The sequence below is a fragment of the Comamonas aquatilis genome (assembly GCF_965139575.1).
GTDB classification, from domain to species: Bacteria; Pseudomonadota; Gammaproteobacteria; order Burkholderiales; family Burkholderiaceae_C; genus Comamonas; species Comamonas aquatilis.
Map to the genome: position 1 here is coordinate 1 of NZ_CBCSIW010000002.1, position 55496 is coordinate 55496.

56 protein-coding genes (1 of these 56 running past the window's edge) are annotated in these 55496 nt (G+C 59.9%); 32 read left to right on the forward strand and 24 right to left on the reverse strand.

Going from position 1 to position 55496, the window contains the following annotated elements:
* Positions 1-63: 63 nt before the first annotated feature.
* The 6 genes from ACNAZA_RS03020 (at position 64) to ACNAZA_RS03045 (ending at position 5131) form a co-directional block, all read left to right on the forward strand.
* A complete protein-coding gene (locus tag ACNAZA_RS03020; RefSeq protein WP_415794924.1) occupies positions 64-405 on the forward strand; it encodes a hypothetical protein in 342 nt (113 codons plus the stop codon).
* Positions 402-962, forward strand: a complete 561-nt coding sequence (locus ACNAZA_RS03025; protein ID WP_415794925.1) for a hypothetical protein — start codon at positions 402-404, stop codon at positions 960-962. Before ACNAZA_RS03020 ends, ACNAZA_RS03025 begins: the two co-directional genes overlap by 4 nt.
* A 127-nt stretch (positions 963-1089) precedes the next feature.
* Positions 1090-1650, forward strand: a complete 561-nt coding sequence (locus ACNAZA_RS03030) for a hypothetical protein (RefSeq protein WP_415794926.1) — start codon at positions 1090-1092, stop codon at positions 1648-1650.
* On the forward strand, positions 1647-3677 hold the full coding sequence (locus ACNAZA_RS03035) for a phage terminase large subunit family protein (protein ID WP_415794927.1): 2031 nt from the start codon (positions 1647-1649) through the stop codon (positions 3675-3677). Before ACNAZA_RS03030 ends, ACNAZA_RS03035 begins: the two co-directional genes overlap by 4 nt.
* Positions 3678-3728: 51 nt before the next feature.
* Complete coding sequence (locus tag ACNAZA_RS03040; protein ID WP_415794928.1) at positions 3729-4061, forward strand: Mor transcription activator family protein; 333 nt, start codon at positions 3729-3731, stop codon at positions 4059-4061.
* Between the two features lie 47 nt (positions 4062-4108).
* The gene (locus tag ACNAZA_RS03045) at positions 4109-5131 is read left to right on the forward strand and encodes a DNA adenine methylase (protein ID WP_415794930.1); all 1023 of its coding nucleotides are present in this window, start codon (positions 4109-4111) and stop codon (positions 5129-5131) included.
* Here ACNAZA_RS03045 and ACNAZA_RS03050 read toward each other — a convergent pair.
* Positions 5068-6516: a ParB N-terminal domain-containing protein gene (locus ACNAZA_RS03050; RefSeq protein ID WP_415794931.1), complete on the reverse strand. Its 1449-nt coding sequence runs from the start codon at positions 6514-6516 to the stop codon at positions 5068-5070. The two genes, ACNAZA_RS03045 and ACNAZA_RS03050, sit on opposite strands and share 64 nt — an antisense overlap.
* A gap of 15 nt (positions 6517-6531) precedes the next feature.
* Positions 6532-7890: a hypothetical protein gene (locus ACNAZA_RS03055; RefSeq protein WP_415794933.1), complete on the reverse strand. Its 1359-nt coding sequence runs from the start codon at positions 7888-7890 to the stop codon at positions 6532-6534.
* 323 nt (positions 7891-8213) lie between these two features.
* Here ACNAZA_RS03055 and ACNAZA_RS03060 point away from each other — a divergent pair, with 323 nt between their 5' ends.
* On the forward strand, positions 8214-8999 hold the full coding sequence (locus ACNAZA_RS03060) for a Rha family transcriptional regulator (RefSeq protein ID WP_415794934.1): 786 nt from the start codon (positions 8214-8216) through the stop codon (positions 8997-8999).
* A gap of 99 nt (positions 9000-9098) precedes the next feature.
* Here the strand turns inward: ACNAZA_RS03060 and ACNAZA_RS03065 are convergent, their stop codons facing one another.
* A complete protein-coding gene (locus tag ACNAZA_RS03065; protein ID WP_415794935.1) occupies positions 9099-10052 on the reverse strand; it encodes a hypothetical protein in 954 nt (317 codons plus the stop codon).
* Positions 10053-10209: 157 nt separating this feature from the next.
* On the opposite strand from ACNAZA_RS03065, the gene ACNAZA_RS03070 reads away from it, so the two are divergent.
* From ACNAZA_RS03070 to ACNAZA_RS03155, 18 genes are all read left to right on the forward strand, one after another.
* Positions 10210-10452 carry a hypothetical protein gene (locus tag ACNAZA_RS03070; RefSeq protein ID WP_415794936.1) on the forward strand — a complete coding sequence of 81 codons (243 nt, stop codon included), beginning with the start codon at positions 10210-10212 and terminating at the stop codon, positions 10450-10452.
* 2 nt (positions 10453-10454) lie between these two features.
* Positions 10455-12047: a phage portal protein gene (locus ACNAZA_RS03075; protein WP_415794937.1), complete on the forward strand. Its 1593-nt coding sequence runs from the start codon at positions 10455-10457 to the stop codon at positions 12045-12047.
* Positions 12044-13402, forward strand: coding sequence for a S49 family peptidase (locus ACNAZA_RS03080; RefSeq protein ID WP_415794938.1), 1359 nt, complete (start codon positions 12044-12046; stop codon positions 13400-13402). The genes ACNAZA_RS03075 and ACNAZA_RS03080 overlap by 4 nt, the downstream gene beginning before the upstream one ends.
* A 29-nt stretch (positions 13403-13431) precedes the next feature.
* Positions 13432-13797: a head decoration protein gene (locus ACNAZA_RS03085; RefSeq protein ID WP_415794939.1), complete on the forward strand. Its 366-nt coding sequence runs from the start codon at positions 13432-13434 to the stop codon at positions 13795-13797.
* Between the two features lie 27 nt (positions 13798-13824).
* Positions 13825-14868, forward strand: a complete 1044-nt coding sequence (locus ACNAZA_RS03090; protein WP_415794940.1) for a major capsid protein — start codon at positions 13825-13827, stop codon at positions 14866-14868.
* Positions 14865-15203: a hypothetical protein gene (locus ACNAZA_RS03095; RefSeq protein WP_415794941.1), complete on the forward strand. Its 339-nt coding sequence runs from the start codon at positions 14865-14867 to the stop codon at positions 15201-15203. The genes ACNAZA_RS03090 and ACNAZA_RS03095 overlap by 4 nt, the downstream gene beginning before the upstream one ends.
* Positions 15204-15208: 5 nt before the next feature.
* Entirely contained in the window at positions 15209-15622 is a 414-nt protein-coding gene (locus ACNAZA_RS03100; protein ID WP_415794942.1) for a hypothetical protein, read from the forward strand.
* 36 nt (positions 15623-15658) lie between these two features.
* On the forward strand, positions 15659-16456 hold the full coding sequence (locus ACNAZA_RS03105) for a phage tail tube protein (protein ID WP_415794943.1): 798 nt from the start codon (positions 15659-15661) through the stop codon (positions 16454-16456).
* A 107-nt stretch (positions 16457-16563) separates the two neighbouring features.
* Positions 16564-19311, forward strand: coding sequence for a phage tail tape measure protein (locus tag ACNAZA_RS03110; protein WP_415794944.1), 2748 nt, complete (start codon positions 16564-16566; stop codon positions 19309-19311).
* Positions 19312-19313: 2 nt separating this feature from the next.
* Positions 19314-19697: a hypothetical protein gene (locus ACNAZA_RS03115; protein WP_415794945.1), complete on the forward strand. Its 384-nt coding sequence runs from the start codon at positions 19314-19316 to the stop codon at positions 19695-19697.
* An 11-nt stretch (positions 19698-19708) separates the two neighbouring features.
* On the forward strand, positions 19709-23302 hold the full coding sequence (locus tag ACNAZA_RS03120) for a hypothetical protein (protein ID WP_415794946.1): 3594 nt from the start codon (positions 19709-19711) through the stop codon (positions 23300-23302).
* 23 nt (positions 23303-23325) lie between these two features.
* The gene (locus ACNAZA_RS03125; protein ID WP_415794947.1) at positions 23326-24510 is read left to right on the forward strand and encodes a hypothetical protein; all 1185 of its coding nucleotides are present in this window, start codon (positions 23326-23328) and stop codon (positions 24508-24510) included.
* Entirely contained in the window at positions 24510-25958 is a 1449-nt protein-coding gene (locus ACNAZA_RS03130; RefSeq protein WP_415794949.1) for a LamG domain-containing protein, read from the forward strand. Before ACNAZA_RS03125 ends, ACNAZA_RS03130 begins: the two co-directional genes overlap by 1 nt.
* Positions 25955-26350 carry a hypothetical protein gene (locus ACNAZA_RS03135; RefSeq protein ID WP_415794950.1) on the forward strand — a complete coding sequence of 132 codons (396 nt, stop codon included), beginning with the start codon at positions 25955-25957 and terminating at the stop codon, positions 26348-26350. Before ACNAZA_RS03130 ends, ACNAZA_RS03135 begins: the two co-directional genes overlap by 4 nt.
* On the forward strand, positions 26350-28242 hold the full coding sequence (locus ACNAZA_RS03140) for a hypothetical protein (RefSeq protein WP_415794951.1): 1893 nt from the start codon (positions 26350-26352) through the stop codon (positions 28240-28242). The genes ACNAZA_RS03135 and ACNAZA_RS03140 overlap by 1 nt, the downstream gene beginning before the upstream one ends.
* On the forward strand, positions 28239-28472 hold the full coding sequence (locus ACNAZA_RS03145; protein WP_415794952.1) for a hypothetical protein: 234 nt from the start codon (positions 28239-28241) through the stop codon (positions 28470-28472). Before ACNAZA_RS03140 ends, ACNAZA_RS03145 begins: the two co-directional genes overlap by 4 nt.
* Before the next feature lie 37 nt (positions 28473-28509).
* Entirely contained in the window at positions 28510-28806 is a 297-nt protein-coding gene (locus tag ACNAZA_RS03150) for a hypothetical protein (protein ID WP_120968618.1), read from the forward strand.
* Entirely contained in the window at positions 28803-29273 is a 471-nt protein-coding gene (locus ACNAZA_RS03155; RefSeq protein ID WP_415794954.1) for a lysozyme, read from the forward strand. The genes ACNAZA_RS03150 and ACNAZA_RS03155 overlap by 4 nt, the downstream gene beginning before the upstream one ends.
* A 95-nt stretch (positions 29274-29368) precedes the next feature.
* On the opposite strand, the gene ACNAZA_RS03160 is transcribed toward ACNAZA_RS03155, so the two are convergent.
* From ACNAZA_RS03160 to ACNAZA_RS03185, 6 genes are all read right to left on the reverse strand, one after another.
* The gene (locus ACNAZA_RS03160; RefSeq protein WP_415794955.1) at positions 29369-29743 is read right to left on the reverse strand and encodes a hypothetical protein; all 375 of its coding nucleotides are present in this window, start codon (positions 29741-29743) and stop codon (positions 29369-29371) included.
* A 55-nt stretch (positions 29744-29798) separates the two neighbouring features.
* Entirely contained in the window at positions 29799-30560 is a 762-nt protein-coding gene (locus ACNAZA_RS03165; RefSeq protein ID WP_415794956.1) for a porin family protein, read from the reverse strand.
* Positions 30561-30569: 9 nt separating this feature from the next.
* Positions 30570-32048, reverse strand: coding sequence for a metal-dependent hydrolase family protein (locus tag ACNAZA_RS03170; protein WP_415794957.1), 1479 nt, complete (start codon positions 32046-32048; stop codon positions 30570-30572).
* Positions 32049-32245: 197 nt separating this feature from the next.
* Positions 32246-32695 (reverse strand): universal stress protein, encoded by a 450-nt coding sequence (locus ACNAZA_RS03175; protein WP_415794958.1) that lies wholly within the window; start codon positions 32693-32695, stop codon positions 32246-32248.
* A 204-nt stretch (positions 32696-32899) separates the two neighbouring features.
* Complete coding sequence (locus ACNAZA_RS03180) at positions 32900-33991, reverse strand: KilA-N domain-containing protein (RefSeq protein WP_415794959.1); 1092 nt, start codon at positions 33989-33991, stop codon at positions 32900-32902.
* Positions 33975-34145 carry an Arc family DNA-binding protein gene (locus ACNAZA_RS03185; protein ID WP_415794960.1) on the reverse strand — a complete coding sequence of 57 codons (171 nt, stop codon included), beginning with the start codon at positions 34143-34145 and terminating at the stop codon, positions 33975-33977. Before ACNAZA_RS03185 ends, ACNAZA_RS03180 begins: the two co-directional genes overlap by 17 nt.
* 100 nt (positions 34146-34245) lie before the next feature.
* On the opposite strand from ACNAZA_RS03185, the gene ACNAZA_RS03190 reads away from it, so the two are divergent.
* Positions 34246-34803 (forward strand): Arc family DNA-binding protein, encoded by a 558-nt coding sequence (locus tag ACNAZA_RS03190; RefSeq protein ID WP_415794961.1) that lies wholly within the window; start codon positions 34246-34248, stop codon positions 34801-34803.
* A gap of 1662 nt (positions 34804-36465) precedes the next feature.
* Here the strand turns inward: ACNAZA_RS03190 and ACNAZA_RS03195 are convergent.
* The 10 genes from ACNAZA_RS03195 to guaB all read right to left on the reverse strand — a co-directional run bounded on the left by ACNAZA_RS03195 (position 36466) and on the right by guaB (position 45596).
* On the reverse strand, positions 36466-37146 hold the full coding sequence (locus ACNAZA_RS03195) for a hypothetical protein (protein WP_415794963.1): 681 nt from the start codon (positions 37144-37146) through the stop codon (positions 36466-36468).
* Positions 37147-37437: 291 nt separating this feature from the next.
* Positions 37438-37749: a hypothetical protein gene (locus ACNAZA_RS03200; RefSeq protein ID WP_415794964.1), complete on the reverse strand. Its 312-nt coding sequence runs from the start codon at positions 37747-37749 to the stop codon at positions 37438-37440.
* Between the two features lie 160 nt (positions 37750-37909).
* A complete protein-coding gene (locus ACNAZA_RS03205; RefSeq protein ID WP_415794966.1) occupies positions 37910-38563 on the reverse strand; it encodes an FABP family protein in 654 nt (217 codons plus the stop codon).
* A 111-nt stretch (positions 38564-38674) separates the two neighbouring features.
* Entirely contained in the window at positions 38675-39322 is a 648-nt protein-coding gene (locus tag ACNAZA_RS03210; protein WP_415794967.1) for a dihydrofolate reductase family protein, read from the reverse strand.
* A 104-nt stretch (positions 39323-39426) separates the two neighbouring features.
* The gene (locus tag ACNAZA_RS03215; protein ID WP_415794968.1) at positions 39427-40653 is read right to left on the reverse strand and encodes a tyrosine-type recombinase/integrase; all 1227 of its coding nucleotides are present in this window, start codon (positions 40651-40653) and stop codon (positions 39427-39429) included.
* 309 nt (positions 40654-40962) lie between these two features.
* Complete coding sequence (gene guaA / locus ACNAZA_RS03220) at positions 40963-42579, reverse strand: glutamine-hydrolyzing GMP synthase (protein ID WP_415794970.1); 1617 nt, start codon at positions 42577-42579, stop codon at positions 40963-40965.
* A gap of 32 nt (positions 42580-42611) precedes the next feature.
* Entirely contained in the window at positions 42612-43046 is a 435-nt protein-coding gene (locus ACNAZA_RS03225; protein WP_415794971.1) for a type II toxin-antitoxin system VapC family toxin, read from the reverse strand.
* Entirely contained in the window at positions 43043-43303 is a 261-nt protein-coding gene (locus ACNAZA_RS03230; RefSeq protein WP_415794972.1) for a type II toxin-antitoxin system Phd/YefM family antitoxin, read from the reverse strand. The genes ACNAZA_RS03225 and ACNAZA_RS03230 overlap by 4 nt, the downstream gene beginning before the upstream one ends.
* A gap of 293 nt (positions 43304-43596) precedes the next feature.
* Positions 43597-44052, reverse strand: a complete 456-nt coding sequence (locus ACNAZA_RS03235) for a DIP1984 family protein (protein WP_415794973.1) — start codon at positions 44050-44052, stop codon at positions 43597-43599.
* 68 nt (positions 44053-44120) lie between these two features.
* Positions 44121-45596, reverse strand: a complete 1476-nt coding sequence (gene guaB / locus ACNAZA_RS03240) for an IMP dehydrogenase (protein ID WP_120968570.1) — start codon at positions 45594-45596, stop codon at positions 44121-44123.
* A 108-nt stretch (positions 45597-45704) separates the two neighbouring features.
* On the opposite strand from guaB, the gene ACNAZA_RS03245 reads away from it, so the two are divergent.
* Positions 45705-46223, forward strand: coding sequence for a DUF4124 domain-containing protein (locus ACNAZA_RS03245; protein WP_415794974.1), 519 nt, complete (start codon positions 45705-45707; stop codon positions 46221-46223).
* A gap of 130 nt (positions 46224-46353) precedes the next feature.
* On the opposite strand, the gene ACNAZA_RS03250 is transcribed toward ACNAZA_RS03245, so the two are convergent.
* The gene (locus ACNAZA_RS03250) at positions 46354-46698 is read right to left on the reverse strand and encodes an RnfH family protein (protein WP_415794975.1); all 345 of its coding nucleotides are present in this window, start codon (positions 46696-46698) and stop codon (positions 46354-46356) included.
* A 5-nt stretch (positions 46699-46703) separates the two neighbouring features.
* A complete protein-coding gene (locus tag ACNAZA_RS03255) occupies positions 46704-47156 on the reverse strand; it encodes a type II toxin-antitoxin system RatA family toxin (RefSeq protein ID WP_415794977.1) in 453 nt (150 codons plus the stop codon).
* Positions 47157-47315: 159 nt separating this feature from the next.
* Between ACNAZA_RS03255 and smpB the strand changes: the two genes are divergently transcribed.
* Both smpB and ACNAZA_RS03265 read left to right on the forward strand, forming a co-directional pair.
* Positions 47316-47789, forward strand: a complete 474-nt coding sequence (gene smpB, locus ACNAZA_RS03260) for an SsrA-binding protein SmpB (protein ID WP_120968558.1) — start codon at positions 47316-47318, stop codon at positions 47787-47789.
* A 92-nt stretch (positions 47790-47881) separates the two neighbouring features.
* Positions 47882-48277, forward strand: a complete 396-nt coding sequence (locus ACNAZA_RS03265) for a DUF4259 domain-containing protein (RefSeq protein ID WP_415794979.1) — start codon at positions 47882-47884, stop codon at positions 48275-48277.
* Between the two features lie 21 nt (positions 48278-48298).
* On the opposite strand, the gene ACNAZA_RS03270 is transcribed toward ACNAZA_RS03265, so the two are convergent.
* A complete protein-coding gene (locus tag ACNAZA_RS03270; protein WP_415794981.1) occupies positions 48299-48613 on the reverse strand; it encodes a hypothetical protein in 315 nt (104 codons plus the stop codon).
* Positions 48614-48825: 212 nt separating this feature from the next.
* Here ACNAZA_RS03270 and alaS point away from each other — a divergent pair, with 212 nt between their 5' ends.
* The 3 genes from alaS (at position 48826) to ACNAZA_RS03285 (ending at position 54062) form a co-directional block, all read left to right on the forward strand.
* On the forward strand, positions 48826-51450 hold the full coding sequence (gene alaS / locus ACNAZA_RS03275; protein ID WP_415794982.1) for an alanine--tRNA ligase: 2625 nt from the start codon (positions 48826-48828) through the stop codon (positions 51448-51450).
* A 146-nt stretch (positions 51451-51596) separates the two neighbouring features.
* Positions 51597-52727, forward strand: coding sequence for an ABC transporter substrate-binding protein (locus ACNAZA_RS03280; RefSeq protein ID WP_415794983.1), 1131 nt, complete (start codon positions 51597-51599; stop codon positions 52725-52727).
* 30 nt (positions 52728-52757) lie between these two features.
* Entirely contained in the window at positions 52758-54062 is a 1305-nt protein-coding gene (locus ACNAZA_RS03285) for a GGDEF domain-containing protein (protein ID WP_415794984.1), read from the forward strand.
* 67 nt (positions 54063-54129) lie between these two features.
* On the opposite strand, the gene trmB is transcribed toward ACNAZA_RS03285, so the two are convergent.
* Both trmB and gluQRS read right to left on the reverse strand, forming a co-directional pair.
* Positions 54130-54852 (reverse strand): tRNA (guanosine(46)-N7)-methyltransferase TrmB, encoded by a 723-nt coding sequence (gene trmB, locus ACNAZA_RS03290; protein WP_415795341.1) that lies wholly within the window; start codon positions 54850-54852, stop codon positions 54130-54132.
* A gap of 56 nt (positions 54853-54908) precedes the next feature.
* A protein-coding gene (gluQRS, locus tag ACNAZA_RS03295; protein WP_415794985.1) for a tRNA glutamyl-Q(34) synthetase GluQRS crosses the window boundary here: on the reverse strand, positions 54909-55496 show its 3' portion. Its footprint extends 489 nt past the window's final position; the window shows 588 of its 1077 coding nt (coding positions 490-1077); its start codon lies off the right edge, out of view — the gene reads right to left on this strand; it ends in the stop codon at positions 54909-54911.

Below are 55496 nucleotides of genomic sequence, written 5' to 3' on the forward strand. Positions count from 1 at the left end.
CCCCCGCACCAGCGGCACCCCACCCCCGCACCTGTGGCACCCAAACCATCAATGAACCATCAATTGAACCGTAAAGAACCAAAAGACAAGCGCGTGACCGCGCCAGCCTTTGTCGTTCCGGACTGGATCAACCGAACTCACTGGGATGCCTGGCATTCCTGCGCCAAGCGCAAAAAGGCGACCGATGCGCAAAAGCAGATGGCGGTGGACAAGCTCGATGCCTGGCGGCGCGATGGCGTAGACCACGCTGCTGCGCTGGAAAACGCCGCCATTGCTGGCTGGCAGGGGTTGTTCAAACCCGACATGGCACCCGAATCGGGCCGCCGCAGTGGTGGCCGTCAGCCAGCCAACAGCCACAAGCATGCCGGTGCAGCCGCAGCCATCTTCGACGGAGTTTGGGAATGAAAAACATCGCCACCTTTGCAGACCACGCCATGCGAGATCCGCAGGCCTATCGCGACACGGCCGAGGAGGCTGCTGAGGCCTCGTTGCAGGCCGTCAGCCTCGTGATCCGCAAGCTGTTCATGCTGTTGCACGGCTCGTACGGCAGCCTGTTCACCAGCAAGTTCTCCACGGGCCAGATGGCTGGCAAACACGACAAGGGCGCGATCTCGGCCATGAAGGTCTGGGATGCCAAGCTGTCGCGCTTTCCGGCCACGGTGGTGGAGCAGGCCGCCTCTCGCCTGGCTGCCGAGCATGCGGACTTTCCACCCAACCTGCCGCAGTTCGAGCAGATGTGCGACGCAGTGATGCCGCGCCAGACCTATGCCCAGCAGCAGGGCCTGCCTGCCTTGCCTGCGCCAGTGGTAGCGCAGCCCGTGAAGGTCAGCCTGCAAGAGCGCAACGACGGCAAGGACTGGGCCCGCCGCATCGTGGCCCGCATGGAGGGCGGCGACACCAGCATCTCGATGTATTCGGGCAAGTCGGCCCGGATGGCCCTGGGCCTGGAGGTGAAGGTCTGATGGTGCGCTGCACAAAAAACAGGCAGATCGAGGGCCGCGGGTCCTTCCCAGCCAGCTCTGAAGCGGGTAATTCGCACCGCGTTGTCGGACTGTTGCGTGAGTTTCCTAAGGGGGTTGTATTGTGAGGATGATTGAGCTTGAAGACCGCCCCACGCAAGCGGAGTTTGCTACCGTTATCGGAGTGTCTCAGCAGAATGTCAGCGCCCTCATGGCCGATGGCAAGCTGCCCACTGGCGGCACCTGGGCCGAGCTGCTGACCACCTACTGCAACCGCCTGCGTGAAGTGGCGGCCGGGCGCATGAGCGGCGAGCTGGGCGGCCTCGACCTGGTCCAAGAACGCGCCGGCCTGGCCAAGGCCCAGCGCGAGGCGCAGGAGTTGAAGAACGCTGTCGCCCGTGGCGAGTACGCGCCCATCGGCATCCTGGCCGACGTGCTCGGCCTGGCCAGCTCCGCCATCGTCGATCGCATGGACCAGTTCGAAGGCCAGGTGCGCAAGGCCTGCCCGGACCTGCCACAAGAGGTGCTGCTGATCGTGCTGCGCATCATGGCCGACGCGCGCAACGAATGGATCCGCTCCACCTGCCAGCTGGTCAACAAAGAGGTCGAAGCCATGGCGCAGCTCGACGTAGACGAGAGCGCAACATTGGATATCAGAGCGGATGCCGATGAGGAGGGCGACGCCGCATGAGTGCACCCTTCAGCTTTGAGGCCATGGCCGCAATCCAGGCCGCCGCCGCGCTAGGCCTGTCCAGCCTGCGCGCCGATGTGCCGCAAACCCTCAGCGAATGGGCGGCAGAACACTTTCTGCTGGCCGGCGAATCCAGCCACCAGAAGGGCGGCTGGGTCGGCTGGCCCTTTCAGCTCGGCATTCTCGACTTCATGAGCGACGACCGTGTGGAAGAGCTGGCCGTCAAAAAGAGCAAGCGCGTGGGCTACACGAAGATGATCACCGCCTTCGTCGCCTACAACATCGCCCACCGCCGCCGCAAGCAGGCGCTGTGGCAGCCCACCGACGACGACCGCGACAGCTACGTCAAAAGCGAGATCGAGCCCGTGCTCGACGGCGTGGCCGCCGTGCAGGCTGCCCGCCGCCAGGGCAAGGGGGTCGAAGACACTATCAAATACAAGCCCTTCCGCGACAGCGTGCTGCACCTGCTAGGTGGCAAGGCCGCGCGAGCCTACCGCCGCATCACCGTGGCCGTCTCCATCCTTGATGAATGGAGCGCCTTTGACCAGAGCATCGAGAAATCCGGCGACCCCGGCAGCCTGGCCAAAGGCCGGCTGGAGGGCGCGCCATACCCCAAGTTCGTCGGCGGCAGCACGCCCCGCGTCAAAGGCATGTGCCATGTAGAGCGCGCCTGCGAAGAATCCGACGCCTACGTCCAATACCACATCGAATGCCCGCGCTGCGGCGCGGAGCACCCGCTCGTCTGGGGCAGCAAAGAGCTGTCCTATGGCTTCAAATGGGTCAAAGGCCAGCCCGCCAGCGTGCACCACGTCTGTCCCCACTGCCTGGAGAACATCACCCAGGCCGACTACCTGCCCGGCGGCTGGCCGCTCACCGGCACCTGGGTCTGCAAAAAGACCGGCCGCCGCTACGGCGCAGACCGCATCTGGCGCGATGCTGCAGGCCAGCCCTGCCGCCCGCCGCGCACCCTGGGCGTGCATGTCTGGGCCGCCTACAGCCCCCAGCGCACCTGGGTCAGCATCGTCGATGAGTTCGAGAAGGCGCACCGCGCCCTGCAGGCAGGCGACGTCGGGCCCATGACCGGCTTCACCAACGAAACCCTGGGCGAGACCTGGGAGCTCAAGGGCGACAGCAGTGACGAACACGCCCTGCAGGCCCGGGCCGAAGACTACCCCCTGGGCCGCGTGCCAGCCGGCGCGCTGCTGCTCACCGCCGGGGTCGACGTGCAGCGCGACCGGTGGGAGATCGCCATCTGGGCCTGGGGCCGTGGTCTGGAAAGCTGGGCCGTCGCTCACCAGGTCATCCAGGGCAACCCCGCCAGCGAGGCCGACTGGGAGCCCGTCACCCAATACCTGCAGCAGCGCTATGTACAGGCCTGGCACGGCGGCAGCCTGGGGCTGTCTGCCATCAGCATCGACTCGTCCGACCAGACCCAGGCCGTCTACAACTGGGTGCGCAGCGCGCAAGGGCAGCTCACCGGCCTGCGCGCCATCAAGGGCGACAACAACGACAACCGCAACATCGTCGGCCCCAGCAGCCTGCAAGAGGTCAACTACCGCGGGCGCAAGATATCGCACGGCATCAAGCTCTGGCTGGTGGGGGTGGATAGTGCTAAAGACCTGCTGTTGGGCCAGCTCGCTATTGACAAGCCCGGCCCCGGCTACGTGCACACCAGCCAGAAGCTGCCGCGCGAATGGTACGAACAGCTCACCGCAGAGCAGCGCGTGCTCGTCAAGGTCAACGGCAAAGACGTGTACCGCTGGGTCAAGCGCCGCCCGCGCAATGAAGTGCTGGACTGCCGCAACTACGCCTTGCACGCCGCCATGTGCCTTGGCATCCACAAATGGCCCGAAGCCCGCTGGCTGCAGCTGGAGCAAACCGTGCAGCCCCCGCAAGACCTCTTCAATACCGCCCCAGCCCAGGCCGTGCAGCCAGAGCAGCCGAGGGCAGAAGCCGCGCCACCACGGGCCACAACATCGCGCCATAGCGAAGACGACGAGCTTTTCGCCCCCATGAGTTTTTATTAATAAAAACCAATGCAAACCAAAGCAGAACCAGCGCAACCAGCTATCAAAACAATGAACAACCAGAACACAACCACCACCCCTTCCGTATCCAGTGCCAACAAGCTGGACCCCATCGCCGTGCTGCGCGAAGAACTGGCTGCCGCCGCGCTATGCCATGGCGTGGAGCGGGTGGAGGATTTGACGGAAGAGCTGGTGCGCCGCTATGTGCAGCGGCTGGGTGGGGTACAGGTATATGTGCCTACGGAGCGCTCGCTGGACCGTGAGCGTGTGGCAGAAGAGATACGAGCCAGCTTTGATGGTCGAAATGCTCGGGAGTTGGCCTGTAAGTACGGGATCAGCGTGCGATGGGTACAAAAGCTGATTCTTGAGGGTGCTAGCCCTTAATTATTCGGGGATTGATGCTCTTTTTTCGCTAGCAAAGAGGACATATTTTGCGTAACCTTCATCAACTGCCAGAAGCGGCGACAATTCGCCCGCGCGTCAAAGAACTATTAGCTATGCCAGATACCGCTCCAGCCAAGAAAAAGCCTGCCTCTAACGGAGCCTTCCTCACACCATTGCGGTATCCGGGAGGTAAGGGTAGGCTTGGTCCGTGGCTGGCTCAATTGATGCGGCACAACAAAATCTCTGGTGGCTGGTACTCGGAGCCCTATGCCGGTGGTGCGGGCGCAGCCTTGTTTTTGTTGATGCGTGGCTATGTCGATCACATCGTCATCAATGATGCCGATCCGGTGGTGAATGCATTCTGGCGTGCGGCTACTGAGCAGACAGGCGAATTGGTTGCAAAAATCAAGTCCACGCCAGTCAATATGGACTCTTGGGCCAAGCAAAAAGAAGTGCTTGATGCACCAGAGAAATTTGATCTGGTTGAGGTAGGTTTTGCCACTTTCTTCCTTAATCGCACCAATCGTTCAGGCATTCTTTCTGCTGGTGTCATTGGCGGCAAGGCTCAGGACGGCAACTGGAAGCTGGATGCGCGCTACAACATTGAAGAGTTGAGTGCCCGTATTGCCAAGATTGGTGAAATGTCCAAGCACATCACCGTGTATGGCATGGATGCGCTGGACTTTCTCAAGGACATTGCGCCAACATTTCCTCAAAAATGCCTTGTGAACCTTGACCCGCCTTACTACGTTAAGGGCAGTCTGCTGTATCGCAATCACTACAAGCCTGATGACCATGCTGCAATTGCCGAATGCGTGGAGCAGGCCGATTATCCGGTTCTCGTCACTTATGATGACTGTCCTGAAATCAGGGCACTCTACCAAAGCGTTGAGTCAGTGAATTTTTCTCTGTACTACTCAACGCATTTGGCGCGTCCTAAAGCAAGCGAAGTCATGTTCTATAAGAATTTAGAACTTCCTTTTGATCCTGCAATGACTCGCAGTCATCAACTACGCCAGCAGGTTCTTACAAATGGCGCTATGTTGTCCCAAAACGTATTGACCAATTGATAATTGGGATTATGCGTTTCACGATGCATAATTTTTTGCAAAGACTCAACGTGTAAAAGATTATCGTTGACGTTTGCAACTCCAGAAAACCTTATGATCGCATCTAACTCAGATGCATTGATTTTCCCATTTTGATGCATGTGATTAGCGCTGGCTGTAATATTTTTCCCAAGTTTCCCAATGTCAGTTAATGTATTTTGTGTTCGATAAAACTTATCACTTAATTCTATTAATCCTCGCAGAAGCATCGCAACTGCAATTGGATTGTCTTTGACATTAAGTTTTCGTATCTCTGCAACAATATCTGTTACCTTGGTTTCTGTCGATGGGATTGGTATTTGTGGCGCTTTTGTTCCGAATAATTTGTTTCTGTCCCAAGAATTCAAAACAGGTGTTGGAGCAGGGCGCGGTGCTGGTTGCTGGCTTGTCTGTTGATGGTTTGGTGTGACTGGAATTGATGTAGTCGAGGTTGAATTCGTATTAGCTGGCGATGTATTAGATTGGTTGGGCGCTTGTGAAGTTGCGTGTTGATTATTTTGAACAGTCGTGTTGTTGTTTGCTGATGTGGCCTTTTGCTGCTCCTCTGCCACGCTGCCAGGTAAACCGGCTCTTATACGAACAGTCTTTACATAATTACTTGCTAGTGCTGGTGTTCTAACGGTATCTGTTGTTGCAGCCTTAGTGTAGAAATCATTGAACAGCAATTGTGCGATCTGTTTGACTTTGTCAATGGAAATATTGGGTTTTAGCTTGTCATCCACGATGGAGAAACCAAGCTCCTTGATATTTTCTTGTGTTAAAAAACGATTTAAAGCAGTTATTGGGAACTCGTCATCTACCCATATTCCTTGTTCTTCAGCCCACATGGCATATTGTGCGGAGCGTTTGTATTCGGCAGGGTGACTATTGTTCATCAAGAAAATGGTGCGTAGGTATGCATTCCAGTTGACCTGTCCTGCACCACCTTGCTCGCCATCATGGCGACTAAGGATTTCTTGAGCAATTGCATCGTCATTCGTTGATGAAAGTACATCAACTTTGTTGATGATATTCTTTGCGTATTTTTCTTTTAGATCGGTTACAAAGTTTTTTAATTGAGTATTGGGGCATAGTTTTGGATTATTTAGAAGTTTTAGTGCAGTTATTCTTCTGTTGCCATCCATTACCACATACTTATTGTTTTGTGATTTAACTAATATGGGAGCGGTCGTTAGACCATTTTTAGCGATATCTTCCATTAGCACTTTTAAATGGTCTTCTTTTCGAAGTATCCGAGCAATGCAGTCTGCTTGATCGCTTCCATCGCGAATTCTAGGGTTTTTTGTGTCTAGTAAAATATCGGAAATAGGTGTATTGATTTTTAATTCGAAATCTTTTCTACTCATGACTGCTCCTTATATTTAATTGAATTTGTTTTGATAGTATTCTTCAATGTTTGGCATATTGCGACCACTTTCGTAAATAGAAATAGGATAGTCGTCGAATGGAATTTCTAAATAAGATATCAAATTTTTAGCAATTTCTATTTCTTTAAGTAATAGGAGGTTATCAATGGTCTTTTCAAGATAACGAAATTTATTAAATAATGATTTGATATTCATTTTGTTTTCTTCTGGTATTTTTGTTGCCACTTTCAATTCGTAGTTAAAAGTTCTAAAAAAACGCTCTGAATAATCGAAATCATTGTTTGAGTAAAATGTAGCCAAGTAGGCTACATCTAAGTTCGTTAGATTGCATCCATGCAATCTCCAATATTCTTCAAATATTTTATCCTGGTGAACTATACTTTCAATAATTGATTTGTGTGATTTTGGTTGAAAATCAAAATCATTTAAAATATTTTCGATTCTCTGTCTATTTATTTTCTCTTGTTCTTCTTTTGAGATTTTTGCCTGTGGATTTGTTTTTATCCAATATTGAAAAAAATTTAGGATGGTTGCCTCACTTATTTCAATATTTTGATTTCTATTTTCTATTAGGTATGAAAACTCTCGATGCTGCTTGATAGCATTGAGCGCTCTACTAAAATCATTGTTGGAAAGGTTGTAAATCCCAATAATTTGTTTTTTTGCAATATGAAATTCTTCGGTTCCCCAGTTTTCATGCGCAGGGATAACTTTTGTTATTTTAAATAAATCTTCTCTGGAAAGCTTTGAGGTGAATAGGCCTTGCTCATATTCTGTAATAATATCATCGATTAAATTTATAAAATAAGAAAGATATTCGCTTAATTTTAAGAAGCGTTTTTTTATAACAAAAAGATTAATTATTGATTCATTGGTTAGGTGCTTCACGTCATCATTGTTGTATGGATATCTAAAAGTTTGACCTGTAGGGTCAATTTGACCAATATCATTAACATACTCTGCTATTTTATCTGTTGCAACAATGAATCTTCTATCTAACTCTGCACATGAATCAATAATTATTTCCCATAATTTATTAATGTCGTGAATAGTTACAATATCAAAAACCTTGATGATTTTTTTTACTTCGTATAAGTATTTTATTTTTATAATTGCATGTTTTAATCTTAGTTCAACTGCATGTCTTATATTGAAGCAAATTGGATATACAAGTATGTCTACGCTGCTTCTTTCTTCGTTATCTAAAACATGTGCAAGCAGCATATTTGCCGCATCAGAAAATCCCTCGGCGTATTCACGGTAACCGGGGCTACCATTGTTTCCTACACAAGCGTTAGCCCATGAAGGTTCTGCTCCCCGGAAAGTGGCATTCCAGTTACTAGGCGCCGCCATTTAAGAAATCTCCTCCAGTTATCACTGTTGTTCTTGAAAACTTTTATCTGTGTACAATCGTATCCCATCACGCCCGTAAGCGTGATCTGGGCTTGGTCGCCCGGCACAACAGGCGCAGCAGCCGCGCCACACAAGATGGTCTGCGGCTTTTTGCTTTCTAGAGCATGTCTGCGCGCACATGGCTCCGCTTTACGGTGGGCCGTGTGGGGACACCCGCAAGGGTGTGCCGGTGCCTGTTGCCGGTCGACCAACCCTGCACGGTCCACCACCCTCTCTTGGTCGGGAGGGTGATGGCTCAAAAGTCCATCAACAGGAGCCTCACCATGGCTGACACCTCTACCGGTTCTTCTGCATCCGTCGTCGCTGCTCGCCCTGAGCTGTCTATTCACGACGGCATCGTCACCGCTTCTAGCATTCAAGTCGCACAATTCTTTGGCAAGCGCCATGACAACGTGCTGCGTGCCATCCGTGCGTTGATCCGTGAAACCGCAGCCGATGATTACCGCCTCAATTTTGAGGAGGTAATCGTGGATTTCACAAACGGCAAGGGTGGCTCGCAAAACGGCACGGCCTACCGCATGACCCGCGAAGGCTTCATGCTGCTGGCCATGGGCTTTACGGGCAAAGAGGCGCTGCGCTGGAAGCTGGCCTATATCGCCGCCTTCAACCGCATGGAGGCCGAGCTGCAACAGCCCGCGCAAGACCCCCAGCGCATCCAGCTTGCTCAGCGTCTGGCCACTCAAGCGGCAGCCCAGGTCACGCAGGCAGTGTTCGACGCCGTGATGTCCGCAGACAACACCGACTGGCGCCACGCTCGGTACCTGCTCAACCTGGGCTACGACCGCGAAGGCCAGCCCAGCGTGCCCCACGCCCAGCCCATAGCCGACGACCAGATGATCGTCTCCTTCAACGCGCTGCCCGATCGCATCGCCAGCGGCGAGGTTCTCTCCGCCACCGACGCCCAGCTCGCCACCCTGGCCACGGCCTGCACTCAGCGTCTCACCCAACGCGCCCAGCACCGCGAAAAGCAGGCCGCCAAGCCTGGCCTTCCCGCCGCGCAATCCGCACCCAGCCTGCAGCCCGGCACGCTGATGATGACCTTCAAGTAATCAGTTTTGATAGCTGATAGCGATTGATGGGTAAGCGCTAGAGGTCGATTTGGCTTGATTTTCTGCTGAGTGCCCCGGACAAAGTGCCGGGGTTTTTTATTATTTGTCGTCTTTGCGGTCCCACATCAGGGATGCCAAGCCTCCAAGTAATGCGCCAGCAGCAAGCGTGGGGAGCGACGCGATGGGCGCAGGCGGATTAGCCGGTTTGGCCACAGTTGGTGTGCTTTGTTCAGGCGAGGTAACAGGTTCAACTTTGGGCTTGGCGGTGGGGTCATACGACATCACCAGATCGCGCAACATGTGATTGAGCATAGTTCTGTTGCCAGCCTTGCTCCAGCTGAACTTGCTGAGCCAGAAGGTCAATACGAAAAATACTTGGTTGATGGCCACATAAGCGCATCCGATAGCAGAAAAGTACAGCGCACCTCTAACAAGAGCGACCACGCTGAAGATAGCGATACCGCCTTTCTTTTCAATTTCTGGGATCAGATCCGCTAGAGGTGCGACTTCGGACCCTTTCAGCAGAGTGACAAGCAGCGCAGCAAGTGCCAGAAGCAACGACAAGATGCGTGCTTTGGATTCGGGGTCATAAAGTGCCCGAATCACATCTCGGAACTCAATGTCAAAGATAGTTCTGCTTGCTTTTTCAAAAGCCATCAAATCGGAAATTTCTTTGGCCGTCGCAGCGTATTGGTCCGGTGTTTTACCGGTGGCGGTCGTGAGATGCTTTACCCGAAGATGCTTGGTTTTTACGAGCTTGAATTTCGTCTTCTGGATGGGGGCATCAGCCTCGCCTTCGAGGAGCTTGTACTGTTTATGGACTTGAATGGCCACCACGGAAAAAAGGAATGCGACCTCAAAGCCAAACATCCACCATATCGAGGGAGGAGTGTCCTCGGTAAAGATGCTGAGGATAAAACTACCAAACAAGTAAGCAAATCCAATTATGGTCACCGACCAAGCTAACCAGTAGAGACTGAAGAGCTTGGGGTAGAGGTGCCGCCCTTCGACCTTCTGGAAATATTCAGCGGCCATTTCATAGTACTTGTCCATGTCTGCTCCCTCAGCATTGTTTTATGTTGGCCGGTATCTTAGCTTTGCTATCAATTTGATTGTAAATATCGTTTCTACATAAGCGCTAGACAGGTGCGAACGATTTTTGTGAACTGTTCACCTGGAATGTTCGCAGCCATCCGCCGACCATCGGCGCATGGGTCTCTACAGCCACCTCACCACCGAACAGCTCACCGCTCGGCGCGACAGTTATCTGGCCGCCATCGATGCGCGCCTGACCGGCCCCACGCAGGCCAGCCACAGCTCCGACGGGGTGGGCGCGCGCTCCGTGCAGTTCAATGCCGACACGACGCAGCTGCGCCGCGCCATTGACGACATCAACGCCGAGCTGCAGCGCCGTACGGGCCAGCCAGCGCGCAAGCCCATCTACCTGGTGTAAGCATGGGCCGCAGCACACGTCAGAACCGTCAAAGCCGCGCCCGCGCATCTCTTGCGCAGGGCGGCGCGGCCATGTCTGCCCACCAGGGGGCATCGCACACCGATCTGGCTCTGCGTGACTGGCAGCCGTTTGCCGGCAGTGCCGATGCAGACCTGCTGCCCGAACTGGACACTCTGACCAGTCGCAGCCGAGACCTGGCCCGCAATGACGGGCTGATGGCTGGCGGCATTCAAACCCACCGCGATAACGTGGTGGGCGCGGTGCTGCGCTTGTCGGCTCTGCCCGATTACCGCCTGCTGGGCTGGACGCCCGAGCAAGCCCGCGAGTGGGGCAACAAGGTCGAGGCGCACTTTCGCAGTTGGGCCGACACGACGGATTGCGACGCCGCGCGCACGCTGGATTTGCTGGGCCTCACCGTGCTGGCCTTGGGCGGCGAAATGGTCAACGGCGATGCGGTGGCCATTCCCAAATGGCTGCCCCGGCCCGACAGCCCCTGGGCCACGCGCATCAGCGTGATCGAGGCCGACCGGTTGGAGACGCCGCCGCACCTGCAGGGCATGGCCCGCATTCGTCGGGGCGTGGAGTTTGACCGCGAGGGCGCGCCCATTGCCTATCACTTTCAGGCGGCGCACCCTGGCGATGCGCTGTATTTGCGCGGCGATGAAGCCATGGACCTGAACCGCTGGGAGCGCGTGCCGGCCTTCACGCCCTGGGGCCGCCGCCGCGTGGTGCATCTGCATTCCAAAGAGCGCACGGGCCAGAGCCGTGGCAAGCCCATCGTGAGCGCGGTGATGCGCGAGTTTCATATGGCGGGCAAGTACGCCCAGAACGAGCTGCAGGCCAGCCTGGCCAATTCGCTGGTGGCGGCGTTTCTGGAGTCTGATCTGGACCAGGAATCTTCGGCCGCCTTGTTTGGCGACCAGCCGCGCGATGCGTGGAAAGACTCCGTCAAGCAGTCGCGCAGCATTGGCAAGTTGCAGGCCGGGGCGGTGATTCCGCTGCCCGTGGGCGCGCGGCTGCAGTCGTTTACGCCAGGCCGCCCCAATGTGGCGTTTGAGGCCTTTATGCAATCCGTGGAGCGGCGCATTGCCGCAGGCATGAACCTGCCGTACGAGCTGTTTGCCAAAGACTTCAGCAAAGTGAACTACAGCAGCGCCCGCGCTGCGCTGTTGGAGGCATGGCGCTACTTTCATGGCCGCCGCCGCTGGCTGACCACCACCTGGCTCAAGCCCATTTATGAGTTGTGGCTGGAAGAGGCGGTGAACGCGGGCGTGATCGACGCGCCCGGTTTTTATGCCAACCGCTATGCCTATACCCGCTGCCGCTTTGTGTTTGGCGGCAAGGGCTGGGTGGATCCGGTGAAGGAAATCACCGCCGCCAAGCTGCGGCTGGAGATTGGTGTTTCGACCCTGGAGCAGGAGTGCGCAGAGCAGGGCCTGGACTGGGAAGAAGTGCTGCACCAGCAAAAAATTGAAGCCGAGCGCCGTGCCGAGCTGGGCCTGGTCAACCCTGCAGCCACCACCTGGATTGCCAACACCGCCGATAGCGGTGGCGACAAGGAAGAGGGCGCAGCCGCCCAAAAGGATGCGCCATGAGCCGTCCCTATCCCCACCTGGCAGACCGCCTGTTCAACACCCCACTACTACTGCACCCGCAAAAGCTGGACGCCATCATCGCCGGCCTGGGCCAGCGCCTGCTGGGCACTGAGGGCTTGCAGATCGATGCAGCCGCCATCAGCCCCCGCGCGGCCTTGCCCGCCGAAATGTTTACCACCCGCAAGGGCGAGCGCACCGAGCGCGGCTACCGCGTGACCGAGGGCGTGGCCGTGATCAGCGCCATGGGCGGCCTGGTGCACCGCACCCGGCTAGAGGCCGACAGCAGTCTGCTGATTGGCTACAACGACCTGGCCGCCGACATGGAAGATGCCCTGGCCAAGAGCGAGGTGCACGCCATTGCCCTGGTGATGGACAGCCCGGGTGGCGAAGTCTCTGGCGCGTTTGAGCTGGCCGAGCGCATTTACGCCGCACGCGGCAGCAAACCCATTGTGGCCGTGGCCGACGGTATGGCCGCCAGTGCCGCTTACCTGGCCGCCAGCGCAGCCGATGAAGTGGTGCTCTCTGCCACGTCTTACGTGGGCTCGATTGGCGTGGTGATGCGCCATGTGGATTTCAGCCGCGCGCTGGCCAATGAGGGCATCAGCGTTTCTCACATCTTTGCCGGCGACCACAAGGTGGACGGCAACCCCTACCAGCCCTTGCCCGATGCGGTGCGCGCCAACCTGCAGGCCGACATCGAGGGGCTGTACCAAATGTTCATCCAGGCCGTGGCCCTGCACCGGGGCATGACCGAGCAGACCGTGCGCGACACGCGTGCATCCGTTTACCGGGGCGTGGCCGCAGTGGCTGCCCGCCTGGCAGACCGCATTGGCACGGCCGATGCCGTGATTGCCGAGCTGGCCGCCCGCCGTGCCCGCAGCTATTCCGCAGGCGCGGGACTGTCTTCACAACCCAAGGGAATCTCTATGACCCAACCCAGTACCGAAACCACCGCGGCTGCTCCTGCCACGCCCGCCGCAGCTTCTGCAGCAAACCCTGCCGTTGCAGCGCCTGCCCAGGCCAGCCTGGAGCAAGCCCGGGCCGAAGGTGCCACCGCTGAACGTGTGCGCGTGGCCGCCATCCTGGGCCATGCCAATGCATCGGCCAACGCTGCACTGGCGCAGACCTGCATTTCGGGTGGGCTGACGGCAGAGCAGGCCCAGGGCGTGCTCGATGCCGCACCGGCTGCTGCCGTGGCCGCTTTGGCACCCGCAGCCACCAACCAGTTTGCCCAGGCCATGGCTGCGCTGGGCAACCCCAATGTCTCGGGCGTCGAGGCAGCCAGCCCCGACAGCTCTGCGCAGGCCGCAACCCAGGCCGCAGCCGGTTGGGGTAAAGCCTTTGGCACCGAGTAACCCAACCCCCACGAACAGGAGCACACACCATGCAAGTGCAAGAACTCGGGCCCGGCACGGCCTGCTATCTGGTCAGCGAGGCCAACGGAACGCGCTCGCGCGAAGTGGTCACTATCGCGCAGGGCCAAAACCTGCAACCCGGCGCAGTGCTGGGCAAGGTCACTACCAGTGGCGAATTCACGGCAGTCAGCCCCACCAACGACAACGGCAGCCAGACCGCCATTGCCGTGCTGTTTGCCGCCGTGGACAGCACCGCCGCAGCCCACGCCGCCGTCATCACCGCCCGCGACGCCGAAGTGGCCGTCCATGCGCTGGCCTGGCCCGCAGGCACAACCGAACCCCAGAAAACTGCTGCCCTGGCCCAACTGGCCGTCGTGGGCATTGTTGCGCGCTGAAGCCGCGCCAGAAAAAGGACTTTTGAAATGGCCGATCTCAACATCTTTGCGCACGAGGCATTCAGCATGACCTCGATGTCCATCGCCATCCAGTCGGCACCTTATGCGCCGCAGCTGCTGGGGCAACTGGGCATCTTCACCACCGAGCGCTCGCGTACCACCACCGTGGCGATCGAGGAAAAGGGCGGCGTGCTGTCCCTCATCAAGACCAGCCCGCGCGGCGCACCCATTGAAGAAGGTAAGGGCGAAAGCCGCCGCATGCGCCACTTCGACACCCTGCGCATTGCGCGCGGCAAGACGCTTTATGCGTCGTCGGTGCAGAACATTCGGGCCTTTGGCACAACCAGCGAGCTGCAGGCGGTGCAAAACGAGCTGGCCGACATCATGAACGGCAAGACCGGCCTGCGCGCCGCCGTGGAGCTGACGCACGAGCACATGCGCCTGGGCGCGGTGCAGGGCAAGGTGCTGGACGCCGACGGTTCGGTGCTGGTGGACTGGTATGAAGAATTCGGCATTGCCCAGCCTGCCGAGATCAACTTCGACCTGGCCAATGCCACGGCCGAAGGCGGCGAGATCCGCAAGCAGTGCAATGCGCTCATCCGCGACATGATGCGCGCCAGCCACGGTGCCTGGCTGCCAGGCCAGACCTACGCTGTGGGCCTGTGCGGCGACAACTTCTTTGACGACCTGACGGGCAATGCCGAAACGCGCGGCACCTATCTGAACCAGCAGGAAGCGCGCGACCTGCGCAACGACGTGGGCCAGGTCTTCGGTTCGTTTCGCTACGGCAACATCCAGTTCATCAACTACCGGGGTACCGACGACAACAGCACCGTGGCCGTGCACCCGGACAAGTGCCAGTTTTTCCCCGTGGGCGCGCCGGATGCCTTCCGCGTCGGCTTCTCGCCGGCCGAGTCCTTCCCGTTCGTCAACACACCCGGCCAGGACGTGTACGCCATGGTGGTGACGGACAAGGACCGCGAGGAATGGGTGCGCCCCGAGGTGCGCAGCTACCCGCTGTTCATGTGCACCCGCCCCGGCATGTTGCAGCGTGCCAAGCGCAAGGCATGAACGGGCTCAACGGTATGCAGGCAAACCTTGCCCCATTCGCTGTTGTGGATGCGCTGATCAATCAGGGCATCAGCCAGACCTTGGCCAATGCCACGGCCAGCTGGCAGGGCGGCCAGTGCTTCGGCGTGATCTTCAATCGCGCGCCGCTGGACGGCTACCTGGACCACGCCGTCACCGCCGACCGCCAGACCGTGGCCATGTGCATTGCCAACGCCCCCGGCATTGCCGAGGGCAGCACGGCCCTGGTGCTGGCCGGTCAGCCCTGCGAGGTAACCGGGCCGGTGGTGGCGGACGCCACCGGCTGGGCCACTTTTCCCATCGTCTTTTTGAACTGATCGCCATGTTGCTTTTGGAATCTGCCCTCAAAGCGCGCCTGCAAACCCTGGCAGCCCTCAATGGCTGGCAGGTGCGCGGTGCGTCTGAGCACTGCGATCGCTCGCAAGTCCCGGCCATCGAGATCCGCATGGTGGGCGCTGCGCCCGGTGATGTGTCGCGTGAAGCGGCACAACTGGAGCCGCGCTGGTCCTGCGTGCTGGTGGCCAAGCGCAGCGCCCAGGCTGCCGCCGATCTGGATGCCGCCATGACGGCGGTGATTGGCGGCCTGCATGGCTGCAAGCCGCTCTCCAGTGATGGCCGTACCTGGTCCGAGCTGAAGGTGGCCGGCGTGCGCGAAGCCGAGTTCAGCGATGCAGGGCTGGTGGGCTACTCGGTGGAGTTCACCTGCGTTTCGGTCTTTGAGTCGCTGGACGTTTGAGTCCGGCGCCAACCCATCATTTTTTAGGAGAGCACCATGGCTGCTTTGCCCCGCGTCAAAAAGGAATACCAGATTCCCCGTGGACGCCTTGTCTTTTATCCGTTCGATGCCGAGGGCAAGCGCCTGGGCGGGCGCCAGTTCGGCAACTGCCCCGGCTTCTCGCTCAGCGTTGAAGGTGAGAAAGCGCCGCATTACAGCTCGCAAGGCGGTCTGCGCGAGAAGGATGAAGAGATCCTGATCGAGGTGACCCGCAAGGCCGGCCTGACTACCGACAACATCAGCTCTGCCAATCTGGGCCTGTTTCTGTCGGGCACGGTGGAGACGCACACCCAGGCTTCTGGCGCAGTCACCGCAGAAAAGCACACGGTCGAGCCCGGCCGCATCTACCAGCTGGGCGTGACGCCAGGGGCCCCCACCGGTGCCCGAGACATCAGCGCCGTGGTGCTCAAGAGCGAAGACGACGCAACCACCTATGAGGTGGACAAGGACTACCTCGTAGATGTGAGCCTGGGCCTGCTGCAGATCGTGGAGGGCGGCGCCATTGCTGCGGCCACCGCCGTCTCTGTGGGCTACACCCGTGCCCAGGTCAGCTGGGAGCGCATCAAGTCGGGCAACGGCACCGATCTCAAAGGCGCGCTGCAGCTGATTGCCGACAACGCCCATGGCGCCAACCGTGACTGGTTCTTCCCCAGCGTCACCTTGTCGCCCACCGGCGAGCTGCCGCTGATTCAGGACGGCAACGACTACAGCCAGATCGGCCTGGATGTGGAAGTGCTCAAGCCCGACAACGGCGAAGCCGTCTATGTGGACGGCCGCGCAGCGCTGATCCCCTAAATCACTTAACCAAACCTCTCGGTTCTCCGGGGCGGTTTGCACTGCGGCCTGTTTTTGCTGGCTGCAGCGCAAACCGAAGTACTCACTCCTACCTGTATCTCCAAGCCATGGCATTCAAGCCCATTCAGATCGTCATCAACGCCAAGGACAACGCGTCTGCGGTGCTGGGCCGCCTGGAGAGAAATGCCAAGGCTGTGGGCCTGGCCATCGTCGGCTACTTTGGCATCAAAGCCTTTGCCGGCGGTATTCAGAGCGCGGCCGAGTTTGAAGGCGCCATGAGCCGGGTCAAGGCAGCGACCGAGGGCTCGGCCGCCGAGATGGCTGCGCTCACCAAGGCTGCGCAGGATGCGGGTAGCAACACCAAGTTCACGTCGGTGCAGGCTGCGGGTGCGCTGGAGAACCTGGCCAAGGCCGGCTTGGATGCGGGCGACTCCATCAAAGCGCTGCCCGCCGTGTTGGCCTTGGCCCAGGCCGGCGACATCGAGCTGGGCACGGCCAGTGAGATAGTGACCAAGGCCGTGATGGGCATGGGCCTGGCATTTGAAGATGCCGGCCGCGTGGCCGATGTATTGGCCAAGGGCGCCAATGCCACCAACACCAGCGTGGAAGGCCTGGCCCAGGCGCTGAGCTATGCGGCGCCTGTGGCCAACACCCTGGGCCTGAGCCTGGAGAGCACGGTGGCCATCATCGGCAAGTTTGCCGATGCAGGCATAGACGCCAGCCGTGCCGGTACGGCGCTTAACTCCATTCTGAGCCAGTTTCAGAATCCGCTGTCGTCGTTTCGCAAGGAGCTGGGTGCGGCCGGCATTGTTACCACCAACTTTGAAGAAGCGCTGCACCAGCTGGCCGCCAAGGGCAAAGAGGGTGAGAAAGCCATCAATGCCGTGGGCCTGGAGGCCGGGCCCGCGCTGCGCGCCTTGCTCAACCAGGGCATGGGCTCGCTCGATGAGTTGACGGCCAAGCTCAACGACGCCCAAGGCAGCGCTGCAGCGACGGCCAAAACCATGTCGGACAACTTGCAGGGCTCCATGAAGAGTCTGGGCAGTGTCTGGGATGCTGCGGTGCAGGTGCTCAACACGCCCGTGCTGCCCGTGGTGCGCACAGGGGTCGATGAACTGACTGCCGCCATTCGCCGCGGCTTGGATGACGGCACGATTGCCAAGTTTGGGCAGACCCTGGCTACCGCATTTGAAAGCGGGCTCAAGTACTTTCAGGCGTTTGCTGCCAACGTCAACTTTGATGCGGTGATCTTGCGGCTGCAGGTGTTTGCCAGCGAGACCGGCGAAACGTTCCAGCGCATCGGCCAGTACGCGACCAATGCCGGCAACAGCCTGCAGCTGGCCTGGGGCGTGATGACGGCGGGCGTCAACGGCGTCATGGCTGTGATCTACAAGGTGGGCGAAGCCTTTGCCGGCGTGGCCAGCAATATCCAAAGTGGGCTGGCCTATCTGTACGAAGGCCTCTCCAAGATCACCTTTGGTGCCGTCTCCCAGGCCTGGGCCCAGGCTGCAGAAGATGCGCGCTTGTCTGCCGAGGCAACCTGGGCTTCTTCCGAAGCGCTGGCCGCAAAGTCGCAAGAGGCGTTTCAGGCCATGGCCGATGGTGCGCAAACGGCCCGGGATGGATGGGCCGGGCTGACCGGGGAAGTTGGCGAGACTGCGGCCGCCGCCACGACATCGGCAGCTGAGCTACAGAAAGTGGCCGATGCCATTGAGTCCACCGGCAAGGCGGCATCCAAAGCCGCCAAGGATGCGGCCGCCAAGGCCGAGGCCGACCGGATTGCGGCCGAGTCGGTCAGGCTGCTCAAGACGGAATATCAGCAACTGATTGCCAGCGGCAATATGCAGGCCGCTGCCAAAGCACTGCTGGAAATCGACAAAATCCAGCGCAACCTGGCCGGCTCAGCAGCGGATGCTGCAAAAGCGACGGCGCTGGTGGAGCAGGCCTACAAGGATCTGGGCCTGACCACCAATGAGGATCTGCAGCGCATGGCAAGCCAGGCCAAGGCCGCGTTTGATCGGCTGGAGTCAGACGGCCAGCAGCCGCCCATGCGCATTGCCGAGGCCTGGAAATCTATGGCCGACAAAGTGATTGCAGCCAATGGCGGCATTGCGCCTGAATGGCTCAAGACCCAGGCTGCCGTCAAGGGCTACGAAATCGCTTTGGATGATGCGGGCAAGGCGCTGGTCAACACCGACAAGGCCACCAAGAAAGTCACCAGCTCCATGGCGGCCGACTTTGATCGAGTGGCCAGCTCAGTCAGCAATGCAGGCCAAGCGCTGGAGAGCTTCAGCCACCAAAGCCGCAATGTGGGCAGCCAGAACCTTTCTGGCCATTCCCTGGATGCGCGCAATGCTGGAGTCAAAGGCTCCGACTCGGTCATGCAGCAAAAGTCTGGCCCCTTGGCACTGGTACCGACTTTCCAGAGTCAGAAGGAGCTGGATGCCTGGTGGGATCAGTGGAAAACCCAGTACGCCAAGGACAACCCGTTTCAGACCAAGGCCCAGGGCCAGCTGGGCATGTACCAGTACGACCTGACCGAATTTGCCGTCAAGGAAGCCCAGAAGGGTCTGGATCTGCAGCAGGCAGTACGTAACGCTGCCGACAAGGAACGCAAGGAGCCCGTGCGCAAGCCTGCGATACCGCCTGGAATGCTTGTGCCTGGAAGTACTCCTAGCGCGCCAGCTCCCGCACCTTCGCCCGCCCCGGCGCTGCCCCAGCGCGTCATTACTCATCGCCATGACGTGTACCTCAACGGCCGTTCCTACGGCTGGGGCACGGATGCACAGGGCAGCGAAGCCACACAGCAATTCATGCAGGAGCTGGAGCGTTCCGCTCAGCTCAGAGGAGGGTAGTCATGGCCGGTCATTGGCTCAACGAGATCGAATTGCCGCGCGGCATGTTGTGGGTGGACGAGTTCGACTGGTCTGCCGTTGCCAAAGCGGTGGACCGCTCCATCACTGGCGCCCTGGTCATCGATGCCATGGCGGTGATCGAGGGCCGGCCTATCACGTTGCAGGCGGTGGAGGACCAGGGCTGGATCGCTCGTCAGACCCTGCTGGCCGTGCAGGCCCTGGCACAAGAGCCGGGCGCCCAGTACCCGCTGGTCCTGGCCGACGGGCGCAGCTTCAGCGTGCAGTTTGCTGCCGACAACCCCGTCAGCGCCAAACCGGTTGCGCGGCCCGAGCTGCCCCCTGCCGACTACCCCTATGTCGCCACGCTGCGGCTGATCACGGTTTGAGAAAGAAATAGATGCCCATCAAGCAAGGCGATATCCAGCTGCTGGCCAGCCGCGTCATGGACGACGTACCCGAGGGCGGTGGCGGCCCATCGGCCATCGAGATCGAGGACGGTAAAGAGAACGCGCTGATGCCCGACGTCAGCCAGATGGACCGTGCCCTCGGCCGCGCCAATATGCGCCAATCCTTTGTGGCTGTGCGCACCGATGACACCGACACCTATCAGGGCAGCAATGTCATCGTGGCCGAGCCTCCAGCAGATCCCAATATCTCCATCACCTTGTTTGCCACTGATGGTGTCTATGACACCCGTGCCCAGGCGCAGGCCCGGCTGGAAGCCTATTTGAACAAGGGGGTGGAGTGGGGCGGCTACCTCTACTCAGACGCTCTCGCAGGCCAGCGGGCGATTCAGATTTTTCAGCGCCCGGGCACCGAGCTGCCTGCCGTAGGCAAGACCTTGGTGCTGACTCAGAACGAGGGCCAGAGCAATGCGCAGGAGCAATACGTACGCGTTACCAGGGTCGTCTCCCTGGAGCGCACCTTCACCTATGACCAGGACAAGGACTTCAAGGCGCTGGTGGTTACGCTCGATCTGTCCGATGCGCTGCGCTACGGTTTCAAGGGAACATCTGCCAGTCGCAACTTCACGCGACTCGACAATGCCGCTCGTGTCTGCGACACCGTGGTGGCCGATGCTGGCAGCTATGTGGGCGTAACCCCGCTGCAAAAGGCTGCGGCCCTGGGCGACTTCACGATCATCGCCAAGACCATCATGACCCAGATCGTGCCCTCGGCTCAAAGCGAGACGCCGATTCCGGCCGCTATCCCGTACGCGGCTGCCGGCCTGCCCGTGCCCGGTGCGGCCGAGGTGGCGTTCTCCACCTCGCAGGACTGGAGCGTGGCCACCAGCCTGGTGCTGCCCGGCGGCATTACGCCAGGCTCTCTACGCATCACGCTAGGCGGCGTCACTTTTGTGGATGCCGGTGGCTTGCTCATGTCGGGCACCCAGCAGATCGGCACGGTGGACTATGCCAACGGCGTGGTGACCGTCAGCGCTGGCAGCTATGGCGGCAGTAAGGCCGTCAGCTACCGGCCCGCCGCCTATCTGCAGCGCATGCCCCAGTCCAGCGAGATCCGCATCACGCCCGAGACGCGCAGCCAGAGCTATACCGGCTTTATCACGCCCACGGCGGCACGCGGCACGCTTTCCTTCTCGTACCGAGCCCAGGGTCGCTGGTACACGCTGGCGGATGCCGGCAACGGTGCGCTGCGCGGTACTGACTCCAGCTTTGGCGCCGGCACTTATAACGCCGATGAGGGCTCTTATGTCATCACTCTGGGCGCCTTGCCCGATGTGGGTAGCTCCATCGTCCAGCAATGGGGCGTACCCACGCAGGAGACCGTGCACCCGGCTGTCGATCTGTTGATCAGCCAGACCATTGCGCTGCCGCTACCAGCCGGCCAGGCGCTGTACCCCGGGGCCCTTGAGGTCAAGTGGCTGGACGGTGTCACCCAGCGAAGCGCCACGGCCAATGCCGCCTGGCAGTTGCAGGGCGATGCCACGGGCGAGGTGAGGGTAGGCCGCAGCGAGGTTCTGTTTGCTCCCAAGCTGCTGCCCGCCGTGGGCACGGTGCTCGATGTCACGGTGGACACGGCCCCGGCTGTCGAAGTCAATCTGGCCCATCCCTCGCGCAATGGCCAGGGTCGTCTGGTGGTCTCGGCCGGCCAGGGTGGCTTGCAGCCCTTCACGGTGGAGGTGGAGTGGAACACGCTGACCGACCAAAGCGTTCTGGGCATCTACACCCGCGCCCAGCTCACCGAGATGGGCGTGAGCTTGGTCGACCCCACGCAGATCGCCCGCGATGACGGTGCCGGCAAACTGATGCTCAATGGCGCCCAGGTGGGCACCGTGACCTATGCGACGGGCGCGGTGGACTTTTTGCCCGACGTCACCATCAAGATCCCCAAGCCCCATTACTCCACCAGCCAGGTCAGCGGCGGCGGTTTCTCTGGCGAGGCGGCCAGGTATCGCCTCAACTATGCGGGGATGGAGTACGTGAATGCGCCCAGCATCTTTCCGAATGATGAGAGCGGCGTCGTCAAGATCCGTTTCCGGGCCACGGGCAGTGCTACCCGCCGCACGCTGCAGGTAGTCTTCGCACCCGAGTTTGACCTGGTCACCGGCGTGCAGGCCCCTGTGGTGCCGGGCTCGGTGCTGCTGATGCCCGCCACTGCTCAGCCCTGGAGCGATGACGGCAGGGGCGTGCTGCGTGTGCTGACCGCTGCCGGCTTTGTGACGCGTGGTGCCATCAATTACGCGACGGGCCGCTTGGCGCTGACGTCCTGGACGCCCGGCACTGCCAACACGCTGCGCCGCTCCAGCTGCGCAACTACTCTGGGCGAGGCCATTTCCAGCGCCTATGTGTTTCGCACGGCCGCTGCGCCCTTGCGCCCGGGCTCGCTCACCGTGCAAGTGCCTCGCAGCTCGGGCGGCTCGCAAAACGTCACGGCAGGCATTGACGGTGCTATCTCGGCGTCCGGCGTGACCGGGACAGTGGACTACGACACCGGCCTAGTGCGCCTGGGTTTTGGCAGTCTGGTGGTTGCCGCCGGCAATGAGGGCGAGCCCTGGTTCAACCCGGACAACGTCCAGAGCGACGGCAAGATCTTCAAGCCCCAGCCCGTGGTTGCCAGCGCCTTGCGCTATTCCGGCGTGGCCTATTCCTATCTGCCCATGGATGCCGACTTGATCGGCATCGATCCGGTGCGCCTGCCCAGCGATGGCAAGGTGCCCATCTTTCGCCCGGGCTCGCTGTGCGTGGTCGGCCACACCAAGATCAGCGGCCAGTTGGTGGTCAGCAACGGTCAAGTCATCAACTTGGCCCGGGTACGCCTGTCCCGTGTGGTGGTGCGTGATGCGGCCGGAAAGAATCTGCAGACGGGCTTCACCGTGGATCTTGAAGCCGGCACGGTCACCTTTACCGATGTCTCGGCCATGACCATGCCGCTCACCATCGAGGACCGCATCGAAGACATGGCCACGGCCACCGACGTGCAGATCTCGGGCGAGATCACCTTCAACCGGGCGCTGACCCATGACTATCCGCTGGCCGGCACCTATGTTTCCAGCGCCCTCACATCCGGCGACCGCCATGCGCGGGTGAGTGAAGCGTTTGACCAGAACACCTGGGACAGCGCCACCTGGTCCGATGCGCTGCAGGGTGCGGCCGCTGTGGCCGGCTATGACAAGGCCGCAGCGCCCATCGAGGTCACCAATGCCGGCGCCACCACCGAGCGCTGGGCGCTGCATTTCACCAGCACCACGCAGTTTCGGGTGATTGGCGAGCATGTGGGGATCATCGCCACGGGCGACATCAACACCGACTGCGCGCCCCTCAACCCCACCACCGGCAAGCCGTATTTCTTGATCAAGGCGCTGGGCTGGGGTCAGGGCTGGATTCCCGGAAACATCCTGCGCATCAACACCGTGGGTGCCATCTATCCCTTCTGGGTGGTGCGCACCATCCAGCCCGGCCCCGAGACCGGCATCGAGCACCGCTTTTCCCTGCTGGCCCGTGGCGATGTGAACCGCCCGCAGTCCAACTAAGCCCCTGATTTTTGGAGAGAAAGATGGCATCCATCGTAGACACCAGCGTCAAGCACGCATTCAGCTCCATGACCGGGGCTCCCACAATTTCCGGCACGGCCGGCTCGCTGATTGCTGCCCTGGACGCCTTTCTGGTCAGTGGCTGGGGCGCCAAGGTGGTGGACTCGGCTGTCATCAGCAATGGCGTGTGCCGGCTGAACTTTGCCAGCGGCAAGAGTGCAGCCGAGGCTCATGCCGTCATTGTGGTGGCAGGTGCTTCGCCTGCCAGCCTCAACGGGGAGCAAAAGGCCACGGCCGTGGCCAATGGCTGGGTGGAGTTCAAGACGGCGCTGCCCGATGGGGTGGTGACCGGCTCGGTCAGCTTCAAGCTGGCTCCCCTGGGCTGGGAGAAAGTCTTTGTTGCCACCAACAAGGCTGTCTATCGCCCCGTGGACCCGCGCGGTGCGCGCCCCTTTGTTCGCGTCGATGACGGCAGCGCCCAGTCCGCACGCCTGCAAATGTTTGAAGCTATGACAGACGCGGACACAGGCGTTTCCTCCACGCCAACCGCTGCGCAGTTGGCGGGAGGGGTGTTTTGGCCCAAATCGGATGCGGAATCGGGCAATGCCCGGGTCTGGCGCATGTATGGCGACTCAATGACGCTGCGCTTTTGGTGTGCGCCGGCCGCCGCAGGGACAACAGGTGTGATGTTCGAGGTTGGAGACGTCATTCCTACCCGCAGCGGTGATGCCTATAGCGCGACGCTCTCGGGTGGTGCTTCGCAGGCGGCGGTTATCGCGAACGGCGGGCCGGTGCAAGGGTGCACAGGCTATGCCGCAGGCACGGGTGTTGGTGCAGATTGCTTTATTACGCGCGCATTTTCTGGGATCGGCGCAGCGCAGCTTGTCAAAAAGACCGCTGCATACAACACGGAAGCGGCTTACTCCGGTCAGGCAGGTTACTGCGGGCATGCCCTTCAGTACCCCAATCCTGCCGATAACTCCCTGCGAATCACGCCGATTGATTTGTTGTCCGGTGGGCTGCGTGGGCAGATCGCAGGTGCATATCACTGCTATCAGCAACTGGGCAACGCATTCTCGAACAGTGATTTGCTCTCCCTGACGATCAACAGCAGCCCCCGAGTTTTGCAAGCGGTCAGACTTGGACCCCCATCGGGGGTACCGCTGGGCACGGTCTTTGTGGACATCACAGGACCTTGGAGAGTCTGATGGCTGGCAAGAAATACTGGCGTTTGACGGCCTTGTCGGTGGCCGGGGCGGGGCTGGAGCTGACGGAGTTGCGTCTTTGTGGTGCAGCGGCGCCGCTGGATGCGGATGCCGTCTTTTCCTGCAGCGAGCAGCCGCAGGCCGGCGCTTTGGAGGTTTTGCGGGACGGCAGCACAGCGCAGACGTGCAGCTTCTCTGCTGCCCAGGTGGCAGTCCCTGGCTTTAGGTTTGAATGGATATTTGCTGAGGCGGTAGACGTGCAGCAGCTTCGGCTCGGTTCATCGGCAGCCTCTCAGGCCTTCCCTGGTGCCTGTTTGCTGGAGGCCTCAGATGATGGGTTGAGTTGGGTTGTGGTTGCTGATTGGACGGGCATTTTGTTTCCCGGTCCGAATGCAGCGACCGACCTGGCATTGACTGCGCTGATCACCGAGAAGGTCAAGCTGCTCTTGCACTGCGATGGGCCAGACGGTGGCAATGCGGTGGTTGATGCTTCGCCCTTGGCTCGCGTGCTTGTGAATGCTGGAGCGACGATACGTACTGCGCAAAGCAAGTTTGGCGGTGCCTCATTGCGGCTGGATGGGGCAGAGGGACATCTTTACCTTCCCAATCAAGCCGAACTGCGCTTGCTGGGCGATTTCACTTTGGCAGCCTGGGTCTGGATCGATCCCGCGTCGTCCAGCTCCTTTAACACCGTGATGAGTCAGCGAAATGGCGGTTCGCTGGGTTGGGGCTTTTTTGTCGGGTCAGAAGGGACTGTTCTCCTTCAGGGGAATCAGGGGACTATCAGCTATATCTTGGCGCCCGCCGGAACGGTGCAAAAAGGGGTGTGGCAGCACATTGCCGCTGCTCGTAAGTCGGGTGCCACGCGCTTATTCGTGAATGGAGTACAGCGCGCGATGGCGACCGAAGCCGAGTGCTCCTGGGCGTCGGACACCAGCTCGCCGTTCTGTATCGGCTATCAACGGGCTACGGGCACCTACCCCTATGTGGGTTATATCGACGAGATTCTGGTGTCTGAGCAGTGTCTGTACCAATCTGAGTTTGCCGTGCCCGCTGCCCCCTATGGGTCATCTTCGAATCTGGGTGGGTGGCCAGTGAAGTCGGATCTGTTTGACGCCGCTGTAGTGCTTCTGGGGACTCCAGTGCTGCCGCACCGAGTTCTTGGTGATCGCAAAGAGCATTCACTTGATGTGGAGTTTGGCGGCCAGGGCCACATCTTCGGCACCGTGGCCTGCAAAGGCACACCGGCCAATGTTCCACTCAAGCGCCGCGTGCGACTGCACCGCAGCCGTGACGGCTACCTGGCGCGCGAAACCTGGAGCAAGGCCGATGGTTCCTACGAGTTCCGCGAGATATCTACGCAATACGAATGGGATGTGATCGCCTGGGACCATGAGCAGCAGGACTTTTCTACCGTGGCCAACAACCAGCTGGCGGAGGTCACGCCATGAGCGAAGCGCCCGAACTCGAAATCTCGGCCGCCCATGCCTTGGCGCGTCTGCAGGCCACGCTGGCCTTTGCCGACTCCGGCACCGAGCCTGCAACCATCAAACTCTATGACGCCAACGAGCTGCTGCTGGTCACCCTGACCCTGACCAAGCCCTGCGGCCAGATCACCGAGGGTGGTTATTTGCTGCTGACTCAGGCCAATGGCGGCGGCGACATGATTCTGGCCAGCGGGCAGGCGGCCACGGGTGTCTGGAGCACCGGCGACGGCCAGCTGATCGGGCGCGGGATGGTGACGGATGAGGCAGGCCAGGGCCACTTCAAGCTGCTGGGTAGTACGGGCACCCAGCTCTACGCCGGTGGCAAGGCCATCTTGGGCGAGACGCGGATCTACTGATGGCGAGCATCGATCTGGTCTTTAACCGGCCGTTCCAAACCGGCAACCCGGTGGAGCTGGCGTTTGGCGATGACGGCGGCGGCACGGTCATACCTGATGCGCAGTTGGTCATGGCGGCGCGCCTGCCAGGCTTGCGTGCCCGTGCCCTGGTGCATGTGCGCAAAGACCTGCTCGCTGCCGGCCGCATGCCTGGAGTACGTTGCCAGGGTGCCGTGCGCTACAACACCGACACGCCCCGGCCCGTGGTGGCCCAGGTGCAGGCCAGTGCCCAGCAGGCCCAGCCCTTTGACGCTGGCTGGCGCAACCGCTGGCAAAAGACCCATGCATTACCGGCTGGATGGACAGCCGCGGCTGACGATGCCCGGCCGTTGCGCGCCCAGCTTGGCGCCGCATGGCAGAACGCCCAGGGCCTCAGTCTGGCCAAGGCCGCTGCCTTCGAACAGGCCCAGCGTCTGGCGGTACCGGCGCTGCTGGCCCGCTGGCAAGAGGGCCGGCTGGTGCGCGTGGCCCTGCGGGCCTCGGCCCAGGATGGTGTTGCTCTGCAGTCGGGCCAAGCCGTCCGGTTTCAGGAAGCGTTGCGCGACCGCCGTCTGCTGCTGCAGTCCTCAGCACAAGACGCCGTGCACCTGCAGCGTGGCATCAGCGATGGGGCGGGGCCGTCTTTACCGCTGCACCTGGGCCAGCTCGCTCGTTACCAGCAAGCCATGAAGCCGCCACCCGGCTGCTCCGACCTTACGCCGCCCAAGCCACCCGAGCCTGAGCGTTGCTATGAGCAATTGACAGGCGGGCCCATTGCGCTGCTGTTCTGCAAGCCCTGGGCGGCCAGCACCGATTTGCTGTTTGTCTGCTGCAAGGCCGCACCGCAGCTCGGCGCGCAGTTTGTGATTCCCCTGTTGAAGGTCTATATGACAGTGCACACCCTTGAAGCGCAGCTGCTGCCCTCGGGCGAAGCCGTGGTGCTCACCAACGTGACCATTGCCAGCGATGACGACGGCTTTGGCTGGAGCCTGTCGGCCTCCGGCCCCGAGCATCTGCTCGATCAGCTGGCCCCAGTGGGTGGCTTGCCGGCCCGGATTCGCGTCACGGTCGACGGCATTGCCTTTGTGTTTGCCGTGCAGCAGCTCAGCCGCAGCCGGCGCTTCGGCCAGCGCAGCGTGGCCTTGCAGGGTGCCAGCGTCACTGCCTTGCTGGGTGCGCCCTATATGCCGGCCCAGATCTGGCATGAGGCGCAGCCGGCCACGGCCCAGCAGCTTTTGCTCAAGGTGCTGGAGTACACCGGCGTCTCGTTGGACTGGCGACTGTCCGACTGGCTTGTGCCTGGGGGCGTCTGGTCGCACCAGGGCACGCCGCTGTCTGCCGTGCGCTCGGTAGTCGGCGCCGTGGGGGCGGTGCTGCGCAGCCACCCGGTCAACGAGCAACTGATCATTGCCCCCAGCTACCCCGTGGCGCCATGGGATTGGGGCGGGGCCCAGGCCGATGTGCAAATGCCAGCGGCCGTCATCACCACCGACGAGCTGCGGCCCGAGCCGCGTGCGCCCTACAACGCCATCTATGTGGCTGGCGGCCGGGGCGGCGTACTCGGCCATGTGCGCCGGGCCGGTACGGCAGGCGAGCTGCTGGCCCGCCAGGTCTCCGATCCCCTGATTACCGATGCCCTGGCGGCGCGCCAGCGCGGCCTGGCCGAACTGGCCGCATCGGGCAACAAGCTGATCCAGAGCATCACCCTGCCGCTGCTCACCGGCGGCAGCCAGCCGGGGTTGATTCGCCCGGGTCAACTGCTGCAGGTGGACGACACCGACGGCACCTGGCGCGGCCTGGTCAAAGGCACGCGGCTGTCGGCCGCCATGCCCGTGGTGCGCCAGCAGCTCACCGTCGAAAGGGTAGCCGCATGAGCATCAGCCTCTACACCCGCCTGCTGTCGCTGCTGCCGGATCAGCCCCAGCTCACGGCCACGGTTTCTATTGCGCATGCCGACGGCACGGCCACGGTCGCGTTTCCGGGCGCCGGGGTGATGCGGATGCGCAACCCCTTAAAGCTGCCGCAAGGCGCACAGGTCTATGTGCAGGGCGATGCCATCACCGGCGATGCACCCGACTTGCCCTATGTGTTGATCGAAGTCTGAAAGCGAAACGAGAAAGCGAAATCTGAAAGGAGAGGGAATGGACGACTACGGCGACGAGCTGCCGGCGGCCACACGCCAGCAGATCAATGAACGATTCGACAAAGGAAGTGAACGCATGGCCACGATTGAGCGCGATCTGAAGGCAGTCACGCAGGAGCTGCAAGAACGCAACCAGCAAATGGCGGAGCTGCTGGAGTTCTTTACCGCCATGAAAGGCGCCTTCAAGGTGCTGAACTGGGTGGGCAAGGTGGCCAAGCCGCTGGCGGCCATCGTCATGCTGGGCGGTGCCTGCGTGGGGTTCTGGACGGCAATCAAAGGAGGAGCAAGCCGATGAACTGGAAAGAAAAACTCATTGCCGCGATCGGCACCGGCGCGGTTGCGCTGGCCGTGCCCCTGGTCGCCAAGTACGAAGGCACGGTGCTGCGCAGCTACCGCGATCCGATCGGCATCGTCACGGCCTGCACGGGTCACACGGGCCCCGAGCTGCGGGACGGCCAGACATTCACCCGCCAGCAGTGCGAGGAGATGCTCTACATAGACCTGACCCAGCACGCCGATGCCCTGTCTTGCGTGCGCGTGCTGCTGACGGACGGCCAGCGGGCCGCCTTTGTGAGCTTTGCCTTCAACGTGGGCGAGGGCGCGTTTTGCGGCAGCACCCTGGTGCGCAAGGCCAATGCGGGCGACATCGACGGCGCTTGTGCCGAGCTGAGCCGCTGGACTTACGCCGGTGGCAAGCAGTTGCCGGGCTTGGTCAAGCGTCGTGCGGCCGAGCGGCAGCTGTGCGAAGCGGGGCTGGCATGACGGGCGCGTCCCGCCTCTGGCCCTGGCTGGCCTTGGCCCTTGCCCTGCTGTTGGTCCTGCAGACCCAGCGGCTGGCCAGGGTTGAGGTAGTTCAGTCAAAACAGGCTGTAGCCCAGGCGCAGCAAGCACAAGCTGCTACAGAAGTTAAAACCGCAGGGCGACTGCAGCACGCCGCAGGACAACAGGAAAACACCCATGACTACACGCAAAAACTGGCCGCTCTGGAGTCTGGCCGCGCTGCTGATGCTGCTCGCATTGCAGGCCTGCAGCACAGCGTCCGCACCGCCGTCACCCGCAACGCCCAGCTTGCCGGTGACGCCGCTGCCTGCCGAGATCTTGCAGATCAACACCAGCGACTCGCCGCTCTTGCTGGCGAAGGCGCGGGCGTGGTTGGTCAGCTTGTCGGACTGGTCGAACGCCGAGACGCCCAGCTCAACGCCCTGATGGGGCAGGTGAAGGTGGACAGGCAACTGCTGGCTGCGCACTGAGCACGCCTGTCAAGATTTCGATCTTCGCGGGTGGTGCTCAGAACCTGAATGTCGCCCCGATGATCGGACCGCTTTGGCTGAAGTCCAGCTGCTTGCCGCCGTCGCGGTAGTCCACGCTCAGGTGGCGGTAGCCCAGAGATACAAATATGTTCTCTTTGACTTGGTAGTTCACCGAGCCGTGGATCTGCCAGGTGAACTTCGAGCCCACATCCAGACCGCCTATATCGGCATACAGCAAGGTGGACCAGCGCGGTGCAATGTCATAGCGCCAGCGCGCGGCAACCACCGGGTCCACAAACGATGTGTTGGACTGCGCTGACGCCAGTCCCGGCACGTTGACCTCAGCCTTGATCTGCCACAGGCGCAGGCCCGCCATCAGGTCAAAGCTCGACTGCGGGCTCAGCATCCAGTTATGGCCGCCAGTCAGTGTCAATGAGGTCTGTCGAATCTTGGCCTGTGCGCTCAGGCCCATGGACAGCGAGGCCTTGTCCGATGTGGCCGCGTAGCTCAAGTCACCATGCAGCACATATTGCCCCTTGCGCGCCGTGCCGTTCAAAAAGGCTGCGGCATCCAGATTTTCCAGAACATCTGAAAAAGATTTGTTCACATGCGCAGTCGGCGCACCCCTGAATGGGCGCACGCTACCCTCCAGCCCCGTCATCCACACATAGGGCGTGAGCTGAAACCGCCATGCATCGGCAGTGGGCTTGTCCTGTGCCCAGGTCTGCGTTCCGGCCAGCAGGCCCACGGCCACAGCCGCCCCGGCTTTGCAAATAGTGGTCTTGATGTGCTGTGTCATTCGTATCCCTTACAGCGTGTTCTTATGCACCTTGCCGTCCTTCATGATCAGGCGCAGGTTCTGCTCCGGGTCGCTCAAAAAGTCCAGGTTCACGGCCGGGTCGCCATCGGCCACCAGCAGGTCGGCAAACGCGCCGGGGACGATGCGGCCCAGCGGCAGCGGGTAGGGGTTGCGCTCGCCAGACAAGGCCAGCAACTGGCCATTGATGCCTGTGGCCTGGTTCAGCAGCGTCAGCGGATCGTAAAAGCGCGTCATCTTGGCCAGTTGCCGGCCTTGCGTGGCCGTGCCCTTGGGGTTGAACAGCACGTCCGTGCCCCAGCCGGTCTTGATGCCGTACTTCTGCGCCATTTCATAGGCTTTGACCGTACCTTGCGCCACGCGTGACTGGCTCATGCGGCGTGCGGGGTCGGGGTAGATGTTGCTGTCTTCGTCCTGCAAAAACGGCTGCAGGCTCCACCACACTCCCTCATCGCGCATCATCTTCACGCTCTCTTCATCGGCCAGCTGCCCGTGCTCGATGCTCTTCACGCCCGCCTTGATGGCGCGCTTGATGCCCTTGGGCGTGTACACATGCGCCATCACATAGGTGTTCCAGTCGCCGGCGGCTTCCACGCCTGCGCGCAGCTCCTTCTCGGTGAACTGGGTACTGTCCAGCGGGTCGTACAGTGATGCCACGCCGCCGCCCGCCAGCATCTTGATCTGCGAGGCGCCCAGCATCAGCTGCTCGCGCACGCGGCGCAGCACCTCGGCCTCGCCGTCGGCAATCATGGCCACGCCGGTCAGTTCTACCTGGCTCAGCGGCTCATTCGCTGCGCGCGGAATATCGCTGCGTAGGCGAAAGTCGCCGTGGCCCGAGGTCTGCGAAATCATGGCCCCGCTGGGGTAGATGCGCGGGCCCGCCACCATGCCCTCGTCAATCGCGCGCTTGAGTGCAAAGGCCGGGCCGCCCGCGTCGCGCACCGAGGTAAAGCCCCGCATCAGCGTGCGCTGCGCCTCTTGCGCGGCGGCCAAGTACAGGTAGCCCAGGTCTGCCGTCATGGCCGTCATCTGCGGAATGGCCGCCAGCATGGTGTGCCAGTGCGTGTCGATCAGGCCGGGCATCACCAGCTTGCCCTGGCAGTCGATCACCTGGGCACCTTCCACCTTTTCGCCAGCAGAGGGCAGGGCCACAATTATCTGGCCCTGAATCAGCACCTGCACGCCCTGGCGCACTGGCTTGCCCGTGCCGTCAAACAGGCGCAAATTGGTCAGTAAAACGGGGCGGTCGGCCTGCTTGGGCGTACCCGCCGAGCTTGTCTCGGCAGCATGCAGGCCGGTAAACGGGGCCAACATGGCTGCCACACCGCCCACAAACATGCGGCGCGACATATCGGCCATCACCCGCTCATGCAGCAAATGGCACACCACACTGCCGCAGGTGCAGGCCCTGGGGCGAATCGGGCCAGTCTGCCAGGCCATGCCCGCATCGGTAGCGATTGCGTTACTCATCTGCTCTCTCACCTTTCCAAATGAACAAGAGATGCCGGTGCCGGCGTGACAAGCGGAACCAGAAGTTCACAATTTGATGCACGCATGCTACACGACGGCCCACCCAAGAAAAACGCCCCAACGCACTTTGGCGCTGGGGCGTTGCTTGCATTTTGAGAGCGGCCGTGAACCGGTCGCGCTGCCCACGCTGCCGTAGGTCAGGCCAGCGGCCGGTGCACCAGCACCGGAACGTTGCTGTTCACCAGCACGCGCTGGGTTTCGCTGCCCAGCAAAATGCCGGCGATGCCCTTGCGGCCGTGCGATGCCATGCAGATCAGGTCGCACTGGCTGTCTTGCGCCTGCTTGACGATGGCCATATGGACGGAGACATTCGTCACCCGCGCCGTCTTGCACTGCACGCCTTCGGCCTGGGCAATGTCGATGGCCGTTTGCAGCACTTTGTCGGCTTCCCTCTGGGCGCTCTTGTCAAACTCGGTTGCGTTGTACGCCGTAAGCACCTCGGCGCCGTAGATCATGGCGCTGTAATCCGGCATCACATACAGAGCAGTTACCTGGGCGCCTTGCTCCTTGGCCAGCTGAATGCCTGCGCGCAGCGCGGCCTCAGAGAGTTTTGAGCCGTCTGTAGGAATCAAAATGTGCTTGAACATATACAACCTCCTGGCGCGCTAGCGCGTGTTGTTGTCAATGAATCTGAACGATTGCCAAACCCATACTCACACTCCGGGGTGGCTAATGCAACACCCCCAAGTGGCTATTAGAGCGGTTTCTTGATGAAAATCAAAGGTTTGAAATTCAAGTGAAAATGGACGCTAGCGCTTGCCCATCAAGCGCTGGCAGCTATCAAAAGCAGACTATTTGAATGTCATGCGCAGCATGCCCTGTTCGGGCTGCTGGTTGGCGGGCAGTTGGGCAGGCCGCTTGGCGTTGGGGTACACCGGCAGGGTGGTCTGCTTTTCTCGGTGCTGGGCGCGTTGGGCCAGGCGCTGGGTGCAGGCGGTGGCCAGGGTGGCCAGCTGCGCATCGGTCGCGCTGATGATCTCGCCGTCAGCGATGCGTTGCGGCAGGCTGCTGAAGGACACCACCATCTGGTCTGCCGCAATCGGCTGCGCATAGGGCAGGGTGGGGCGGCCCTGGTTGTCGTAATTCAGGTTCAGTAGATAGCGGCTGTGCTGCCATTCAGTGTTTTTACCCGTCATCATCGCGTTGAAGACTGTGCGCTGTACTTGGGCAGATGCCTCGCATGCGGTGGCGAAAGCCAGCTCCATGCGCTCGGGGTCCGAAAGCTCAAGGGCTGCAGCCTCATCCACGACTTGACCCTCGTAGCCGATAGGCAGTTTGCTGGTCAGATAGCTGCGTGCTTCCTCGTAGCGACTGGCTGGAAGCTCCTCGTACTTGTTGACGCGAAACTTTTTTTGAAAGCGTGCCCAGGTCTCTGAATGCTTCTGAATACCGGCATCAACAATCGTTTGGACAATTTCGCGCAGGTCTTGCTTTTGTGCAGGGCTAATGCGGGTGTAGTCAATGGCAGATGCAGCGGGCTCTACAGCAGCCAAGAACACGCGAATGACTTTGAGGTGAAAAGCCGCGCTGATCCATGCTGCATAGGCGATGACTAGCTCCTTGCAGGCGTAGGTGCCGCCTGTACGGCCTTCTTTTGTTTTGAAACTCTGCAAATCCGTAGAGTTACTGATTTCATGAATGAGCGCTTGCGTTTGCTCCAGACGCATGAATAACGCGGGCTGATGTTTGGCCTCTCCGCCTGCGGCTTTGTGCAAGTCGTTGAGAGAGTACAGGTCATCGGCGAGTCGAACCTTGATACCTGCAACGGACAGTGCTGTAGAATTTGACACGATTGTTCCTTTGTTGATGCTTTGGGACACTTCACTCGAAGCCCTGCCGGTTGCCGCCGTCGGGGCTTCACCTTTTTTAGGCCTGCTTTTCATGGTTGGCCTCTTCGGCTTTGCGACTTGCCTCTAGCCGTGACGCGATCTCGCTGTTCAATGATCGAAAATTGTCAACAGCCTTGTGCTTCAGCCACTGCTTAAGCTCCTCGGCAAGGCGTACCGGGGTTGGAGCAATTGCTTTGTTTTCTTTCATGGAATGTCCTTGGGCTTTGGTGGACTCCATTTGACTCCATTGGGTTGATGGAGTCAATAGGACTCGTTGAGATGAGTCACTTTGCTGCCACAATTGAGCAATGGAAGAAAAACCGCGTACCACCCCGTATCCGCTTCGCATGCCCGATGAGCTTCGTGCTCAGCTCGAAGAATCGGCCAAACGCGGTGCACGAAGCCTGCATGCAGAAATCATTGCTCGACTGGAAAGCACGTTCTCCACAACTACCGCCAGCCCGGCGGTAGATCTGTCGCGTACTGTGCAAGAGCTGGAGTCTTTACAGCAACTGGGCACGCTGAACTATGAGCTGCAGCGAGCCAACTACCGCATGGACACTGCCAAGCTGCAGTTCAGCAGTGCTTACGCCGTGCTGCAAAAGGCTTTGGCTTTAGGCGATAAGGATGAGCAGGAAGACGCCAGTGAAAAGTGCTCTGAATTGCAGGTAAAAATGAACGAGCTAAGGGCAGAAATTGCCCAGCTTGAGGAGCAGATCGGCCGAGTCCACTTCGACCGCAAACTGAACGGCCTTAAGGAACTTCGCGATGTCCAGCCGATTAGTACATCAGTTGAGGTTCGCTTTGAGGACGCGGCTGTTCCAAGTCTTAAGAAACAGGTTTCAAAAAAAGCCAGTGGTCATTAGTTCATGTGCATGAACAGTCACCGGTGACTTACTTTTGCTGCAAAAAAGCCCGCGAAATACGGGCCTTTTAATTATAGTAAATAACGCCTCTAGCCCCTAGTCGGCAAAGTAAAGAACTACGCTGCCATTTTCGCCAATGAGCGATTTTTTTTTACGCTAATTGGAGTGCCTGCTATGGTTGATCTCCATACTGCTTGGAGGTGACTATCATGCTTGACCCGAGCAGTGCTGCAGCGACCCTGAGCAATCATTCAGAAAAATTCTGCAAAGCAGGCATTCATCTCCACTAAAACAGACCCTTATCGGGTAAAAATTTCAATCTCTTTCTACACCGTATGTCGCGGATTTTGTAAAGCCATAAGTATGCGCATGCATTGCATATAGACATATCCGGTTTGCAGGTTATAGTATGCATATCTCTATGTTTCATCGGTCTTTTTAATCTTAAAAAGGAAATGGCAATGCAAAGATATGCAGATATAAATAATGACTCTGGGGTTGTTGGCTACGAGCTTTCAGCTACGTCCATAACTGTTTGGTTTGATGGTACAGCTAGACCATACACCTATAGTTACGGCACCGCTGGGCAGAACCATGTTGAAAAAATGAAACAACTTGCTCATTCTGGTGATGGGCTTAATGCGTACATAAATTACAATGTCAAGTTTAAATACGATCGATAGTCATCCGGATGAAGTAATCATAGGGGCTTAACATTTTATTCAAGCGACGGTTTGCCGTCGCTTGATTCATATTTGGAGTAGCTGCTTTCTCTTATAGTCATCGGCACTTTTGGCTAACTTCGGCTTTCGGAACTCGATCCTAGGCCGTTAAATAAGTGCAAAAAGCATCAGCAGGTGGAAGTGTTTTTAAGCTAACGTTCGCCCAGTGAAATTTTGATGATGTTTTGCTTAAGACCACTCGGCAATTTTTAGGGGCAACCTTGTATTCAAAAAAAATTCTTCCCGGATTTGCTCTTTTCTTAGTTCTTGTTTGTGGGAAGGTAAGTGCAAACGCGAATATTGACAAAATGACAACCTATGCTGTTCTTCTAGGTCGCGCAATAGGCTGTGGGGTCGAGGTCAAAAAGCCAATGGAGAGGGTTGGTGCTTGGATGGACAAGGTATTTCCACCTGGCTCAGAAGATCAGAAGGTTCTTCTTCCTATTTTTGTTCAGGGGTTGATGGACAATTCGAAAGCTCAAACTGAAGGACGAAGTCCAGATACGTGCAACCAAGTTCGAACATCAATTGGCAAAACTAAGTGGCCTTAAAAATCAAGGCGTTGGCAGTTACACCTATCGACTCAATGTCTGGAATTGGCCGTTCGGCTTCTGTCGGAAATTGACTTTGGATTCAACCGGTCACGACAAGAAACCTAGTCAGCCGTAACCGGTACAGGTGGTAAGTTCAACCGGAATACGCTCCAATCAGATTTCAACTTTTGTGCATGGTATGAGATCTGTGTGGGCAACGATTTTTCTCTGGGCACGAATGGTCAGTGTGGTCGACTAGGTGCCGCCTGCTTGTTTGTCGCCAAATTGAGCAGCGATATCCCGTGCAGTGTGACCAGTGATCATGGTGACCTATATCTTCATGCTCAAGGAGGGCAGAGAAGCACCGGTTGAACTCAAGCGGGCCGAGGCCCGCATTTCCATTCAAGTCAGTTGGTTGCAAAGCAGTACATCAACCCGGCGCTGCCGCTCTGTTTGAGTTGGTCCACGCTGCAACCGCGCGTGCCGTGCGATGAGTTCCAGGAGGCGTTGGCCACAGGGTCGGGGTTGGTGCCTTTGTGGTCGTGGTGACCCACGATGGCAGAGCCGCCATCGCTCTTCGTCCAGTTGCCGCAGGTGGTGTCTTTGCCGGGGTCTGGAACGGCCAGGGTGCCGTCAGGGCGCGAGCCGGTGAGGATGTCGTGGCGGTTGACCTCATCTCCGAAGCCCGAGACGACTTCGCCCTTCTCGGTCAGCGAGGTGTCTTTGCCGACCTTGGCATTGGCACTGTGCAGGTCGGCCACGCTGGTGGCAATGACCACGCCCTTGGCGTTGCGCCATGGGCCGTTGCCGATTCGGTCGCGCGCATTGACGGCGGGTTGCCCGTTCAGGGCCGCGTTGCTCAGGTAGGCGCGCCAGGTCTTGTTGCCTGCGCCCACGCTTGCGGCCAGTGATTGGCAGTAGCGGTCGGCACCGGCCAGGCCGCCCAGGTCGCCGCCTTTGCCGGGGTTGGTGCTGGTGATGAAGAAGCCCATGGGGTTGCCGCCCGATGCCCCCATGGCGCCGCAACCAACGATCAGGGCAGCAGCCGCAACGGCGGTGCTGGCGGAAAGAACCAAACGAAGGGACATAGGAGGCTCCAGAGCAATAGTGGAGCCAGCAGGCTAACGCAACGCTGTGCCAGCGGCAATATGAGGAATTCCGCGATTTGGGCCTGCCACAATGGCCTTTGCACAGAGAAAATACATGGCGGGCATTATCTGGAAATCCAGTTACAAGTAGATTGCCCGAAGTCGCCGGTTCGATGCCTGGAATATGGATTGACTAAAGCTAAAAAGTTAACGCGATTGAATGCGTTGTCTTTTTGTTGGGTCAACCTTTAGATGGTTCTGGGCCGGTACGTGCCTAGGCCGCGTTTTGCTTTAACGGCAAGAAACATTGCGCCAGCTGAATTTCCCGTCGTTAAAACTTTCCGTCCAGACTGCCATGGCGGGTGCTTTGCGCGAAGAGAAGGTGATTTGGTTGGGGATTTTGTCCCCCAGGGCGGCGGGTCTGCCTATACGGTCCAGCACCTTGACCCCGTATTGTTTGGCCTCATCGCTGTCCCAGGAGTCCAGAACCACGCAGTACGCGCTGGCAAAGTCATCCCACAGTTGATGCTGTTTGATCACGTAGCCGTGCAGACGCACGTATGCCCGGTTGGGATTTTTGCTCGTGAGGTTGGGTTTGTTCATGATCAAGACTCCTGCTTGCTTGAATTGATTCGGTGGAGATCGACCGATTGACATACTTTTGCAATCGCAACTTCTTTGTACCGAACTGTTTGTGTAACAAGCGTAGGGGTCTTGGCCGTGAGTAGATAGGGCTTAGGGGCCGCGCTGTAGGCTGTGTCAATTATTTGGCGGTAGCCAATGCTGCGGCGGCTTGCGCCGTGGGGTTGGGTGTGGGTTCGCCGATCTTGTGCAGGGTGTTGCGGTCGGTGTGGGCAAAGGGTTCGCTCTGGCCGGGGATGGTCAGCGTGGTTTCCTGCTCATACGACCAGGTGCCGTCTGCATTCTTGGTGACGGTGATGGTGTAAGCATCGGTTCTGAAGGCGTGCTCCAGAAACGGGTTGCTTGAGATGCCGTTGACGGTGGAGCCGCGCACGGCCTTGAGCGTGAATTGGGTGGCGTCGGCCGTGGTGTTGCCCGTGGCCATGGCGGTTTGTCCGCGCGGAATGGTCAGGGTCTGGATGATGTTGCCGGTGGCAGGCTCCCACAGCCAGTAGCCGACCTGGTCGTGATAGGTTTCCGGGTCATCGGGTTTGACGATGCGCGTGTGGTAACGCAGGCCGTAGAAGAGCTGGGGGCCGTTGGTTTGCGCATCGATGGGCTGGCACTCCATGTGCTCGATGAAGGCTTGCTTTTCCGGGCCGTCGGCCTTGGGGTTGATGTCTAGCCCGCGTTTGCCGGTCCAGATGCCGGCCATGCCGGTGAAGGGGCCGAGGTTGGCCAGGGTGTTCACATCGGGCTCGGGTTCGGTGTAAATGTCTTTGGGATAGTTTTCCATGGCGAGTAACGGGCTTTCACGTTGAGGTGGGGGAAGTACTTGCGCTGGAGAGTTTCTGCAGCACCCGATGCTGAACCCGGGGGGCGCACAACATTTTTATCACAGCAGGCGCTAGGCTTGTTTGCGCACCGTCACATGGGTGGCACGTTCGCCTTGTATGACTTCGGCGACCTCATAGCCCAGCGCTCGCATGTCCATGCCGTGCCATAGGTTTTCGCCGGCTCCCATCAGCACGGGCCGCACGGCCAAGTGCATCTCGTCAATCAGCCGCGCCTTCAGGAACTGCTGCACGGTAGCCACACCACCGCCGATGCGAATGTCGCGCTCGCCCGCTGCTTCCTTGGCTTGTGCCAGTGCAGAGGCCCTTCCGCCCGTGACGAAGTGAAAATCGGTGCCGCCTTTCATGGGCAGCAAGGGGCGGGGGTGGTGCGTGAGGACGAAGGTGGGCACGTGATAGGGCGGCTCGTCACCCCACCAGCCTTTCCAGCTTTCATCCGGCCAGGGGCCGCGTATGGGGCCGAACATGTTGCGCCCCAGAATCCAAGCGCCAATGTTCTCGAAGGCGCGCTCGGCCATCTGATTGTCCAGGCCCGTCTCGCCGGTCTGCGACCCCCCGTGCATGCGCTGAAAGACCTGGGTGGGGAAGAACCACTCCATCAGTGCTGACCCGCCGACGCCAAGCGGGTTCTGCAAATTCTGGTTGGGGCCGGCAGAGTAGCCGTCCAGCGAGATGCTGAAGCAGAGGACTTTGACTGTCATGGCGATAAACCTTTCAGACAAGAGAGCGACGATCGAGGGCGGCCGAGATCGGGCAGGTGCTCAGCTCCACCGGGATAGGCATTGAATGGCCAGCATTGAGGGGCTCAGTTTACTGAGCTTGCTGGCTCCGGGGGGCTGTTATTGGGGGCAGTCCAGCTGTCGATCATGTCGGCCCAGTCCTGCAGCATGGCTTTGCGCTGCTCGCGGTACTCGGCCTTGTTGTACACGGCGCGAACGCCTTTTTGCTCGTGGGCCAGGGTTTTCTCAATCCAGTCGGAGTTGTAGCCGGCTTCATGCAGGATGGTGGAGCCGGTACGGCGCATGTCGTGCGGGCCGAATTTTGCAAGCGTGTGGCCGTCTTTTTGCGCGTATTCCCAGCTTAGCGTCATGACGCGGTTGAGCGTTGCCGCACTCATGGGCTTGTGGATCTCGTAGCGGCTGGGGAAGACATAGTCCGAGCTGCCGGCAAACATCTTGAGCGCGGCTAGCAGGTCCATGGCCTGCTGCGCCAGAAAGACGATATGCGGGCGGCGGGCCTTCATTCTGGCTGCAGGGATGGTGAGCGTGCCCTCGGTGAAGTTCACATCTGCCCATTTGGCGTTGGTGAGCTCTCCCTTGCGCAGCAGGGTGAGCAGCAGCAGTTTGCAAGCCGCGCGAATGCTGGGCGTGGTGCCGACTTTCTCAAGATTTTGGTAAAAAATCCTGATTTCCTCTTTGGTCAGGGCGCGGTCTTTGGGCTCGAACGTGGCAATGGTGTTGGGCGCGACTTCTTCGGCGGGGTTGCCGACCTTTTGCCCGCGCTCGATGGCGTAGCGGAACACCAGCAAAACAATCTCGCGGGCGTGAATGGCGGTAGCCGGTGCGCCGCGGGCCACGATGGCATTGGCCATGCTGCGCACGTCTTCACCCGAGATCTCGCGCAGCTGGAGTTTGCCAAAGCGTGTCTTCAGGTCGCGCTCGTAGACCGAGCGGCGCATGTCGCGGGTGCTGTCGGCCATCTTGTGGCCTTTGAGCCATTTGACGGCCCATTCGGAAAAGGTGCCGGCCGACACTTCGCGCGCCCGGGTGCGAATCTTCTCGCGTGCCGGGCTCACGCCCTCTTGGACCAGCTTCTTGGCAAGCAGCTGTTTGGCGCGTGCCTCGGCAAGCGTGATTCCGCCGATACCATACGCGCCGATCGTGAGCGTTTCCTGGCGGTTGTTGATCTTGTAGTTGTAGCGAAAACTTATTGTGCCGCTTGGGGTTACGGCCACATAGAGGCCGTCGCGGTCGGTGATTTTGTAGAGCTTGCCGGTGGCTTTGAGTGAGCGGATTTTGGTATCAGTGAGCATGGATTGGCCTCTTTTCATGCAGCCGATACCATGCGCAAAAAAGTGCATTTTTAGGCATGGTATCTTCATTGAAATCAATGACTTAGATGAATTTCATACCATGCACCCCTAGCGGAGCGCTCGCATGGTATCGGTGAGGCGGATGGTATGAGGCCAGGGCCGTACCATGCAAAGTACCAATAAAACCCCCCGGCTTCACGCGACCGGCTAGTTCCGAATAGCACCCAACCAAAATGAAAAAAGCCCGCGAAATCGCGGGCTTACATGAGAAATAAGTCTAAAGGCTACATGTCAGGACATGACGCCTTTTTATTCCCACTCGATGGTTGCCGGCGGCTTGGTGCTCACGTCGTAGGTCACGCGGTTGATGCCGCGCACTTCGTTGATGATGCGGCCGGAGACCTTCTTGAGCAGGCCGTAAGGCAGCTCTGCCCAGTCGGCAGTCATGAAGTCGCTGGTCTGCACGGCGCGCAAGGCCACCACGTAGTCATAGGTACGGCCGTCGCCCATCACGCCCACGCTCTTGACGGGCAGGAAGACGGTGAAAGCCTGGCTGGTCAGGTCGTACCAGCTCTTGCCGGTAGCTTCGTCGATCCAGTTGTTCAGCTCTTCGATGAAGATGGCATCGGCGCGGCGCAGCAGGTCGGCGTATTCCTTCTTCACTTCACCCAGAATGCGCACGCCCAGGCCCGGGCCGGGGAAGGGGTGGCGATACACCATGCCGCGTGGCAGGCCCAGCGCCACACCCAGTTCGCGCACTTCGTCCTTGAACAGGTCGCGCAGAGGCTCCAGCAGCTTCAGGCCCAGTTGCTCAGGCAAGCCGCCCACGTTGTGGTGGCTCTTGATGGTGACGGCCTTCTTGCTCTTGGCGCCGCCGGATTCGATCACATCGGGGTAGATCGTGCCCTGGGCCAGGAAGGTTGCGCCCTTGCTGCCTGCATTGGCGGCCTTGAGCTTGGAGGCTTCAGCCTTGAACACATCGACAAACAGGCCGCCGATGATCTTGCGCTTGGCTTCGGGTTCGGAAACGCCGGCCAGCTTGCCCAGGAACAGGTCGGAGGCGTCAACGCGAATCACCTTGGCGTGCAGCTTGCCTTCGAACATTTCCATGACCGCATCGCCTTCGTTCAGGCGCAGCAGGCCGTGATCGACAAAGACGCAGGTCAGCTGATCGCCAATGGCGCGGTGGATCAGGGCGGCAGCCACGGACGAATCCACGCCACCGGACAGGCCCAGAATGACTTCTTCGTCGCCGACTTGCTCGCGGATCTTGGCCACGGCTTCGGCGATGTAGTCGCCCATGATCCAGTCGGCTTGCGTGCCGCAGATGTCGAGCACAAAGCGGTTCAGCAGCGCCTGGCCTTGCACGGTGTGCGTGACTTCGGGGTGGAACTGCACGGCGTAGTAGCGGCGGGCTTCGTCGGCCATACCGGCAATGGGGCAGCTGGGGGTGGAGGCCATAATCTTGAAGCCCGGTGGCAGCTCGGTGACCTTGTCGCCGTGGCTCATCCAGACCTTGAGCATGCCGTGGCCTTCGGGGGTCACGAAGTCTTCAATGCCCTTGAGCAGTTCGGTGTGGCCATGGGCGCGCACTTCGGCGTAGCCGAATTCGCGGCTGTTGCTGCCTTCCACCTTGCCGCCCAGCTGGGTGGCCATGGTCTGCATGCCGTAGCAAATGCCCAGCACGGGCAGGCCCAGCTCGAACACAGCGTCGGGGGCGCGGTCGTCCACTTCGTAGACGCTGGCGTGGCTGCCCGACAGGATGATGCCCTTGAGCTTGCCGTCGGCGGCAAATTCGCGCACCCAGTCGCTGCTCACATCGCAGGGGTGGACTTCGCAGTAAACATGGGCTTCGCGCACGCGGCGAGCGATGAGCTGGGTGACTTGGGAGCCAAAGTCAAGAATGAGGATCTTGTCGTGTTGCATGGTTATCAAGGGCAAGAGGGTGGCAAAAGGGGTTAGAAATCTTCGGGTGCCAGTAGCTTGATGCCGCTTTTGCGGGCGGCAGCGATCTGGGCACTATCGAATGTGGCCAGTGGCAGGCGCAGCGACTGCGCCAGCCACAGATAGGCGGCGTCATAGGTGGGCAGGCCTGTGTCCAGCGCCACATCCAGCACCGCCTTGTGTTGGGCCGGTGCCAGATCGTGCAGTTCCACGCGGTGGCGAATGGCTTCCAGCACACCCCACAGGCCTTCCACCGAGCTGTGCGGGATGCGCCCATTATTCACACCCGAGGCAATCAGGTTGCCGCATTCCCACTGCCAGAGATTGGGGGCTTGCGGATCGACCTCGTGGCGGCGGATCCGGGTGTAGAGGCGCTGGGTATGTGCGCTGGCGTTGTCCGGCAGCAGCCAGGCGGCGGTGACGGAGGCGTCAAGGATGAAGGCCGTCATGCTTGACTCCGGCCCGTCTGGCGTAGATTTGCTACGCAATCCGTAGCGGACTGCGCACGAATGGTGTGCTGCAAGGCCTGAATTTGTTCCAATTCCCGGGCAATCTGTTCATCGGTGATCACCGGCCGGCGTCGCACGGGCAGCATGCGCACGACTTCCTTGCCGTGGCGCGTGATACGCACTTCCTCGCCTTGTTCGACCAGTTCGATCAGGGCGGAGAAACGGGTCTTGGCTTCGTAGATACCGACGGATTGCATGGGGTAGAAATAGAAAAATCTGGCCTGTCGCTTGAATCAGACCAGATTTTAACACTCTGATCAGAATTGGAAATTCCGATCAGAAAACTGTGGGTAAAGGGGAGCGCCGCGTCAGTGCAAGGTAGTGCGGGGTAACGTCTAACAGGTATGTAGTCAGCAGTAAGGGGCTGATTGGTCAGGTGGTTTTAGCACCAGCGTTGCCCGCCACGCTTTACATGAGAGACCAGCTTGTTTTCAACCTCCTGGTCTCACCGAGGTCTTTGCACTCGCCCGTGACGCTCCGAAACCGGATCTTAGTCGATGTCGATCTGCCAATTGGCGGCTTGAATCGTCACGTTGACTTCACGAATTTTGCGCGACAAGTCATCGGCCTGCTTTTGCAAGCCGGCGACATCGATTTGAGGAATCCATTTGATTTCGCGCTGGCTGTAGCGATCCACATCCTTGTGCGTTGCTGCAATGGTGGCGATCAACAGCGAGTGATGGGCAATCAAGGTGTCGCGCTGCGCCAATATATCGGCGAGCAGGCGGCCGCCTGCCAGTCGGGTGGATTCGTTGGCGGCGTTGATGGTGCGCACCAGTTTTTGCTGCTCTTCAAGCGCCGAGGTTGCTTCGGCCAGCAAGTCTGCGATTTTTTCCTTGGGCGTTTCGCCCTCTTGCACGATGGCGTTGCGGTTGATGCGTTCGCGCAGCGATGCCAGCTTTTTCTTCAGATCGGCTCTGAGCAACAAGGCTTCGGCAAGTTTCATGAGGACTCCTGAAAAAAGAATAGCAGGGTAGGCAATGCCGACCCTGCTATGGCTTGTCAAGCGATCAATCAGTCGGCGCGGTAGTTAGGCGCTTCCTTGGTGATCTGCACGTCATGCACGTGAGATTCGCGGATGCCGGCGGCCGTGATTTCCACGAACTCGGCTTTTTCGCCCATCTCGGCAATCGTGGCGCAACCGCAGTAGCCCATGGAGGCGCGCACGCCGCCGGCCATTTGGTAGACGATGGAAACCATGGAGCCCTTGTAAGGCACGCGGCCTTCAATGCCTTCGGGAACCAGCTTGTCGGCATTGGGATTACCGGTGGAGGATTCCTGGAAGTAGCGGTCGGCCGAGCCTTGCTGCATGGCACCGATGGAGCCCATGCCGCGGTAGCTCTTGTAGGAGCGGCCTTGGTACAGAATCACTTCGCCAGGCGCTTCTTCGGTGCCGGCAAACATGCCGCCCATCATGATGGTGGAAGCACCAGCGGCCAGAGCCTTGGAGATATCGCCGGAGAAACGGATGCCGCCGTCGCCGATCAAAGGCACGCCTGTGCCCTTCAAGGCCTGGGCCACGTTATCGATGGCCATGATCTGGGGCACGCCCACGCCGGCCACGATGCGGGTGGTACAGATGGAGCCAGGGCCGATACCGACCTTGACCGCATCGGCGCCGGCTTCAACCAGGGCCAGAGCGGCTGCGCCGGTGGCAATGTTGCCGCCGATCACGTCCACTTGAGGATAGTTTTGCTTGACCCAGCGCACGCGGTCGATCACGCCCTTGCTGTGGCCGTGGGCCGTGTCAACTACCAGTGCATCCACGCCGGCCTTGACCAGCAGGTCCACGCGCTCTTCTGTGCCAGCACCCACGCCGACGGCAGCAGCCACGCGCAGGCGGCCGGCCGCATCGCGCGCAGCATTGGGGAAGGTGGTTTGCTTGTTGATGTCCTTGACGGTGATCAGGCCCTTGAGTTCAAAGGCGTCGTTCACCACCAGAATGCGTTCCAGTTTGTGCTTGTTCAGCAGGGCCTTGGCTTCAGCGGGTGTGGTGCCGTCTTTTTCATTGACGGTGATCAGCTTCTCGCGCGGCGTCATGATCTGGCGGACCTTGACGTCGTAGCGAGTCTCGAAGCGCACATCGCGGCTGGTCACGATACCGATGACCTTGCCGCCATCGCACACGGGAAAGCCCGAGATACCGCGCTCTTCGGACAGCTGCAATACTTGCAGTACCGTGTGCTCGGGGGTGATGACCACGGGGTCGTGCACCACACCGGATTCGTGGCGCTTGACCTTGGACACTTCAGCGGCTTGTTGTTCGGCTGTCATGTTCTTGTGGATCACGCCGATACCGCCTTCTTGCGCAATGGCGATGGCCAGGCGAGCCTCTGTCACAGTGTCCATGGCAGCGGACACCAGCGGCAGATTCAAGCGAATATTGCGAGTGAATTGGGTGGCGAGGGAAACGTCCTTGGGCAGGACTTCGGAGTAGGCGGGAACGAGCAGGACGTCGTCAAAGGTCAGTGCTTTTCCGAGAAGGCGCATGTGAAGGCTCCAAAAGAAAGATTGTAGCTGCGACTTGGCTCACAATGTGGGCGTAGGCCAGAGATCCCCCACGGTCAAACCCATTTTTCGCGTACCGCTTTCGCACCCATGCAAATTACCAAGCTTTTCTTGATTGCCGCCATTGCAGCCAGCGCGATCCCCGCCATGGCCCAATGGCAGTGGATTGATGCCCGTGGGCAAAAAGTGTTCAGCGACCGAGCACCTCCGGTAGATATTCCCGCGAAAAACATTCTGCGCCAGCCGGGTGGCTCGGTGACGCCGCGGGCCGCAGAGGCCGCGTCCAGCGAAGGACCGGCGGCGCCCAAGGTAGCCGAAAAATCGGCCGAGTCTGGAGTGGACAAAGGCCTGGAGGAGCAAAAGCGCAAGCAGGAGCAGCAAGAGGCTGAAAAAGCCCGTGTGGAGCAGGTCAAGCGCGACAAAGCTCGCCAGGAGAACTGCAGCCGTGCCAAGCAGGTCAAGACGACGTTGACTTCGGGGCAATTGCTGTCTCACGTCAATGCCAAGGGCGAACGCAGCTTTATGGATGACAGTGCGCGCGAGGCCGAGCTCAAGCGCGCGGACGCGGTCATCGCGGCCGAATGCGGGCCGTTGCAGCCAACGCAGTGAGGCGTTGATAGCGGCGCGAGCCGCTCTTCAAAGCCTGCTTCGAATCACCAAAGCGTGATGCAGGAAAACCAAAGCGCCATAGAAATGGCGCTTTTTTGTTTTCTGGCGGGGCGTGCTCCCGTGACCGAGCTCAGTAGCCGGCTTTGGCGCCGGGCCGCTGGCGCTTGAACAGGCCGGCACCGCGTGCGCCCTGGCGGGCAAAGCGTTCGCGTCGGGCGATCTTGGGGTCTACCGTCAGCGGGCGGTACAGCTCCACACGGTCGCCATCCTTCAGGAAATGCTCTGGTTTTGTGAGCTTTCCCCAGATGCCTATAAAGGGCGGCAGACCTTTTTCGTCTGTAAAACCCAGGGCCGAGAGACCCCCGGCCGTTTGCAGCGCATCGGCGACAGTTGCGCCGGGAGCAAGCTCCATTTCCTGCTCGTGCACCTGGCCGGCGGCAGCCGAATAGCTGAGGGTGATGTGAAGCGCAGTCATGGCGTTCAGCCGTACACCTGTTCGGCACGCTTGATGAAGGCATCGACCATGGAGCTGGCAATGCGGTCGAACACCGGGCCGATCACGGCGGCCAGCGCTGCGCTTTCAAAGCCGTAGTCCAGTTGCAGCTCAATACGGCAGGCGCGCTGCTTGCCATCGCCTACGGGGTGAAAGCGCCAGTGCCCTTCCAGGCGCGAGAACGGGCCCTTGATCAGGCGGATGCTGACCTGCTTGCCGCCGTTTTCCATTTCGCTATGGGTGTTGCGGGTCACGAAAGATTTTTTCAGACCGCCGAACGTCATGCCGACTTCGGCTGTCATGCCGCTTGCGTCCTGCTCCAACACCTTGGTCTGATCGCACCAGGGCAGGAACTCGCTATAGCGAGCCACGTCCGTCACGAGAGCAAACATTTCTGCGGGGCTATACCAGATGAGGACGGACTTGTTGACGTTTTTCATGGGCAAAGAGTTGTCGGCATGGGGTGGATGCAAGGGCTTAAGCAAGCGCTTTGCACCCAAGGCCGTCATGCGAAACTAAAATCTCGCACTGAGGCGAGACGGTAACCCTGTATTGTAGGGAGAGCTTTGACCCCGGGCTCGCGCCCAACCGAATACTCCATGGCCAAGACACAAGAAACATCGTCGCGCATTGCCGACAATAAAAAAGCTGCATTCAACTATTTCTTCGAGGAACGCTACGAGGCAGGCGTGGTGCTGCACGGCTGGGAGGTCAAGGCCTTGCGCAGCGGCAAGGTGCAGCTGACAGACGGCTATGTGCTCATCAAGGATGGCGAGCTGTACCTGATGGGCTGCCAGATCAATCCTTTGAAGACGGCGTCCACCCACGTCAGCCCCGATGCGGCACGCATCAAGAAGCTGCTGATGAAAAAGGACGAGATCAAGCGTCTGGTGGGCAAGGTCGAACAAAAAGGCTACACCCTGGTGCCCATCAATCTGCACTGGAAGAATGGCTACGTGAAGTGCGACATCGCCCTGGCCAAGGGCAAGGCCGAGCATGACAAGCGCGACGTGATCAAGGATCGCGAAGGCAAGCGCGAGGTAGAGCGCGTCATGAAAGGCCGCAACCGCTGACCGGCTACTGCGGCTGGGGGCTGACATGGTTTTGACATACGCCAGCACTAAGCTGGGCTGCAGCACAACGCTTCAGTCCAAGGAGAGTCACCATGGGTACCTGGTCGCACGGCAATTTCGACAATGACGCGGCGCTTGACTGGCTGATCGACATCACCACGCAGCTGCTCGATGAAATTAGCGAGGCCATGGATGCGCCCCAATCGCTGCAGGCCGACGCGCTGGACGCCGATCTGGTGCCCTGCAAGATCGAGCTGCTGTGCACCATGGCCGAGAGCGGTATGGCACCCATCTGGCCATCGGCTCAGACGCTGCTGGATTGGAAAAGCGTGTACCTGAAGGCATGGGATGACAGCATTGACGCGCTGCAGCCCGATGCGCTCTACCAGCGTGACCGGCGTGCCACGCTGGTGGAAACCTTTGATCGCATGATCGACCTGGCGCGCAGCGACCAGGAACAGGAGAGCGAGTTCGAAAACGAGGAGTAGCGCCTCGCTCAGACAAGCGCTTCAGGGGTTTTCGCCGTATTTGCTCTTGAAGTCGAATTCCAGCCGTTCGCAATCTTCCTTGGAGTGAAACTCCTGGGTTTTGCGCTCGGTCTCGGGTTTGCCTATCTGCTTCCAGCAGATCTTGATGGCTTCGCTGTCAACCCAGCGCTGTTTGCTCTGCGGATCGTCCATCAGCGTGCCAATCAGCATGAGTGCCGCAAAAATGACCACCGGCAGGCCGATCAGCCAGGGCACCAGGCGGCTTTTGCGTGGCGGCTGCGCAAGGGAAGAAGTGGTGCTCGATGTGGTTGGTGAGCGGTCTGTGTTCTGAGGCATGGGCCGATTATCCGCATGCTGGCAGGGACTGCATTAATCCAGGTCAGAGTAGGGCGCATGCTGCACACAGTGCAGCGCCGCGCGGGGCTGTATGGGCAAACCTATAATGTTTGGCTGATTTGCCTTGCGTGCAGCGCCCTGTCCTGGCGCAGGGTCAAAGCCAAGCCGTACCTACCGTGGGTGCTGCGTTGTGCACCTTCATTCCAAACACCATGAGTACACCCACTTTTTCTGTTGCGGACATCCGCAAGACCTTCCTGGAGTTCTACGCTTCCAAGGGCCACACGGTTGTGGCCTCCAGCTCCTTGGTTCCGGGCAACGATCCCACGCTGATGTTCACCAACTCCGGCATGGTGCAGTTCAAGGATGTGTTTCTGGGCACGGACAAGCGTTCCTACAACCGTGCCACCTCGGTGCAGGCCTGCCTGCGTGCTGGCGGCAAGCACAACGATCTGGAAAACGTGGGCTACACCGCCCGCCATCACACCTTCTTCGAGATGCTGGGCAACTGGTCCTTCGGCGACTACTTCAAGAAGGAGTCCATCGAATGGGGCTGGGAGCTGCTGACCAAGGTCTTCGGCCTGCCTGCTGAAAAGCTGCTGGCCACCGTCTATCACGAAGATGACGAAGCCTATGACATCTGGAAGAACGTCATCGGTTTGCCGGCCGAACGCATCATTCGCATCGGCGACAACAAGGGCGGCAAGTACAAGAGCGACAACTTCTGGATGATGGCCGACACCGGCCCTTGCGGCCCCTGCTCGGAAATCTTCTACGACCACGGTGCTCACATTCCTGGCGGCCCTCCCGGTAGCCCTGACGAAGATGGCGACCGCTTCATCGAGATCTGGAACCACGTGTTCATGCAGTTCGACATGAAGGAAGACGGCTCCGTGGTGAACCTGCCCGCACCCTGCGTGGATACCGGCATGGGTCTGGAGCGCCTGGCTGCCATCTTGCAGCATGTGCACAGCAACTACGAGATCGACCTGTTCCAGGCGCTGATCAAGGCGGCTGCCCGCGAAACGCATATCGACGATGTGAACACGCCTTCGCTCAAGGTGATTGCCGACCACATTCGCGCCACTTCCTTCCTGGTGTCGGACGGCGTGATTCCTTCCAACGAAGGTCGCGGCTATGTGCAGCGCCGCATCATCCGCCGCGCCATCCGCCACGGTTACAAGCTGGGCCAGAAGACGCCGTTCTTCCACAAGCTGGTGGCCGATCTGGTGGTGCAAATGGGCGATGCCTACCCCAAGCTCAAGGAGCAGGAAGCGCATATCACCAGCGTGCTCAAGGCCGAAGAAGAGCGCTTCTTCGAGACCCTGGCCAACGGCATGGAAATTCTGGACAGCGCGCTGGCTGGCGACGTCAAGGTGCTGCCTGGCGAAGTGGCCTTCAAGCTGCACGACACCTATGGCTTCCCGCTGGACCTGTCCAACGACGTGGCCCGTGAGCGTGGCGTGACCGTGGACGAAGCCGGTTTCAAGGCGGCCATGGAACACCAAAAGAGCACGGCCCGCGCCGCCGGCAAGTTCAAGATGGACCGCGCCCTGGAATACACGGGTGATGCCAACACTTTCGTCGGCTACGACAAGCTGGCGGAAGATGCAAAAATCGTAGCGCTTTACGCAGACGGTGTTTCGGTTCCAGAGCTGAAAGCGGGTCAAAGCGGCGTCGTGGTGCTGGATGCCACTCCTTTTTATGCAGAGTCCGGCGGTCAGGTCGGCGATCAGGGCGTGATCTCGGCCGGCGCAGTGCGCTTTGCCGTGGAAGACACGCTCAAGATCAAGGCCGATGTGTTCGGTCACCACGGCGTGCTGGAATCGGGCTCGCTCAAAGTGGGCGATGCGGTGCAAGCCCTGGTGAACACCGAAGTGCGTGCCGCCGTGATGCGCAACCACTCGGTCACCCACATCATGCACAAGGCCTTGCGCGAAGTGCTGGGCGGCCATGTGCAGCAAAAAGGCTCGCTGGTCAATGCCGAGCGCACACGTTTTGACTTTGCGCACAATGCTCCCGTGACGGCCGAGCAGATCCGCGACATCGAGCAGCGCGTGAACGCCGAAATTCTGGCCAACACCAGCACGGCAGCCCGCGTGATGGACATCGAAAGCGCCCAGAAGACCGGCGCCATGATGCTGTTCGGCGAAAAGTACGGCGAAACCGTGCGCGTGCTCGACATAGGCTCCAGCCGCGAACTGTGCGGCGGCACCCATGTGCAGCGCACCGGCGATATCGGCCTGTTCAAGGTGGTGGGTGAATCCGGCGTGGCTGCAGGCGTGCGCCGTATCGAAGGCGTGACCGGCATCAATGCCCTGGCCTATCTGCAGTCGCTGGAATCCACCGTGGATCAGGCCGCTGCCGCCTTCAAGGCACCGGCTGCCGAGCTGACCAACCGCATCGGCGGTGCGCTCGATCAGATCAAGGCGCTGGAAAAGGAAATCGCTGCGCTCAAGGGCAAGCTGGCTTCCAGCCAGGGCGATGAGTTGGCCACGCAGGCTGCCGAGATCAACGGCGTGAAGGTGCTGGCTGCCAAGCTCGATGGCGCCGATGCCAAGACCCTGCGCGAGACCATGGACAAGCTCAAGGACAAGCTGGGTGCAGCTGTCATCGTGCTGGCGGCAGTGGACGGCGACAAGGTGCAGCTGGCTGCTGGCGTGACCAAGGCCGAGACGGCCAAGGTCAAGGCCGGCGAGCTGGTGAACTTTGTGGCCCAGCAAGTGGGCGGCAAGGGCGGCGGCAAGCCCGATATGGCCATGGCCGGCGGCACGGATGCGGCGTCCGTGCCTGCGGCCCTGGCTTCGGTGCAGGCCTGGGTGAGCGAACGCCTGTAAAGCGTCACTTCGACGTCTGACGGCGTCAATTCAGTCAAACACCCCGGCAAGTCCGGGGTGTTTTGTTAGGATGGGTGGTTTTTAGCGGCTCGCAGCCTGCGGGATCGTTCTCCGGAGCAGATAACTTCAATTCGTCGGCATATCCCATGGCGCTTTGGCTGGCGCTGCTTGTTCGTCTGGCGCGGCTTATGTGCCGCAGTGCCGGCGTATTTGCTTTTTTGTTGCTGCTCTCGTTTCAGGCGGCGGCGCAAAGCGTGGTCTTCATCAATCCGGGGCGTAGCGATGAAACCTTTTGGCGCAACGCTGCCGAAGCCATGGAAGGTGCGGCGCGCAGCCTGCACATGACGCTGGAGGTGCGCTATGCAGAGCGCAACCCTTTGCAGGCGATTGCGATTGCGCGCGATGTGGCCGCCAGGGCCGAGCGGCCGCGCTTTGTGGTGTTTGTGAACGAAAACAGCGTCGCTCCCGAGATTCTGAAAGCGTTGGAGGTTGCAGGCATTGACAGCTTTGTGGCCTTCAGCGGAATTCAGCAAATCCAGCGTGCCCAGGTGGGCCAGCCTCGCGAAAAATTCAAGCACTGGCTGGGCAGTCTGGAGCCCCGGGCTGTGGATGCCGGCTATATGACGGCCAAGGCCTTGATTGAAACGGCCCGGGCCTCGCGTTCAGCCCAGGCGCAGGACGGCAGGCTGCAACTGTTGGCCATTGGCGGAGATCGATCCACGCTGAGCTCGATGGCCAGGAACGCCGGCATGCGCAAGGCGGTGGCCGAGGATGGTGATGTCATCCTGGTGCAGGAGGTCAACGGCGAATGGCGCAGGGACAAGGCTGCCGAGCAGATGCGCGTGCTGGCGCAGCGCTATCCCGAAGCGCGCCTGGTCTGGACTGGCAATGACGAAATGGCGTTGGGTGCCATGCAGGCCTGGCGGGCGCGTGGCGGCATACCGGGAAGAGATGGTTTTTTCAGCACTGTCAACACCTCGCCGGCAGCTTTCGCTGCCTTGCGCAGCGGTGAACTCAGCGTGCTGGCGGGCGGGCATTTCATGGCCGGAGCCTGGGCTTTGGTGATGTTGTACGACTACGCCCATGGCAAGGACTTTCGCTCCGAGGGGCTGGAGTTGGAGCGGCGGATGTTTGTGCTGTTCGACCCGCCCCTGATCGAACGCTTTGAGCAACGCTTCGGTGCGTCCGGTAAGCCTCTGGATTTTGGCAAGTTCAGCAAGGTCTTGAATACCGGCGTCAAGCACTACCGCTTTGAGATAGAGGCGCTGCTGCGCTAGGCGTGGCACGCCACAGGATACGGACAGGCCATGACACGTTTTCGATCGATTGCTACCTTGCTGATCTCGCGCATCGTGTGGCTGGCCTTGATTTGCATGAGTGTTTTCGTGGGCGCTCTGGCCTGGTGGGAGTACCGCGCGGGCCAGCAAAGCTTCAGGCTGGATATGCGCCAGCATGCCCGCAGCAGCCAGCTGCAGCTGTCCAGTGCTCTGTGGGATATAGAGCCGCAGATCGTGCGCCAGCGAGTGGCCTGGCTGGCCAGTCTGCCGCAGGTGGGCTATGTGCGTGTGCGTTCGGCGACCACGGGGGAGGTGTTTGAAGCGGGCGATATGGATGCCGCCGATGCGAACGAACGCGAACCGCGTATCAAGCTCGATATTCCGGTGCCCGGGCAGACCGAGGATGGGGTCCAGGTGGGGCTGCCCTTGGGCGTGCTGGGCACGCTGGAAATCTGGGAGAGCCGCAGCCACTATGCCCAGCTGATGCGCAATTCCATTTTTGGAGTGGTGCTGGGTTATGTGTTGTTTACGATACTGGTCTGTGCGGTGGTGGCCATTGTGATGCGCCGGCAGTTGCGCGACCCCTTGCGCCAGATTTCTCACTTTGCCCGGTCGCTGCGGCCCAACGAGCTGTCGCGGCCTCTGGTGCTGCAGCGCCCCCAGCGCAACAGCTTTGACGAAATCGATCTGGTGGCCAGCGGTTTTGCCCAGCTGCAAAAAGCGCTGCAAAGCCATATTGCCGATCTGGACAGTCTGGTAGCCGAGCGCACTGCTCAGTTGCAGCTGATGGTGGAAGAGGTCAAGCGCCTGTCGTTGACCGACGTGCTGACGGGTTGCTACAACCGGCGGGCTCTGGACGAGCGCCTGGCCACCGAGATCGAGCGCAGCAAGCGCTATGGGCGCGCGCTGAGCGTGGTGTTCATGGATCTGGACCACTTCAAACGCATCAACGATGAATACGGGCATGTCACCGGCGATGCCGTGCTGCGCGAGGTGGCACTGCGCTGCCAGGGTCAGCTGCGCTCCCATGTGGACTGGATGGCTCGCTATGGTGGGGAGGAGTTTTTGCTGGTACTGCCGGAATGTGCAACGCAGGACGCCTGGCAACTGGCCGAGCGCCTGCTTGGCGAGATTCGAGGCACGGCCTTGAATCTGGACGGTCTTCACATCAGCGTCACGGCCAGCTTTGGTGTGGCCGAGTTGCAGAGCGGCGAGAGCATGGAGGCCTTGCTCGAGCGCGCCGATGCCGCCATGTACCAGGCCAAGCACAGCGGCAGAGCCCGTGTGTGCCTGGCGAAGCCCCAGGTCGGGGGCGGGGATATGGGCCAGGCATAAAAAAGCCGCCCAGTTGAAGTGGGCGGCGCGGTGTCTGCTATCTAAAAAATAGCAAATGACCAGTGGTTCAGGCCTTGCGTGTGAACACCAGATCCCACACTCCGTGGCCCAGGCGCAGGCCGCGGTTTTCAAACTTGGTCAGCGGGCGGTAGTCGGGCTTGGGTGCATAGGCCTCGGCCGTGTTTTGCAGCGTGGGCTCGGCATTCAGCACTTCCAGCATCTGCTGGGCATAGGGCTCCCAGTCCGTTGCGCAGTGGATATAGCCACCGGGCTTGATGCGGGCGGCCAGCTTGGCGATCAGCGGGCTTTGAATCAGGCGGCGCTTGTTGTGCTTTTTCTTGTGCCAGGGATCGGGGAAGAAGATGTGCACGCCGTCAATCGAAGCTTCGGGCAGCATGTTGTCAATGACTTCCACGGCATCGTGCTGCAGGATGCGGATGTTCTCGATCTCCTGCTCGCCTATGCGCTTGAGCAGCGCGCCCACGCCAGGTTCGTGCACTTCGCAGCACAGGAAGTTGTCGTCGGGGCGTACACGGGCGATATGTGCCGTGGCCTCGCCCATGCCAAAGCCGATTTCCAGAATCAGCGCACCGCCGCGGCCGTAGGCTGCAGGGGCGTCGATGGGGGCCTTGTGGTATTGCAGCAAAAAGCGCGGGCCCAGCTCTTCAAAAGCCTTGGCCTGACCGGTGGTCGTACGGCCGGCACGGCGCACATAGCTCTTGATGGTCTTGGGGTAGGCCACGCCTTCGGGGGCTTGGCCTGCCGGTGCAGATTCGGGGGCAGACTCGATGGCAGCGGTGGCTGCAGCGTCGAGTGGCTCGGTGTTCGGTGTGGAGTTAGAGGAAGTCACAGGGCTGTATTGTAGATTTCACGCCAGCAGCCCACCCAGAAGTGCAAGGCCAAAGGCAAAGCCGTGTCGGGGCTTTCGGCCGGCAGCTTGGCAGCTTGGGGCGGTTGTGGCAGGGACAGCTGGCTGGCGGCTTCACACAAGGCCGCCAGCGCCGCCTGAGCGCTGCTGACATCCACCGCTGGCGCGCCATGCTGTTTGGAGAGCTTTTCGCCGCCGGCCATCAACACCAGGGGTGTGTGCAGATAGCGCGGCTGGGCCAGACCCAGTGCCGCTTGCAGCAGCATCTGGCGTGGCGTGTTGTCCGTCAGGTCCTGGCCGCGCACCACATGGGTGATGGCTTGATCGCCATCGTCCACCACTACGGCCAGCTGGTAGGCCCAGAGCCCGTCGGCGCGGCGCAGCACAAAATCGCCCACGCTGGCCGCCACATCCTGCTGCTGGACTCCCAGGCGTCGGTCTTGCCAATGAAGCACCGGGCGTGATGGCTCCAGTTGATAGTTTGCTATTAACTGGGTAGCATCATGCGATTGATCCACTTGGGCTGAAGGCGGATTTGATTGAAGTTCCTGCACCAGACGCTCCAG

Excerpts from the sequence above, each read along its gene's own strand:
- ACNAZA_RS03025 (WP_415794925.1), top strand. The coding sequence starts at position 402 with ATGAAAAACATCGCCACCTTTGCAGACCACGCCATGCGAGATCCGCAG.
- ACNAZA_RS03030 (WP_415794926.1), top strand. The coding sequence starts at position 1,090 with ATGATTGAGCTTGAAGACCGCCCCACGCAAGCGGAGTTTGCTACCGTT.
- ACNAZA_RS03035 (WP_415794927.1), top strand. The coding sequence starts at position 1,647 with ATGAGTGCACCCTTCAGCTTTGAGGCCATGGCCGCAATCCAGGCCGCC.
- ACNAZA_RS03040 (WP_415794928.1), top strand. The coding sequence starts at position 3,729 with ATGAACAACCAGAACACAACCACCACCCCTTCCGTATCCAGTGCCAAC.
- ACNAZA_RS03050 (WP_415794931.1), bottom strand. The coding sequence starts at position 6,516 with ATGAGTAGAAAAGATTTCGAATTAAAAATCAATACACCTATTTCCGAT.
- ACNAZA_RS03055 (WP_415794933.1), bottom strand. The coding sequence starts at position 7,890 with ATGGCGGCGCCTAGTAACTGGAATGCCACTTTCCGGGGAGCAGAACCT.
- ACNAZA_RS03060 (WP_415794934.1), top strand. The coding sequence starts at position 8,214 with ATGGCTGACACCTCTACCGGTTCTTCTGCATCCGTCGTCGCTGCTCGC.
- ACNAZA_RS03065 (WP_415794935.1), bottom strand. The coding sequence starts at position 10,052 with ATGGACAAGTACTATGAAATGGCCGCTGAATATTTCCAGAAGGTCGAA.
- ACNAZA_RS03070 (WP_415794936.1), top strand. The coding sequence starts at position 10,210 with ATGGGTCTCTACAGCCACCTCACCACCGAACAGCTCACCGCTCGGCGC.
- ACNAZA_RS03075 (WP_415794937.1), top strand. The coding sequence starts at position 10,455 with ATGGGCCGCAGCACACGTCAGAACCGTCAAAGCCGCGCCCGCGCATCT.
- ACNAZA_RS03080 (WP_415794938.1), top strand. The coding sequence starts at position 12,044 with ATGAGCCGTCCCTATCCCCACCTGGCAGACCGCCTGTTCAACACCCCA.
- ACNAZA_RS03085 (WP_415794939.1), top strand. The coding sequence starts at position 13,432 with ATGCAAGTGCAAGAACTCGGGCCCGGCACGGCCTGCTATCTGGTCAGC.
- ACNAZA_RS03090 (WP_415794940.1), top strand. The coding sequence starts at position 13,825 with ATGGCCGATCTCAACATCTTTGCGCACGAGGCATTCAGCATGACCTCG.
- ACNAZA_RS03095 (WP_415794941.1), top strand. The coding sequence starts at position 14,865 with ATGAACGGGCTCAACGGTATGCAGGCAAACCTTGCCCCATTCGCTGTT.
- ACNAZA_RS03100 (WP_415794942.1), top strand. The coding sequence starts at position 15,209 with ATGTTGCTTTTGGAATCTGCCCTCAAAGCGCGCCTGCAAACCCTGGCA.
- ACNAZA_RS03105 (WP_415794943.1), top strand. The coding sequence starts at position 15,659 with ATGGCTGCTTTGCCCCGCGTCAAAAAGGAATACCAGATTCCCCGTGGA.
- ACNAZA_RS03110 (WP_415794944.1), top strand. The coding sequence starts at position 16,564 with ATGGCATTCAAGCCCATTCAGATCGTCATCAACGCCAAGGACAACGCG.
- ACNAZA_RS03115 (WP_415794945.1), top strand. The coding sequence starts at position 19,314 with ATGGCCGGTCATTGGCTCAACGAGATCGAATTGCCGCGCGGCATGTTG.
- ACNAZA_RS03120 (WP_415794946.1), top strand. The coding sequence starts at position 19,709 with ATGCCCATCAAGCAAGGCGATATCCAGCTGCTGGCCAGCCGCGTCATG.
- ACNAZA_RS03125 (WP_415794947.1), top strand. The coding sequence starts at position 23,326 with ATGGCATCCATCGTAGACACCAGCGTCAAGCACGCATTCAGCTCCATG.
- ACNAZA_RS03130 (WP_415794949.1), top strand. The coding sequence starts at position 24,510 with ATGGCTGGCAAGAAATACTGGCGTTTGACGGCCTTGTCGGTGGCCGGG.
- ACNAZA_RS03135 (WP_415794950.1), top strand. The coding sequence starts at position 25,955 with ATGAGCGAAGCGCCCGAACTCGAAATCTCGGCCGCCCATGCCTTGGCG.
- ACNAZA_RS03140 (WP_415794951.1), top strand. The coding sequence starts at position 26,350 with ATGGCGAGCATCGATCTGGTCTTTAACCGGCCGTTCCAAACCGGCAAC.
- ACNAZA_RS03145 (WP_415794952.1), top strand. The coding sequence starts at position 28,239 with ATGAGCATCAGCCTCTACACCCGCCTGCTGTCGCTGCTGCCGGATCAG.
- ACNAZA_RS03150 (WP_120968618.1), top strand. The coding sequence starts at position 28,510 with ATGGACGACTACGGCGACGAGCTGCCGGCGGCCACACGCCAGCAGATC.
- ACNAZA_RS03155 (WP_415794954.1), top strand. The coding sequence starts at position 28,803 with ATGAACTGGAAAGAAAAACTCATTGCCGCGATCGGCACCGGCGCGGTT.
- ACNAZA_RS03165 (WP_415794956.1), bottom strand. The coding sequence starts at position 30,560 with ATGACACAGCACATCAAGACCACTATTTGCAAAGCCGGGGCGGCTGTG.
- ACNAZA_RS03170 (WP_415794957.1), bottom strand. The coding sequence starts at position 32,048 with ATGAGTAACGCAATCGCTACCGATGCGGGCATGGCCTGGCAGACTGGC.
- ACNAZA_RS03175 (WP_415794958.1), bottom strand. The coding sequence starts at position 32,695 with ATGTTCAAGCACATTTTGATTCCTACAGACGGCTCAAAACTCTCTGAG.
- ACNAZA_RS03180 (WP_415794959.1), bottom strand. The coding sequence starts at position 33,991 with ATGAAAAGCAGGCCTAAAAAAGGTGAAGCCCCGACGGCGGCAACCGGC.
- ACNAZA_RS03185 (WP_415794960.1), bottom strand. The coding sequence starts at position 34,145 with ATGAAAGAAAACAAAGCAATTGCTCCAACCCCGGTACGCCTTGCCGAG.
- ACNAZA_RS03190 (WP_415794961.1), top strand. The coding sequence starts at position 34,246 with ATGGAAGAAAAACCGCGTACCACCCCGTATCCGCTTCGCATGCCCGAT.
- ACNAZA_RS03195 (WP_415794963.1), bottom strand. The coding sequence starts at position 37,146 with ATGTCCCTTCGTTTGGTTCTTTCCGCCAGCACCGCCGTTGCGGCTGCT.
- ACNAZA_RS03200 (WP_415794964.1), bottom strand. The coding sequence starts at position 37,749 with ATGAACAAACCCAACCTCACGAGCAAAAATCCCAACCGGGCATACGTG.
- ACNAZA_RS03205 (WP_415794966.1), bottom strand. The coding sequence starts at position 38,563 with ATGGAAAACTATCCCAAAGACATTTACACCGAACCCGAGCCCGATGTG.
- ACNAZA_RS03210 (WP_415794967.1), bottom strand. The coding sequence starts at position 39,322 with ATGACAGTCAAAGTCCTCTGCTTCAGCATCTCGCTGGACGGCTACTCT.
- ACNAZA_RS03215 (WP_415794968.1), bottom strand. The coding sequence starts at position 40,653 with ATGCTCACTGATACCAAAATCCGCTCACTCAAAGCCACCGGCAAGCTC.
- guaA (WP_415794970.1), bottom strand. The coding sequence starts at position 42,579 with ATGCAACACGACAAGATCCTCATTCTTGACTTTGGCTCCCAAGTCACC.
- ACNAZA_RS03225 (WP_415794971.1), bottom strand. The coding sequence starts at position 43,046 with ATGACGGCCTTCATCCTTGACGCCTCCGTCACCGCCGCCTGGCTGCTG.
- ACNAZA_RS03230 (WP_415794972.1), bottom strand. The coding sequence starts at position 43,303 with ATGCAATCCGTCGGTATCTACGAAGCCAAGACCCGTTTCTCCGCCCTG.
- ACNAZA_RS03235 (WP_415794973.1), bottom strand. The coding sequence starts at position 44,052 with ATGAAACTTGCCGAAGCCTTGTTGCTCAGAGCCGATCTGAAGAAAAAG.
- guaB (WP_120968570.1), bottom strand. The coding sequence starts at position 45,596 with ATGCGCCTTCTCGGAAAAGCACTGACCTTTGACGACGTCCTGCTCGTT.
- ACNAZA_RS03245 (WP_415794974.1), top strand. The coding sequence starts at position 45,705 with ATGCAAATTACCAAGCTTTTCTTGATTGCCGCCATTGCAGCCAGCGCG.
- ACNAZA_RS03250 (WP_415794975.1), bottom strand. The coding sequence starts at position 46,698 with ATGACTGCGCTTCACATCACCCTCAGCTATTCGGCTGCCGCCGGCCAG.
- ACNAZA_RS03255 (WP_415794977.1), bottom strand. The coding sequence starts at position 47,156 with ATGAAAAACGTCAACAAGTCCGTCCTCATCTGGTATAGCCCCGCAGAA.
- smpB (WP_120968558.1), top strand. The coding sequence starts at position 47,316 with ATGGCCAAGACACAAGAAACATCGTCGCGCATTGCCGACAATAAAAAA.
- ACNAZA_RS03265 (WP_415794979.1), top strand. The coding sequence starts at position 47,882 with ATGGGTACCTGGTCGCACGGCAATTTCGACAATGACGCGGCGCTTGAC.
- ACNAZA_RS03270 (WP_415794981.1), bottom strand. The coding sequence starts at position 48,613 with ATGCCTCAGAACACAGACCGCTCACCAACCACATCGAGCACCACTTCT.
- alaS (WP_415794982.1), top strand. The coding sequence starts at position 48,826 with ATGAGTACACCCACTTTTTCTGTTGCGGACATCCGCAAGACCTTCCTG.
- ACNAZA_RS03280 (WP_415794983.1), top strand. The coding sequence starts at position 51,597 with ATGGCGCTTTGGCTGGCGCTGCTTGTTCGTCTGGCGCGGCTTATGTGC.
- ACNAZA_RS03285 (WP_415794984.1), top strand. The coding sequence starts at position 52,758 with ATGACACGTTTTCGATCGATTGCTACCTTGCTGATCTCGCGCATCGTG.